This is a genomic window from Acrocarpospora pleiomorpha (assembly GCF_009687885.1).
Classification (GTDB): domain Bacteria; phylum Actinomycetota; class Actinomycetes; order Streptosporangiales; family Streptosporangiaceae; genus Acrocarpospora; species Acrocarpospora pleiomorpha.
Genome location: NZ_BLAF01000074.1, coordinates 1 through 53,121, shown reverse-complemented (window position 1 = coordinate 53,121; position 53,121 = coordinate 1). Strand labels below are relative to the sequence as shown.

Below are 53,121 nucleotides of genomic sequence, written 5' to 3'. Positions count from 1 at the left end.
TCTTGGTGTGATCTCGCAGACTTCTTCATCATGTTCCATCGTATATTCCACAGGACCCGATGCTGTCTCCTTGAATGGCTTCGGGCTGAAAGCGCGGTGGCCAAAGGGTCGTCGCGTCGAACTTGGCGTCATGGAAACGCGCATAGAACTTGGTGCTCGTCGCGTCCGACTCAAGGAGATACAGGCGTGCCTGGGTCAGGTCGGCACCGCGCAGGTCGGCGCCGCAGAAGCTGGCCCGGCGTAAGTCGGCATTTTTCAACGTGGTGTTGCGCAGGTCGGCCCTTTCGAAACTGATGGTGGACCAGAGGTCTTCGTCCTCGGTCTCGCATAAATTCCGACTCAATGAGAATCCGTTGTTTCTTGCCTTGTCTTCGCCTAGCTCCGCTTTTCCTTCGGTCACGCTCACATCCACGGTGACGTCCGACAGATTCGCCCCGCGTAGATCTGCGTTATAGAAATCCGCGCATGTGATCTCGGCATGTGACATGTCGGCATTCGCTAGTTTCGCATCAGAGAACAGCGATCCGACGAGGAGTGCGTCCGCCAGGCGCGCCCGGGACAGATCGGCACCGGAGAGCTGAGTGCCGGTCAGATTCGCATCCCGCAGTTGTCGTCCGCGCAGGGACATGGCGCTGAGGTCCCGGCCTCGCAGATCGGCGCCCGTAAGATCCTGCTGGGTACGAAGTGCGTTCAGCACCGCCTGTTCTTCCCGCCCCTGATCAGCGGCATCCTGCTGGGCGAAGATCACGAATGCGATGACTCCGCCGCCGATGATAGCCGCGCCTAGATTGCTGCGACTGGCCTTGGAGGAGGCGTCCTGCGCCCACAGGAGCGCCCCCGCCCCGAGAACACAGACCAGCACGTAAGCACTCGCGGTCAGTCCTATCGACTCGATGACGAAACTCCGCTCACGGGTCAATTGCGCGACGAGGAAGGCCGCGCAGCCGAAAGCGACGATCGCGTACACGTACAGCGTGTCCATCGGCCACTTGAGGTCGGTGGCGAGGGAGGCGATGGTGACCGAGGCCGAGACGTACAGCGTCCACGAGATGAGCAGTCCACCCCAGCCGAACTCAATGACGGCGTCGGATTCGGGGATAAGCCAGTTGCTCCCGTTGGACCTATAGGTTGCCAAGGTAACTAGGACAAGGAGGGACATCATATAGGCGAGAGCGGCGGTGGCTTGCCAGCAAATCCTGGATATCTGCCCATGAATTCGAGTTACCGGCCGGGCCCGCGTCCCCAGCCCCCAGATTCGCACGAGAAAGAGCCACAGAGCCGAGAGGACAACCCCGCTCCAGAGCACCACATGGAACAGGGAAACGCTCAGCCAGTCCGAAGTTTCCCGAAACATGAATGGCAGCTGACACGAACAGTAATCCGAAAAGTAGGCCGGCCTGGTTGCCAGCCAGTAGAAGACGAAAAAGAGAAGTGCCACCAGCATCAAGGTTCGAGCGAAACCGGTGAGCAGCTTTCTCGGCCACGCTGGAACCAGCGGGTCGAGTTGACCGCCCGTGTCGGGAGGCAAGATCTCCTCTTCTGGGGCCGCCGGCCCTGGGACTACGCGCCCAGCACGCAGAAGGGAACTCGTGACCACACCCACGGTCAGCGCGGACAATACCCAGACAGCCCAACGTGGCACCTTTGGCATCGAGATTCCCGTCCGAACTCAGCGACCACTATTTGATCGCCTGAGAGACAGATATGGCAACGCAGATGGGTGCCTGCCTCCTGTCAGCGGTCTGTGCGGTCGATGACAGTGGGGGTGGCCAGGCTGGTGGTATGACATTCGCGTTCGAGGCGGAAGGCCTCGTGAAACGGTTTGGGAAGACGACCGCGCTGGCCGGGATCGATCTGGGTGGGCGGCAGGGAAGTGTGCTGGGGGTGCTGGGGCCGAACGGGGCCGGGAAGACGACGGCGGTGCGGATTCTGGCGACCCTGTTGCGGCCGGACGAGGGGCGGGCCGCGGTCGGAGGGCTGGATGTGGTGCGGCAGGCGGCCAAGGTGCGGCGGATGATCGGGTTGACCGGTCAGTACGCCTCGGTGGACGAGGATCTGACCGGCATGGAGAACCTCGTCCTGATCGGGCAGCTGCTGGACCTGCGGCGGTCGGAGGCGCGGGCCAGGGCGACGGAGCTGCTGGACGACTTCGGGCTGGCCGAGGCCGCCAATCGCACGGCCAAGACGTATTCGGGGGGAATGCGGCGTCGGCTTGACCTGGCGGCCAGCTTGGTGGGTCGCCCCGATGTGCTCTACCTCGACGAGCCGACGACGGGCCTGGACCCGGTCAAGCGGGACGACGTGTGGATGATCATCCGGTCGCTGGTGGCGGACGGCGTGACCGTGCTGCTCACCACGCAGTACCTGGAGGAGGCGGACGCGCTGGCCGACGACATCTCGGTCATCGATCACGGGAAGGTGATCGCGAACGGGAGTCCGGCCGAGCTCAAGCGGGTGGTCGGGGGACAGACCGTGCTGGCCAGACCGGCCGATCCGGCCCGGCTGGGGGACGCAGCAGCCGTTCTCGCGTCGGTGGCGGGACGCCCGGCCGACTCGCCGACCCGGGGCGTGGTGGCCGTGCCCGTGGACGGCGACGCGACCTTCACCGAGATCGTGCGACGGCTCGCCGACGCGGGCATCGTCGTCACCGAGCTCTCGCTGCGCCTCCCCAGCCTGGACGAGGTCTTCTTCACCCTGACCGGCCGCCACACCATCGAGGAGGCGGCATGACCCAGACAAGAGAGGCGAGCCCGATGGCCAGGCCGGTCGCGGTGCGGACCGCAGAGCGGCCGTTCGGGCTGGTCCGGCACAGCCTGGCCCTGGGCAGGCGGAGTCTGATCAAGACGCTTCGCACGCCGGAGCAACTGCTCGACGTGACGCTTCAGCCGATCATCTTCACCCTGGTGTTCGTGTATCTGCTGGGCGGCGCCGTCTCCGGTTCCACCCACGACTACCTGCAGTTCCTGCTGCCCGCCATCCTGGTCCAGACGGTGCTGTTCGGCGGGATGGCCACCGGCGTCAGCCTCAACACCGACATCGGAAAGGGCGTGTTCGACCGGTTCCGCAGCCTGCCGATCGGCCGGTCCGCGCCGCTCATCGGCTCGGTCCTGGGCGATCTGATCAGATACGTCGTCGCGACCGTCTCCCTGATGACCACCGGCTTCATCCTGGGCTTCCGCATCCAGACCAATGTGCTGTCCGCGCTGCTGGCCTGCGTGCTGACGATCGTGTTCGCGTTCAGCCTGAGCTGGATCTTCGTCCTGGTCGGCATGCTGGTACGGGAACCAGGCGGAGTCCAGGGAATCGCGTTCCTCCTCCTGTTCCCGCTCACCTTCGGCACCAGCATGATCGCCCCCAAGGAAACGCTGCCGGGCTGGCTGCAAACCTGGGTGGACGTCAACCCGGTGTCGCACGCGATGGAGGCGTCGCGGGCGCTCATGGTGGGTGGCCCGGCGGGATCGCACATCGCCTGGAGCATGGCGTTCTCAGTGCTGCTGCTGGCCGTTTTCGCGCCACTGGCCGTGCGCGCCTACCGCCGCAGGACCTGAGCCGCACCGCACCTGCGCGATGGCGTCGGCGCGAGCGAGCGCGACGCCATTCGCGTACGCCCGTTCGTAGGCGGCCTCGCCCAGGACGGTGGCCAGGTGGCCGGAGACTCTGACCACTTCGGTGTTGAGCCTGTCGGCCGCCCCGCGCAGCTGCTCGGTCGCCCCGAGCGTCACCGCGCCCCGGACGGGGTCGCCACGCCTGGCCTGGACGGACGCCGCGGCGACCCCCACCCTGGCCAGCACGGGCATATCCTTCGCGATCATGGTCAGGTCGACCGCCTGGTCGACGAGCTCCGCCGCTGCCTCCAGGTCGCCGATCTCCACGGCCAGGTGGGCCTGGGACGTCATGACCAGCGCTCGGAACTGCGGCGCCATCAACCGCGTCTCATTCAGGCCTGACACTTCACCGGCAACCATGTCGTACTGGCGGGCGGCCTCGTCCAGATCACCGTGCCAGCGGGCGATATCCCCCAGACCCATGCGGGCGAAGACGACATTACGCACCGTCCACTCCCGCGTGTCGTGCACGGCCATCTCCTCCAGTTCGGCCCGCGCCCGGGCCACGTCCCCCTTCTGCGCCCGCACCTGGGCCAGCCAGATCCGCTGATGTCCGGCGACGTCGTCGGGGCTGAGCTGCTGGACCAGGGTGATCGCCTCCTCCAGGGCCGCGATGGCGCCGTCGAAGTCGCCGGATACCAGCAGCACGTCGGCCAGCGAGGTGAGCGCGTGCCCGAGGCCCCACCGTTCGCCGATCTCGCGGTAGCGGGTCACGGCCTCCGTCAGGTCGAGGTGCATGCCGGCCCGGTCGCCGTCGTTCTCGCGGATGTAGGCGCGCAGCAGGTGCAGGGTCGCCCTGACCCAGGGGTCGGGATGGTTGAGCCGCTCGCGGATGACCTCCAGGCCGCGCGCGGTGTCGTCGGTGAACAGGGCGAGAGCCGGTTCGATCAGCGCGAGCACCGGGTGGTCCGCGTCCGCCGCCGACAGCACGGCGATGCCTTGGAGCTCCTCGATGGTGTTGGCGAGCTTGGCGAAGTTGTCGGAGACCGCGGAGTTGATCAGATAGAGCGCGGTGGCGATCTGGCGGGCGGTCGCGGGGGCTTCCCCGGGGACGTCGAGGGCGAGCCGCAGCCAGCCCGCGGATTCGCTGCGTTTACCGCGGATCATCCAGAACTGGCTGAGCGCGGCGCCGAGCCGTACCGCCGTGTCGGCGTCGCCGCGGCCGGCGGCGAAGTGCAGGGCGGCGAGCAGGTTGGCGTGTTCGGTGTCGAGGGTGGTGATCCAGGTCATCTGGTCGCCGCCGCGCAGGTGCGGCTCCGCGGTCTCGGCGAGGTCCAGGAAGTACGCGGCGTGCGCGGCCCGGGTTTCGTGGAGGTCGCCGGATTCGGCCAGGCGCTCCAACGCGTACTCCCGGATGGTTTCCAGCATGCGGTAGCGAGGGCCTTCGACGAGTTGGAGCAGGGACTTGTCGACGAGGGCGGCGAGCAGGTCGAGCGTGCCGCCCAGGGATTCGGCGGCGGCCATCGTGAATCCGGCCGGAAAGACGGCCAGCCGGGCCACCAGCCGCCGCTCCGCGCCGGTGAGCAGGTCCCAGCTCCAGGTGACGACCGCGCGCAACGTCTGGTGCCGCGCCATCGCGGTACGGCTTCCGCTGGTCAGGAGCCGGAATCGGTCGTCCAGGCGGGCGGCGACCTGCTCGACGGTGAGGGAGCGCAGCCGGGCGGCGGCCAGTTCGATGGCCAGCGGGAGGCCGTCCAGGCGGCCGCAGATCTCGATCACGTGGCCGGTGTTGGCGGGGGTGAGCGCGAAGCCCGGGGAGACGGCGGCGGCCCGGTCGACGAAGAGCCGGACGGCCGGGCCGAGGTCGTCGGCGGTGGGCAGGCGGAGCGGCGGGATGGGGTAGAGCGTCTCGCCGAGGATGCCCAAAGGTTCCCTGCTGGTGGCCAGGACGCGCAGGCGCGGGCAGCGGCCGAGGAGTTCGTCGGCGAAGCGGGCCACCGCGTCCACGACGTGCTCGCAGTTGTCGAGCAGCAGCACGGTCTCGGCGCCGGACAGCGTCTCGACCAGGCGGCTCATCGAGTCGTCCTTGGCGTCGCCGTTGTAGGCAGGGCCGAGCGTGCCCAGCACGGCCTGCGGCACGTCGGCCGGGTTGGTCACGGGGGCGAGCTCGACCAGCCAGGCGGCCTGCGGCAGCCCGGCGGCGACGGTGACGGCGAGCCGGGTCTTGCCCGCGCCGCCGGGGCCGACGAGCGTGACCAGCCGATCCCGCCGGAGCCTGGCGCCGATCCAGGCGATCTCGTCGTCCCTGCCGACGAAGCTGGTCAGCGCGGTACGGAGATTCCCCCGCGATCGCCGTACGGGAGTGGCCGGGCCGCGCAGGACGGCGAGGTAGGTCTGCTGGAGCGCCTGCCCGGGGTCGACACCGAGCTCGTCGGCCAGTAACCGCCGGAACTCGTCGTAGCCCGCCAGCGCCTCGGCCTGCCGCCCTTCCGCGCAGAGCGCGCGCATGAGCAGGCCGCGCAGCCGCTCCCGCAGGGGATGTTTGGCGGCGAGTTCGGCCACCTCGGCGGCGAGCCCGGCCGGGGAGCCGAGCGCGAGGAGGGCTTCGATGCGGTCCTCGGTGGCCGACAGCCAGGACTCGTCCAACCGGCTGATCGCCGCGTCCACGAAGGGCGCCTCGGCGAGATCCGCCAGCGGCCGCCCGCGCCACAGCCCGAGCGCGTCGTCGAGCCGCGCCAAGGCCGGGCCAGGATCCCCCGCCTCCAGGCATCGCCGACCTTCCCTGGCGAGCCGCTCGAACTTGTACAGATCCACGTCATCCTTGGGCACGTCCAGGCGGTAGCCGCCCGGCGCGGAACGCAGCGGCTCCGCCCGCGGCAGCGCCCTGCGCAGCCGGGACACCAGCGACTGGAGCGCGTTGGCCCGATCCGCCGGCGCCGCCTCGCCCCACAGCGCCTCCGCGAGCTGGTCCAGCGTCACGACCCGCCCGGCGTCGATGGCCAACCGGACCAGCAGGGCCCGCAACCTGGCCCCGCCGATCGTCGACACCTCGCCCCCGGCGACCACTTCGAGCGGGCCGAGGATGCTCACTCGCATACCAGCCACTCTGCCACTCGATATGGACCGGTTGGGCGGCTTGACCTGGAGCCCACTCCAGTTGGCAAGGTGGGGCGTATGAGAACGCGGAAGATCGGTGCAGTGAGTGTCAGCGCCATTGGGCTTGGCTCGATGCCCATGTCGGTTCTGGGGCATATGCCGGATGAGGCGCAGTCGGTACGGACCGTGCACGCCGCGCTGGACGCGGGAGTGACGTTGATCGACACCGCGGACGCGTACACGCCCTCGCATCGCGAAGTCGGGCACAACGAGAGGATCATCGCGAAAGCGCTGGCGTCCTGGGGTGGCGACACCGACGATGTGCTGGTCGCGACCAAGGGCGGGCACACCCGGGTGGCCGGGGGCGGCTGGGGGTTGAACGGGAGCCTCGCGTATCTGCGGGAGGCTTGCGAGAGGTCGCTCAAGGCGCTGGGGGTGGAGAGCATCGGGCTTTATCAGCATCACCGGCCCGATCGTTCGGTGCCGTACGCGGAGAGTATCGGCGCGCTGAAGGAGCTCCTGGAGGCGGGGAAGATCCGGGCGGCGGGGATCTCGAACGCGAATCCGGCGCAGATCCGGGAGGCGGCGGAGATTCTCGGGCCGGGTCTGGTGAGCGTGCAGAACGAGTATTCGCCCCGGTTCCGGAGCAGTGAGCCGGAGATCGATGTGTGCGAGGAGCTGGGGCTGGCGTTCCTGCCCTGGTCGCCGCTGGGCGGGATGGGGTCGGCGCGGGAGCTGGGCAGCGTGCACGCCGCCTTCGGTGAGATCGCGGAAGCGCACGGGGTGTCGCCGCAGCGGGTCTGCCTGGCGTGGATGCTGGCGCGCAGCCCGATCGTGATCCCGATTCCGGGGTCCAGCCACCCGGACACGATCACGGACTCGCTGGGCGCGCTCGACCTGGAGCTCACCCCGGAGGAATTGGCTCGTTTGAGCGGATAATCAAACCTTATGGATCCAGTACGGCACAGCGTCCGCGCCCTTCTGTTCGACGGCGATGAGCTTGTCCTGTTCAGGCGGGATAAAGCGGGACGTGAGCCGTACTGGATCACGCCGGGTGGGGGAATCGAGGAGACGGACGCCTCCCCGGAGACTGCCTTGCGGCGGGAGCTCGAAGAGGAACTCGGCGCGACCGCTGGGCCGGTCGTGCCGGTGTTCTCGCTGGTCGAACCCGATTATCGGAGCACGGTCTACGTGGCTCGTCTGGTTGAGATGGATCTGTCCCGCCGGGACGGGGACGAGTTCGGAGACGACAGCGGCCACGAGATCCAGCGGATTCGCCCTGAGGACGTCGGCACGGTGAACTTCGTCCCAGTGGAGTTGCGGGAGTTCGTCATCGAGAACGCCGCCGTCCTCCCCTCGCTGGTGGACGCGCGGCGGCGGTATCGCCCGGTCGTGGACGTGCACGTGCTGCTGTTCGACGGGGATCGGGTGCTGCTCGGATTGCGCCGGAACACCGGCTACGCGGACGGCGAGTGGGGCGCGATGCCGTCCGGGCATCTCGACGAGGGCGAATCGGTGATCGCCGCCGGAGCGCGGGAAGCCAGGGAAGAACTCGGAATCGAGGTCGGCGAACTCGACGTCGTCCACGTCATGCACCACCGCAATCCCGGCTGCGCAGGCCGCATCGGCTTCTACCTCGTCGCAAGATCCTGGTCAGGCACCCCCGTGAACGCAGAACCCGATAAATGCGGAAAAATCGCCTGGTTTCCGGTGTTGGAGCTCCCAGATAACACGCTCCCAGCCGTCGTCGCGGGCATCCAGGCCCACTGGGCGACCCCAAGTGTGCGCGTGACGAATGGATCCGAGCCCGTGGGGGCGGAAGTGAAGTCGGGCGGCGAGACCCAGAGCGCCAGCGGAGACCGGACCCAGGCCCGGTTCTTCTCTTTGCACGGATGGGAGCGGCCCGAACTGGCCGAATTGCGGGACGAAGCGGCGCGATCGAAATGCGAGGAACTTACCGTGGCCGTTCTCGCGGCGGTCGACGGTGGAGTGTTGCTGATCTCGGATGCGGAGAGCGATCGGCTGCCGTCCACGATCGTGCGGCCGGGTGAGAGCCTGGAGCAGGCGATCGCGCGCCTGCATCCTGGACCGCCGAGCTACGCGGGTGCCGCCGACTACGTGAGCCCAACAGGAGTCACCGGCAGAAGGTTCGTCTTCGCGGTGACGCCCCCGCCGGACAGCCTTCCCAAGGGTCTGCGTATGCCCGCCCGCGACCGCGCGCTCATCGGGGCATGGTGAGCTCCACATGCCCCTCAGCCGTGTGCCAGTAGTCGCGTGACTCCGTAACCAGGCCCTCGTCGTCGAAGGTCACGAAGACGCACCCGGCCAGCGTGACCGGCTGACCGTCTTCGTTGGCGTGGACGAGGAACTCCACCGCCGCCGTACGCCCGTCCACCAGGGGTTCGCCGAACCGTACCCGCACGATCTCTTCGGTGGCGAAGGACCAGGCCAGGTATTCGGTCAGTTCGGTCTTGCCCTGGTGAACCGGGCGGAACGGCATCGAGCGGTGCACGCAGGTGTCCGCGTACAGCGCGGCGAGCAGAGCAGTGCCCTGCGTAGTCCAGCCTATTTGCCAGGTACGGGCGAAGCGGCGGGCTGCCTCTCGGGGATCCATCGGGTTATGACACCACGACGGGCCTCGATCCACAGCGCGGCGCCGGTGATCAGCGCGCCCACGCCCTCCCAGAGGCCGACGCCGAGGAACTCCGCCGGAGCGGCCTCGGTGACGACGAGGAAGGTGAACACCGTACAGGTGAGTAGACGGAACGGAACCGTCCACAGGTAGAAGGATCGGAACTCGGATGCTGCGGCGAAAATGTAATAAACCCCCATATTGATGGCCGCCATTGAGGAGGCCGCCATGTAGACGAGGGTGTAGTCGCCGGGGGCGCGCTGGTCAAGCGCCTCGAAGCCCAGCATGCCGAGCAGGGTTGGCGGGGAAAGAAGGCCCAAGATACCGAGGGCGAAAGCGAGAAAGCCGAAAACGGCCATGGTCCAGCCCGAGAATGATCGGGGCACGAGCGCTCCAATGGGTGTAGCCTCAGCGATGATCTCTGGGGGTGCATTCCACCACAAACTGTCAGGGACGGTATGCGTACTCGACCCATCCGGTTCCAGGTTGTGATCCTGGTCGTTCCCGCACTGGTCGCACTGATCGCCCTGTGGGCGTTCGCCGCCGGTATCACCGGCGTGGACGGCATGCGACTCCTCCAGATCAGCTCGCTGACCAACGCGATCGCCACCCCCTCCGAGCAGGTGGTGATCGAGCTCCAGCACGAGCGCCTGCTCACGGTCGCCGGCAGCCCGCTCGAAGATCAGCGCGCCCAAACCGACGCCGCCGTCGGCACCTTCCGGAAGCTGGCCGGCGACCTGGACGTCGACGAGAAGCTCAAACCCCACCTGGAAGCGGTCTTCGACCAGCTCAACAGCCTGGACGAGATCCGCGCCCAGGCCGACCAGGGCGACACCCGGCTACGCGTGATCGAGGCCTACAACCGGATCGTGGACGTCATGTTCCGGATGTACGACACGATGATCCTGGTCCCCGACACCGGCATCTACCGGCAGGCCCGCGCGGTCACCTCGCTCGGCCAGGCCAAGGAACTGCTGGCCCGCCAGCGCGCCCTGATCGTCGGCGGTCTCGACCCGGCCGCCCGTGCCGCGTTCACCCAGGCCTCCGCCACCCGCCGCTTCCAGTACAACAAGGCCCTGTCCGAACTCGACGCCGAACTCGCCGCGCCGTACGCACCGACCCAGGCCCAGGCCAACTTCCTGGCCCTGGAGGACAAGGTCGCCGCCGGCACCGCGCCCCCGGACGCCCAGGTGGTCGTGGACCTCTACTGGACCGAGGTGGAGCGCAACCAGGTCGCCTCGGTGGACCGCCTGGTGCGCCGGGTCACCCCGGCCGCCATCGCCGTGCTGCTGCGGGTCGGCCTGGCGGGCGGCCTGGGCCTGGTCGCCATCGTGATGACCGTGATCATCTGCGTCCGCTTCACCCGCCGCCTGACCCGCGATCTCACCCAGCTCCGCACCGCCGCGCTCAACCTGGCCCACGTCCGGCTGCCGCGCGCCGTCGACCAGCTCCAGCAGGGCCAGGAGATGGAGGAGCCCGGCGAGGTCCCAGCCATGCCGGACGCGATCCTGGAGATCGAGCACGTCGGCAAGGCCCTCAACTCGGTGCAGAGCACCGCCATCGAGGCCGCCGCCGGCCAGGTGCGGCTGCGCAAGGGCGTCGGCATGGTCTTCCTCAACCTGGCCAGGCGCAGCCAGTCGCTGCTGCACAAGCAGCTCACCCAGCTGGACACGATGGAGCGTCGCGAGGAGAATCCGGAGGCCTTGGAGGACCTGTTCCGCCTGGACCACCTGACCACCCGCATGCGCCGCCACGCGGAGAACCTGATCATCCTCTCCGACGCGGTCCCCGGCCGTGGCTGGCGCAGGCCGGTCCCGATCGTGGACGTGGTCCGCGGCGCGCTCGCCGAGGTGGAGGACTACGGGCGGGTGACCGTGCTGCCGATGCCGTCGGTGTCGCTGTCGGGCTCGGCGGTCGCCGACGTGATCCACCTGATCGCCGAGTTGCTGGAGAACGCGACGATCTTCTCGCCGCCGTACACGAAGGTCTACGTGCGGGCCGAGCCTGGGCGCGGTGGGGTGGTCGTGGAGGTGGAGGACCGGGGTCTGGGCATGAACGGCGCCGAGTTCGCGGCCATGAACGAGCGTCTGGCCGGACCGATGGAGTTCGATCTCGCCGACAGCGACCGGCTCGGCCTGTTCGTGGTCGGCCGCCTCGCCCACCGCAACCAGATCACGGTGAGCCTGCGCCCGTCCCCCTACGGGGGCACCACCGCGATCGTGGTCATCCCGGAGTCCCTGATCGAACGTCCTGCGGCCATCAACGCCTGAAGGCCTCGTACGAGCGTACGAGGCCTTCGGGTTGGGTCAGACGAGCGCGGGCTCCCTCGGCGGGGACGCGACTTCCTCGTCGTCGCCGTGCGAGAGGGCCGGCAGCCAGCCGAGCCAGCGCGGCAGATACCAGTTCCAGTCGCCGAGCAGTTTCATGGTGGCCGGGAGCAGGATCGCCCGGACGATGGTGGCGTCGATCAGGATCGCCACGGCCAGACCGATGCCCATCTGCATGAAGGACAGCAGGGAGAGGGTGGCGAAGACCGCAAAGACGGCGACCATGATGATCGCGGCGCTGGTCACCACGCCCGCCGTGCTGGTGATGCCGTGCCGGATGGCGTCCTCGGTGCGCATGCCCTTGTCGTACGCCTCCCGGATCCGGCTCAGGATGAAGACGTGGTAGTCCATCGAGAGGCCGAAGAGGATCACGAACAGGAACAGCGGGAGCCAGTCGGTGATGGTTCCGGTGGACTGGAAGCCGAGGAGGCTCTCGCCGTACCCATCCTGGAAGACCAGGACGAGCACGCCGTAGGCGGCGGCGACGGAGAGCAGGTTGAGCACGATGGCCTTGATCGCGACCACCAGGGAGCGGAAGGACATCAGCAGGAGCAGGAAGGCCAGCAGCAGCACGAACCCGAAGACCAGCGGGAGGGTCCTGACCATCTGGTCGTTGAAGTCCATCGAGCCGGCCGTGTTGCCGGTGACGTGGGCGCCGGGGAGGGTGGCCGGGATGACCTTCTCCCGCAGCGTGTGGATGGCGTGCTCGGACACCTCGTCGGTGCCGCTGCCCTTGATCGCGATATCAATCCGCGCCACCGTTTTGTCCGGATTTATCGTGACTGAGAAGGGTTCGTTGGCTTCGCCGGTCGCGAAGGCCTCGCGCTTGAAGTTCTCGATCGCGGAGGTCACCGCCGGGGTCGTCACGTCGGCGGCCTTGACCACGACCACGGCCGGCTCGTTGCCGCCCGGGAACGCCTTCTCGATCGACTTGTACGTCTCCGCGATCGCGTAGTCGCCCTGCAGGTCGTCGATCGTGGTCGGGCCCGGCTTGAGGCCGAGCGCGGGAACCGCCAGCGCGACCAGCAGCCCGCCGGAGACGACGATCGCGAGCACAGGGTGCCGCAGCACCGGGCTCAGCACCGCGTGCCAGAACCGGCTCTCGCCGCCGCGCACGCCCAGGATGCGCCGCCATGTCACGCGCCCCCGCGTCGCGACCCGGACGGTGCCATGGACGACCCGAGCGTCGATCTTGTCGCCGATCAGGGAGAGCAGCGCGGGCAGCACGGTCAGCGAGCCGACCACCGCGGTCAGCACGACCAGGATGGTGCCTTCGGCGAAGCCCATGAAGACGCCGTTGCCGGTCAGGAACATCCCGGCCATGGCCACGATGACCGTGATGCCGGAGACCAGCACCGCCCGGCCCGAGGTGGCCGCCGCGATCTCGATCGCCCGGCGCTTGTCCCGGCCCTTCGCCCGCTCCTCACGCTCCCGCATGATGTAGAAGAGCGAGTAGTCCACCCCGACGGCCAGGCCCACCAGCAGCATCACGTTGGTGGTGGCGCTGTCCACGTGCAGCAACTGGCTGGTCAACGCGAGCAGGCCGGTGGCCGAGAAGATCGCGGTCATCGCCAGCGCCACCGGGATCAGCGCCGCCAGCAGCGCGCCGAAGGCGGCCAGCAGGATGCCGAGCGTGATCGGCAGCGAGAGCTGCTCGGCCCGGACGAAGTCCTGCTCGATGGCCTCGCCGATCATCTTGTCGGCGCTGGCGGCCCCCGCCTGCTCGATCCGCAGGTCGGGATGGGCGGCCGCGACCTTGGCGACCGCGTCCAGCACCGGCTGCACGCGCTCGTCGGCGCTCTCCCCGTCGCCCTTCATGTCGAACTGCACGAGCGTGGTGCGCTTGTCCTGGCTGACCGGCGAAGGCTCCGCGTCGTACGGCGTGCGCACGTGCTCCACCTGCCCGGTGCCGTTCACGGCCGAGGTGATCGCCGCCACCGCCGCCCGGAACTCGGCATCGTCCACCACGAACGTGTCGCTCTGCACGAGCACGACCTCGCCCGCCACGTTCTTGTAGTTCGCCTCGTCCAGAATCTGCTCCGCGACCCGGGAGTCTCCGTTGGAGCCCTCGTAGCTCCGCATCTCCCCCGTCTCGACCGCGCTCCCGGCGAAGGTCGCGGCGGCCACAAAGCCCACCCAGATCAGCAACGCCCACCATCGGTGACGGGCGCTCCAACCCCCGACCGTGGCGGCCAGGTTTCTCCTCGTTCTCATATCCGATCCCCTTTACGTTTTTCTTAAACGTAGGAATGGATCAGTTGAGAAACATCCGCCTGAACAGCCAATTCAGGTGTACTGCCTAGGGGCTACACCTCTCGTCCGGAAGGTCTAGGGGAAAACCCGAGTATCGGAGTGGGGGATACCCCCGGCTACGCTCTTGGTCGTGATCCCCGCTGACGAGTTCTACGCCGGGCTGTATCGAGTGATCGCGGCGTCCGGAGCCTTCATCACCGATCCCGCCGACCGCGTCCTGCTGGTCAAACCCAACTACCGGGACCATTGGGGGTGGCCGGGCGGGCATGTGGACGACGGCGAGGCCCCTGAGGCCGGGTGCGCCCGCGAGGTCAAGGAAGAGCTCGGTCTGGAGTTGCCGGTCGGGCGGCTGCTTACCGTGCACTGGGTGCCGGAGTTGGACGACCGGCCGTATGCGCTGGTCCACTTCATGTTCGACTGCGGCACTCTGCCCGACGGGGACAGCATCGTGCTGCAGGAGGAAGAGCTTGACGCGTACGGCTTCTTCACGGCGGAGCAGGCGGCCGAGTTGCTGCCGCCGCACCTGCTGGAGCGGTTCACGGCGAGCCAGCGGGCGCGGGCGGACTCGGTCTGCACATACCTGTCTTGCGGGCCTCAGAGCAGCTGAAGCAGGCCCATGGTGCGGACGTTGGCGGGCTCGGCGAACTTCTGGACGGGCTTGAGCGACTTGCTGAGCACGACCACCGTGTTGCGAGACGCGCCCTTGACCCGGACCGCCAAGCGGCCGTCGCGGAGGTAAATCGCGCCGATCAGGGTGCCCTTGACGGGAATGGTGAGCTTCGCGCCCGTCACCGTGTCCACCACGGTCGGCCGGAAGTAACTCGGCCAGACGCCGTCGCCGCCTTCATCGGACGGCTTGAGCGCGTGGATGATGACCTTCCTCCCGTCGGGCGAGAGGCTCTGCACGTGGTTGGCCAGCTTGATCCCGGCGGCCTTGCGGGTCTTGCCCGTGGTCACGTCCAGCAGGTGCACGCCTTCGGTGGTGCCCGTGTAGCCGGCCAGGTAGCGGCCGTTCGCTGACCAGGCCAGGTGGCAGACGCCGTACGTGCGGCCGACCTTCTTGGCGCCCGTGCCGTCGGCGTTGACCACGCCGATGGGCGCTTTGCCCTCAGTGCCGGTCATCGGGAACGCCAGCCGCTGGGAGTCGGCCGACCAGACCGGCGTGGCGCACGGCGCTCCGAAGATCGCGTTCTTGGCGACGATCTTGTCGGTCTTGCCTTCGGTCACGTGCAGCTTGCTGTTGTAGTCGACCCAGGCCACCTTCTTGCCGTCCGGCGAGGCGGAGAACTGCCCGGCGCCGCCGACGCTGGTCTTGGTGAACTTGCCCGCCAGGTAGCGGTAGATGTCGGCCTTGTCGGAGAAGCGATAGAAGACCCCTCCGGACACGGGCGCGGTCGCGGTCGCGGCGGCCGCACTCACCGGGAAGACAAGAGGGGTCAAAAGCGCCGCGACGGCCAAGATCCGGGTTCTCATCCATCAGATCCTGCTGGATTCGCCACACCACTGCCAACCAGCCACCCCGTTTATCCCGAAAAAATATAGTAAAGGTAAAGTTGTCGGTATGGCGGGGGGACGGAAGGCGCTGCTTTTCTGGCTGGTCGGTGTTTTCGGATACGCGGTGGCCGTCTTCCAGCGCCAGACCCTCGGCGTGAGCGGCCTGGACGCGGCCGAACGTTTCGGCCTCGGCGCCGCCGGCCTGTCCGTGCTCGCCATGCTGCAACTGCTGGTGTACGCCGGGATGCAGATCCCCGTCGGCATCCTGGTCGACCGGTTCGGCTCCAAACGAATGCTGCTGGCCGGAGCCCTGATCATGGGCTTGGGGCAGCTGGTCTTCGCCCTGTCCACCGGGGCGCTCGGCGCGGTCGCGGCCCGGGTGCTGGTCGGCTGCGGCGACGCGATGTCGTTCATCAGCGTGATCCGGATGATCAACCTCTCCTTCCCGTCCCACCGCAACCCGCTCATGGTCCAGCTCACCGGCCTGCTCGGCGCCATCGGCGGAATCGCCGCGGCCGTCCCGCTGATCACCGCCTTACACCGGTACGGCTGGACGCCCACCTTCCTCGGCGCCGCCGGATTGTGCGCGCTCGCGCTGATCGTCGTCCTGCTGGGGTTACGCGAAGGCCGTCCGGACGGTGCGGGCGAAGCCCGGGGTGTACGCGCCGCCTGGGCGGAACCGGGCACCCGCCTCGGGATGTGGACGCATGCCGCGACGCAGTCGTCAGGAGCGGCTTTCCTCCTGCTCTGGGGATACCCGTTCCTGGTCAAGGAGCAAGAACTCAGCCCGCAGGCGGCGGGCGGCCTGATCACAGCGCTCACCGTGCTGTCCCTCGCCTACAACCCGCTCTTCGGCTGGCTGGCCGGACGTTTCCCGACCCGGCGCTCCTGGATGGTGCTGGCGATCGTCGCCAGCACCGCCACGGCCTGGACGGTGGTGCTGCTGTGGCCGGGCCCCGCCCCCGGATGGCTGCTGATCGCGCACATGGTGGTGCTGGCCGCCAACGGCCCCGGCTCGGTGATCGGCTTCGACTACGCGCGCACGTTCAACCCCGCCGCGCGCATCGGCGTGGCCACCGGCATCGTCAACGGCGGCGGCTTCCTGGTCACGGTGACCCTGCTGGGCTTGATCGGAATCGGCCTGGACGTGCACGGCGACTTCCGCCTGGCCCTGGCGGCGCAGTATCCGATCTGGGCGATCGCGATCTGGCAGCTGCTGCGCTACCGGGCGCGGGCGCGGCGTCGTCACGCCCGGGGATCCGCCGCCACGCTCAAGCCGTATCGCCCGATCGAACCGGCGTGAACGGGTCGGCGAAATGGGAGGTGGCCAGCACGGTCGCGCGGTTCAGCAGGGCGGTCCGTGTCTTCACGGCCGTCTCCTGGTCGTCGTCGTAGAGGTAGCGGATCGACGGATCGGCGAGTTGGGCCTCGTGGAGCAGGGCGTCGCCGGAGATGATCAGGTCGCCGACCTCGACTATCTGGTGGCCGGGGGTGTGGCCGGGGGCGAGGGCGACCCTGATGCCGGGGATCGGTTCGGCGGTGCGGTGGACGGTCTCGAGGGCGTCCTTGAGCGGGCGGATCACCCGGTCGCGCATCAGGCCGCCGCCGGACCAGTCGAGTTCGGTCTGCTGGATCACGTATCGGGCGTTGGGGAAGGCGGGGGCGCCGTTCACGACCGCGCCGCTGGCGTGATCGCTGTGCAGGTGGGTCAGGATGACCACGTCCACGTCCTCGGGTGTCACGCCCACCGCGGCGAGTTCGGCTTCCAGTCGTCCCGGCACCGGTGCCCAGCCGGAGGCGGGCGAGTCCAGAGCGCCGATCCCGGTGTCCACCAGGACCGTGCCGCCGGGCGCGCGGAGCAGGTGGCAGTGGAAGTGCAGGACCCACTCTTCGTCGGCGGCGAAGCTCCCACCAGGGAAGAGCTCGGGTAGCGGGCGGCTGATGGCGGCCCCCATCGGGCCGACGGCGTCGCAGAGCGCGACCACCTCGACCCCCGCGAAGACCCTCGGCTGGTACGGCATTACCGAACAATATCTTTGATGTCGTACAAGAACGCGACTGCGGGGTGGATCTACCGGATGTCAGCGTGCTGAGCGGGTGGCGACCGGGTAGTCGAAGTCGAGGTCGGCCGCGTAGACGGCGCGCTGGCAGCTGGCGCAGCGGTAGAGGATGGGGCCCTCGTCGAGCACGGTGTGGCAGCGGGGGCAGCAGCGGCGGGTCCTGGTCATTTCGATCTCCTTTGTGGTGTGCCTATTGCACCCCCTGCGGCTTGCAGTCGACTTGCTGTTTTACTGAACGGGTGCTTGTCGACGTATTGGAACTGCTTCGTTGTCCGGTGTGCCAGGAGTCCTTCTCCTTGCTCCCTGAATCGATCGTTTGCACACGTCAACACGTCTTTGACATCTCCAAACAAGGATATGTCAACCTACTTACCGGATCGACACGGCCGGGTACAGCCGACACTCCGGCCATGGTCGCGGCCAGGGACGATTTTCTCGCCGCCGGGTATTACGATCCGATCGCCGCCCGGCTGGCCGATCTGTGCGGGATGGGGCAGATCGTTGGCGACGCGGGGGCGGGGACCGGGTTCTATCTCGCTAAGGCCATCAAAGGGGTTGGGCTGGCCCTGGATGTGTCCAAGCATGCGCTGAAGCGGGCCGCGCGGGCGCATCCTCGGATCGGCGCGGTCGTGGCGGATGTGTGGAGGCCGCTGCCGGTCAAGGCTGATGCGCTTGACGTGCTGCTGAACGTGTTCGCGCCGCGTAATCCCGGTGAGTTCGCGCGGGTGCTCAAGCCTGGGGGGATGCTGGTGACGGTCACGCCGGGGGCCGATCATCTGAGTCCGCTCGTGGAGGGGCTGGGGTTGTTGCGGGTGGAGGAGGACAAGGAAGGGCGGTTGGCGGCGGCTGTGGGGGAATGGTTTGCGCTAGCCGTACAGGATCGGCTGGAATTTGACTTGGAGCTCGATCACAAGGCGGTCTCGGAGGTCGTCGGGATGGGGCCGAGTGCCTGGCATGAGCGGGAAACGGGACTGGACGCGCTTCCGGATCCGGTCACGGTGCGGGCGTCGGTGCTGATCACAGGCTGGCGACCACGGAGGTGAAACCTCGCGGTTGTGACCCTAGTGACCGGAGGGAGTTTTAGCCGTAAATTCCCCCGTAACATCCCCAAATTCTGGGCCGTTCTGGAGACCGACGAGACATACTTAACGGCGGACCCCGGGAGGAATCACCGATGAAGGCCGAGGAACGCTGGCAGGCCAGGTTCCGCGCCCCACGCACGACGCTGCCGGTCTGGGCACGCCAGGCCCCGCATCACGCCGTTTATCGCTCCAACACCTCCGGAACCTGGGAGATCTACGCCTGGGACCGGGCCACCGGGCAGACCCGGCAAGTCACCAACCGCCCGAACGGGACGGCGCACGGCGACGTGGACCCGACCGGCCAGTGGATCTGGTGGTTCGCCGACACCGACGGCGACGAGTACGGCGTCTGGATCCGCCAGCCCTTCCGCGGCGGCCCGGCCGAACCCGTCAACGTCTCCCCCGGATACCCGTGCGGCCTCGGGCTCGCCGCGAACGGGACGGCCGCCATCGGCCGCGCCTGCCGCAAGGGGTTCCAGGTCGTCCTCGTGCACGAGAACGAGGACCCCAAGCTCCTCTACCGGCACGACGAGTTCGCCTCCGTGGCCGGGATCTCGCTGGACGGCTCGCTGATCGCGATCAACCACAGCGAGCACGGCGACTCCCGCCACCCCGCGCTGCGGGTGCTGAAGTCCGACGGCACGGTCGTCGGCGACCTGCGCGACGGGTCGGGCAAGGGCGTGACCGGCATCAGGTTCGCGCCCGTGCTGGGCGACCGCCGCCTGCTGGTGCTGCACGAGCGGCGCGGCCGCCACGAGCCGCTGGTGTGGGATCCGCTCACCGGCGAGCAGCGCGAGATCTACCTGCGGGTGCCCGGCGAGGTCACCGCCGACTGGTATGTGGACGGGCGTTCCCTGCTCATCGTGCACAACCACCGAGGCCGTACCGAACTCCTCAAGTACGACCTGGCCGGGGGCGCCATGACCCCCATCGACACCCCGCACGGCGTGATCGACGCCGCCGTGGCCCGGCCGGACGGAACCGTCGAATACTCCTGGTCCAGCGCCGCCCAGGCCCCGGTGATCAGGTCGAGCCACGGCCACGTGGTGATCAACCCCGGCCCGACCGCGCCGCCGTCGGTGCCGCTGGAGGACATCGACGTGGACGGGCCCGGCGGGCGAATCCACGCCCTGGTGTCCCGGCCGATCGGCACGCCGCAGCCGTACCCGACCGTGTTCCTGCTGCACGGCGGCCCGTCCGCGCAGGACGACGACTCCTTCCAGCCGCACGTGGCCGCCTGGGTGGACAGCGGCTTCGCGGTGATCCGCATCAACTACCGCGGCTCGGCCGGGTACGGCTCCGCCTGGCGGGACGCCCTGCACGGCGACATCGGCCACATCGAGCTGGCCGACGTGGCCGCCGTACGCGACTGGGTGGTCAACCGGGGCATCGCCGACCCGGAACGGCTGCTGCTGTCCGGCAGCTCGTGGGGCGGCTTCCTGACCCTGCTCGGCCTGGGCACCCAGCCCAAGGCGTGGACGGCGGGGATCGCCGCGGTCCCGATCGCCGACCACACGGCCGCCTACGAGGACGAGGCGGAGGGACTGCGCGCCTACCACCGCGCGCTGATCGGCGGCTCCCCGGCCGAGTTCCCCGACCGCTACACGGCCTCCTCCCCGATCACGTATGCCGACATGGTCGAGGCCCCGGTGCTGGTGCTGGCCGGCGAGAACGACCCGCGCTGCCCGATCCGCCAGATCGAGAACTACCTGGACGCCCTGTCCAGCGAATACAACGTCTACCGCTACGACGCGACGCACGCCTCCCGGGTGGTGGAGGAGCGCATCAGGCAGATGCGCACCCAGATCGACTTCGCCAACCGGGTGCTGGCCCGCCCCTAAGGCGCGCGCAGGACGAGGATGGCCAGGTCGTCGGCGCTCGGTTCCGGCGCGAAGTCCTGCACGGCGCGGCGGATTCGTTCGGCCACCGCCCGCGCGGACAGGTCCACGCATTCGGCCAATAACTTGGCGAGCCCGGAGTCGTCGTCCAGCAGCCGGGGTCCCGCGCGCCGCTCGGTGACTCCGTCGGTCACGCCGAGCAGCACGTCCCCGGGGCCGAGCCAGACGGCCTCGGCCTCGAACTGCGCCTCGGGGAACACCCCGAGCAGGGACTGCGGAGAGGCCACGGTCTCCACCACGCCGCTCGGCCGCAGCCGCAGCGCCTCCGGGTGCCCGGCCGACACCAGCCGGATGTCCAGGCCGCCGCGGGCCAGGGTGATCTCGCCGTGCAGCAGGGTCAGGAACCTGGCGCGGTCGCCCTCTTCGAGGATGGCCTGGTTCAGGCGGCCGACCACGGCGGCGACGCCGTACCCCTCGCGGGCGAGCAGGCGCAGGGTGTGCCGGGCCAGGCCGGTGACGGCCGCGGCCTCGGGCCCGGTGCCGCAGACGTCGCCGATGGCGAACCGCCAGACGCCGTCGGAGACCGGGAACAGGTCGTAGAAGTCGCCGCCCACCTCGTTGGTCTCGCCGGCCGGTTCGTAGATCACCGCCGAGTCCAGGCCGGGCACCTTGGGCTCCTCCAGCGGCAGCAGGCTGCGCTGCAGGGCCCGGTTGGCGGCCGCCTGCTGGGCATACAGCCGGGCGTTGTCGAGGGCGAGGGCGCAGCGGCGGGACAGGTCCTCGGCCAGCTGCCTGACCTCGTCTGGGAACCGGTCGTGCCGCCCGAGGCACATCAGGCCCAGGCGCCGCCCGCGGGCCGTGAGCGGGAACCCCAGGGCCTGCCAGCCGGCCACGTTCAGCTCCGCGGGATCGTCGGCGGCGGGCATCACCAGCTCGTCCAGCTCGGCGCGGAGCGCGTCGGTGCGGGATTCGTCGGCGTGCCACACGTAGGCGAGCTGCAGCGGTCCGCCGTGCTGTTCCGCCGTGTAGACCGCGCACCAGGACGCCAGCCGGGGCACCACGATCTGGGCGATGATCGCGGGCACCATGTCGGGGTTGAGGGTGCCGGCCAGGAGGTCGCTGGCGTCGGCCAGGAACCCCAGCCAGCCGGGTCCGGCGACCCGCTCGGTGACCTCCTCCGCAGCGACTCCCCCGGGCAGGTCCAGGCGGGCCCACCGGGTGCGGTCCGTGCCGTGGTAGGTCACCCCCCAGTCGGGCGCGTCGATCGGCGACGACTGCTCCTGCCCGAGCTCCTTGACCTCGATCTGGAGAGAATCCCCCTTGTGCAGCCACCGCACCTCGAAGGACCCGATCGGAACCGCCGCCACGAGCGTCTCCGCCACCCGCTGCGCGTCCTCCACCATGGACATGGCGGCCCACGCGGTCAGCACCTCGTGCGTGAACCGCTTAACCTCGGGAACGGCCGTGTCCCCCGCCGCGAACGACGCGGCCAGGACGGCACGTAGAGTGGACGTCACCTCTTTTTGCCTACCACACTTCCGGCTGACGCGGAGTCAAACAAGCGTGAGCCTTACGTCCACGGAACGTGACAGACTGGCGTGTGAGGAGGCCTTATGACGCGCACCATCGCTGAAAAGGATGAGACGGAACGCCAGTATTCGGAGTCCGATCTCAGGCCCCTGCTGGACACGCTCACTGTTTGGCGTGACGGCGACTTCCGGCGTCGGGTGCCGCATACGCCTCCCGGGATTCTGAGCGAGATCCGGCTGCTGCTCAACGAGGTGGCCGACCGCCGCGAGCATCTGGCCAACGAGCTTGGCCGGGTCCGCCGCGAGGTGGTCAAGGAGGGCAGGTTTGGCGAGCGGCTCACCCCCGGGCCCGGTTTCGGGTCGTGGGCGGAGAGCGTCGAATCGGTGAACGATCTGATCGATGCCCTGGTCACGCCGGTGACCGGCGCCGCCGACGTGATCGACGCGGTGGCCAAGGGCGACCTCAACCGGCGCATCGACCTGGACAGGACGGCCCGCGGCGAGGTGCGACGGCTGGGCAAGGCCATCAACGGCATGGTCGACCAGCTGGCCCTGTTCACCTCCGAGGTGACCCGGGTGACCCGGGACGTGGGCACCGAGGGCAAGCTGGGCGGCCGGGCCAACCTGCGCGGCATGTCGGGCTCGTGGCGGGATCTGACCGACGCCGTGAACACCATGTCCGGCCGGGTCTCCGCGCAGGTCCGCGACATCGCCGTGGTGACCACGGCGGTGGCCCGCGGTGACCTGTCACGGAAGGTCACCGTGGACGCGGTCGGTGAGATGTTCGAGCTGAAGAACACCGTGAACACGATGGTGGACCAGCTGTCCGCGTTCGCCGAAGAGGTGACGCGCGTGGCCCGCGAGGTCGGCACCGAGGGCCAGCTCGGCGGCCAGGCCCAGGTCCGCGGCGTGTCCGGGGTCTGGAAGGACCTCACCGACAACGTCAACTTCATGGCCAACAACCTGACCTCCCAGGTCCGCCAGATCGCCGCCGTCTCCACCGCCGTCGCCCAGGGCAACCTGTCCAAGAAGATCACCGTCGACGCCCAGGGCGAGATCCTGGAACTCAAGGACACGCTCAACACGATGGTGGACCAGCTGTCCGCCTTCGCCGACGAGGTCACCCGCGTCGCCCGCGAGGTCGGCACCGAGGGACGCCTCGGCGGGCGCGCCGAAGTGAAGGGCGTGTCGGGCGTCTGGAAGGACCTCACCGACAACGTCAACTCGATGGCGAAGAACCTGACCTACCAGGTCCGCAACATCGCCCAGGTGACCACGGCCGTCGCCAACGGCGACCTCACCCGCAAGATCGACGTGGACGCCCAAGGCGAGATCCTGGAACTCAAGTCGACCATGAACACGATGGTCGACCAGCTCTCCTCCTTCGCCGACGAGGTCACCCGCGTCGCCCGCGAAGTCGGCACCGAAGGACGCCTCGGCGGCCAAGCCCAGGTCCGCGGCGTATCCGGGGTCTGGAAAGACCTCACCGACAACGTCAACTTCATGGCCAACAACCTGACCTCCCAGGTCCGCCAAATCGCCGCCGTCTCCACCGCCGTCGCCCAGGGCAACCTCTCCAAGAAGATCACCGTCGACGCCCAGGGCGAGATCCTCCAGCTGAAGGACACCATGAACACGATGGTGGACCAGCTGTCCGCGTTCGCCGACGAGGTCACCCGCGTCGCCCGCGAGGTCGGCACCGAAGGACGTCTCGGCGGCCAGGCCCGGGTGCCCGGCGTGTCCGGCGTGTGGAAGGACCTCACCGACAACGTCAACTCGATGGCCACCAACCTGACCTACCAGGTCCGCAACATCGGCGAGGTGACCACGGCCGTCGCCAACGGCGACCTCACCCGCAAGATCGACGTGGACGCCCAGGGCGAGATCCTGGTCCTCAAGACCACCATCAACACCATGGTCGACCAGCTCTCCTCCTTCGCCTCCGAAGTCACCCGCGTCGCCCGCGAGGTCGGCTCGGAAGGCCAGCTGGGCGGCCAGGCCCGGGTGGAAGGCGTCGAAGGCACCTGGAAGCGCCTCACCGAGAGCGTCAACGAGCTGGCCGGCAACCTCACCACCCAGGTGCGCGCCATCGCCGAGGTGACCAGCGCGGTCGCCCGCGGCGACCTGACCCGCTCCATCACCGTGGACGCGCCCGGCGAGATCGCCCAGCTCAAGGACAACATCAACACGATGGTGTCCACCCTGGTCGACACCACCAACACCAACCAGGACCAGGACTGGCTCAAGTCCAACCTGGCCCGCATCTCCCGCCTCATGCAGGGCCACCGCGACCTGATCGAGGTGACCCGCCTGATCATGAGCGAGCTGACCCCGCTGGTCTCGGCCAGCCACGGCGCCTGCTACCTGATGGTCGACGGCCAGCTCACCCTGATCTCGGGGTACGGCATCCAGCCCGGCTCCGCACCCCGGCAGCGCTTCGCGCTCGGCGAGGGCATCGTCGGCCAGGCCGCGCTGGAAACCCAGCAGATCATCCTGGAGAACGTGCCCGCCGAGTACATCACCATCGAGACCGGCCTCAGCAAGGCCAACCCCGCCCAGATCGTGGTCCTGCCCATCCTGTTCGAGAACCACGTGCTCGGCGTGCTGGAGATGGCCTCCTTCACCCACTTCAGCGAGATCCACCTGGACTTCCTGGCCCAGCTGGTGGAGACCATCGGGGTCACCATAAACACGATCATCGCCAACTCGCGTACCGAGGATCTGCTGAAGGAGTCGCAGCGGCTGGCCACCGAGTTGCAGGAGCGCTCGGACGAGCTGCAGCGCCAGCAGGAGGAGCTGCGCAGGTCCAACGCCGAGCTGGAGGACAAGGCGGCGCTGCTGGCCAAGCAGAACCGGGCCATCGAGATCCAGAACTTCCAGATCGAGCAGGCCAGGCGGACCCTGGAGGAGCGGGCCGAGCAGCTGGCCGTCTCCAGCCGCTACAAGTCCGAGTTCCTCGCCAACATGTCGCACGAGCTGCGCACCCCGCTGAACAGCCTGCTGGTGCTGGCCAAGCTGCTCACCGAGAACGCCGAGGGCAACCTGACCCCGCAGCAGGTGGAGTTCGCCCGCACCATCCACGGCGCGGGCTCCGCGCTGCTCCAGCTGATCAACGACATCCTCGACCTGTCCAAGGTGGAGGCCGGCCGGATGGACATCCACCCGCAGCAGCTGTCGCTGCCCACGCTGGTGGACTACATGGAGGCCACGTTCGCGCCGCTGGCCCAGGACAAGGGCCTGTCCTTCACCGTCGAGGTCGACCCGAGCGTGCCGAACGAGCTGCGCACCGACGAGCAGCGCATGCAGCAGGTGCTGCGCAACCTGCTCTCCAACGCGGTCAAGTTCACCCCGAAGGGCGAGGTCCGCCTGCAGGTGTCACACGCGCCGGACACGGTGGACTATGTGGACGAGACGCTCCGCAGCTCCGACAAGATCCTCGCGTTCGCGGTGGTGGACACCGGCATCGGCATCGCCCCCGACAAGCTCGAAGTGATCTTCGAGGCGTTCCGCCAGGCCGACGGCACCACCAGCCGCAAGTACGGCGGCACCGGCCTGGGCCTGTCCATCTGCCGGGAGATAGCCCGCCTGCTCGGCGGCGAGATCCACGTCGACAGCGTCCCCGGCGAGGGCAGCACGTTCACCCTCTACCTGCCCTTGTCGTACGCGGGACCGCTGGCCGCCAGGGACGGCGGCGCCGCCACCATCGCCTCCTACGCCGCGGAACGCCGGGACCGCATGCTCCTGGCCGACTACCAGGCCGACAGCGACGACGTGCTGCCGGACATCCCGCTCCCGACCGACCTGCCGGAACCCCGCCGGGTCACCGAGATCGACCTCGCCTCCGGCCGCGACTGGCAGGGCGATGACCCGCTCACCGGTGCCAAGATCCTGATAGTGGACGACGACATCCGCAACGTGTTCGCGCTGACCAGCGTCCTGGAACGGCACGGCTCCATCGTCGTGTACGGCGAGAACGGCCGCGAGGGCATCGAACAGCTCGAACGCAACGAGGACGTGGCCCTGGTCCTGATGGACATCATGATGCCGGAGATGGACGGCTGGGCCACCACCTCGGCGATCCGCCGCATGCCGCAGTTCGCCGACCTGCCGATCATCGCGCTGACCGCCAAGGTGATGCGCGGCGACCGGGAGAAGAGCATCGCCTCAGGGGCGTCCGACTACGTGCCCAAGCCGGTGGACGTGGACCGGCTGCTCGAACGGCTGCGCGGCTGGCTGCTGCGCGGTACCACGGCGGAGGAAAGCTGATGCCCGACCGCGCGAAGATCCTCATGGTCGACGACCGGGAGGAGAACCTGATCGCGCTGGAGGCGATCCTCAGCTCGCTCGACCTGGTCCCGGTCCGGGCCCGCTCCGGCGAGGAGGCGCTGAAGGCGCTGCTCGGCACCGAGTTCGCGCTGATCCTGCTGGACGTGCGCATGCCCGGCATGGATGGCTTCGAAACGGCCGCGCACATCAAACGCCGGGAGCGCACCCGCAACATCCCGATCATCTTCCTGACGGTCGTCGACAGCGCCCCCGACTACGCCTTCCGCGGCTACGCGGCCGGCGCGGTGGACTACCTGACCAAACCGTTCGACCCGTGGGTGCTCCGGGCCAAGGTCGCGGTCTTCGTCGAGCTCTACAACATGACCCAGCGCCTCACCGAGCAGGCCGCCCTGCTCCGCGAACGCCTGGCCGCCGAACTACCCAACGGCAACGGCGACCAGCCCTCGGTCCTGCCCGAACTCTCCCGCCGCCTCACCGCGGCCGAGAACGAACTCACCCGCGTACGGGAAGCCGCCCGCAAGACCGGCGACAGCTCCCTGACCGGCCCGCTGTCCGACCTCGCCCAACGACTGGCCCACCTCCGCGCGGGATTCGACGCCCTGTCCTGACCCTCCCAACCACTGACTCAGGTCATGGCCGCGTGCCGGAGGGGACGGATCGGGGCGGGCAGCCGCATGCCCCGGCCCGTCCACAGTTCGCGCATGCGGTCCGGGTAGTCGGTGACGATCCCGGCGACGCCGAGGTCGATGAGGCGCGCGGCCTCCTCGGGGTCGTTGACCGTCCAGGCCACGACGGGCAGGCCGCGCAGGGCGGCGCTGGTCATCAGCGGCAGGTCGATCAGCTCGCGGTCGGGTGAGAGGGCGGTCGCGCCGACGGCTTCCGCGGCGGCGGGGATGTCGTCGGCGACGTCGCGGACGTCGAAGCCGGCGAGCCAGGCGGGGTCGATGGTGTCGGCTTCGATCAGCGCGAAGCGGTGCGGGACGGCGTCGCGGGCGGCCTGCAGGATGCGCCAGTCGAAGCTGAGGATCGCCGAGGTCTGGACGCGGTTGTGGCGAGCCAGCTCCGCCAGGACCAGGTCGGTGAAAAGCTGGTGGTCGGGGGAGAGGTCCGGGCGGGTGGGGTCGGATTTCAGCTCCACGTGCAGCCGGACCTGGTCCGCGCCGTACGCGCTGACCAGGCCGAGCACCGCGCCGAGAGTGGGCATCCGGGTGTCGGGGATCGGGACCTGGGTGGCCGCGAAAGGATCGTTGGCCTTCTTCGGCCGCCGGACACCGGCGTCCAGTGTCCGGATCTGATATTGCGTGAGGCTTTTGACGGGCTTGCCGACGTAAGGGAACATCGCGTCCCCCGGCGTGAACGCGGTGGTGTCCGCGCTGGTCAGAGGCGAGATCGTCAGGTCGTGGCTGAGGATGAGCTGGCGGTCGGACGTCAGCGTGACGTCGAACTCCAGCGCGTCGACACCGAGCTCCAGCGCGAACGCCAGCCCTGGCAGCGTGTTCTCCGGGCGCAATCCTCGCGCGCCCCGATGGCCATGCAACTCAACATGTCCGTACACATCCGCGAACCCTACCTGGTCAACCTCACACCGCCGCGGACCCCATCCGCGACCCGCCGACATGATTCGGCGGGTCGTGGACCTTCTCCCGGGTCAGACCAGGGATCTGAGCTGGAGGGTCTGGTCGCGGCCCGGGCCGACGCCGATCGCGGAGATGGGGGCGCCGCTCATCTCCTCCAGAGCCCGCACGTACGACTGGGCGTTCGGCGGAAGGTCGTCGAAGGTCTTGGCGCTGGAGATGTCCTCCTGCCAGCCGGGAAACTCCTCGTAGACGGGCGTGGCGTGGTGGAACTCGGTCTGGGTGGTCGGGATCTCGTCGTGGCGGATGCCGTCCACGTCGTAGCCGACGCAGACCGGGATACGCTCCAGGCCGGAGAGCACGTCCAGCTTGGTGAGGAAGAAGTCGGTGACGCCGTTGATGCGGGTGGTGTACCGGGCGATCACGGCGTCGAACCAGCCGCAGCGGCGGTTGCGGCCGGTGGTGGTGCCATACTCGTGGCCGGTCTTGCGGAGCCACTCGCCCTGGTCGTCGAGGAGTTCGGTCGGGAACGGGCCCGAACCCACCCGCGTGGTGTACGCCTTCAGGATGCCGATCACCCGGGTCAGCCGGGTCGGCGGGATGCCCGAACCCGCGCAGGCGCCGCCGCTGGTGGGCGAGCTGGACGTGACGAACGGGTAGGTGCCGTGGTCGATGTCCAGCAGCGTGCCCTGGCCGCCTTCGAGGAGCACGAACTTGCCCTCGTCGAGAGCTTTGCAGAGCACCAGCGAGGTGTCGGCGATGTGCGGGCGCAGCCGCTCCGCGTAGCCGAGATACTCCTCCAGCACCGCCGCCGGATCCAGCCCGCGGCGGTTGAAGATCTTGGTGAGGATCTGGTTCTTGTCGTGCAGGGCGCCCTCGATCTTCTTCTGCAGGATGCCCGGGTCGAGCAGGTCCTGCACCCGGATCCCCATCCGGTTGATCTTGTCGCTGTAGGCGGGGCCGATGCCCCGGCCGGTGGTGCCGATCTTCGCCTTGCCCAGGTAGCGCTCGGTGACCTTGTCCAGCGCCTTGTGGTGGGGCATGATCAGGTGCGCGCTGGCCGAGATCAGCAGCCGGTCGCAGTTGATCCCCCGCTGCGCTAGCCCGTCGATCTCCCCGAGCAGCACGCCCGGGTCGATCACGACACCGTTCCCGATCACCGGGATCACCTCGGGCGAGAGCACTCCCGTCGGGAGCAGGTGCAGCGCGTATTTCTGATCGCCGATGACGACCGTATGCCCCGCGTTGTTGCCCCCCTGGTAGCGAACCACATAGTCGACCTCACCCCCCAGGAGGTCGGTGGCCTTCCCCTTGCCCTCATCGCCCCACTGGGCACCCACGAGAACGACAGCCGGCATGCTCAAACTCCCACACACAAAAGCCAAACCCCTGACGCAATAGCTATCAGGGGCTCTTGCAACCTGAGAGTACCTGAAATCGTCCACCTGTCCGGCTCGGCGGGCATACGACCAACGGTCAAGGATTGCCCGAAGCGGTCTGGGGGCTGGTGCGGGGGTTCTCCCACCCATGGAGACAAGCTGTTTGCTGCTTGCGCCACACTTCCCCCTGCTCCCGCTAGCTGCCTGGGTCCGGGGCCTATCCGGCGCGGTTCAGTCAAGGATGGCTTCGTGCGTACGTTAACCGGTGACCTTCCACGGGCCATTGGATGCCATCCTGCACAGCCGTCCTTGACGGGTTCGCTGCTTGACCCCGGATAATCGGGCGGCGGGTGGAGGGGCTACGAAGAGAAGTCTCGTGGGCTTTGGAGCTGGCGGCGCGTTGATTCTGCCGGTCCTCAGACGCTGGTGGCAGGGGTGATGGCGAGCATCTCGCGGAACTCGCCCACTGCCGTTCCCGCTGTTGGAGAGGTACGGCCCGGAGTACTCGCCGCGCCGTCTCCATGATCATGACGTTGCGGTAGGCGTTCGGCAATGAGTCGATCACTGTCGCGGCCTGTCGTGTTCCCTCATCGATGCCGCCGTTGACCGATGAACGCTGGGCGCTGATCGAACCGGTGATCACCGCACGGAAGCCGCGAAGCGTCATGGGAGATTCGTCGCGTTGCCGAAACCTGCCAGTCCGGTGTTGATGAGCCGGGCCGCGCTGTGCACGTCGGCAATGACGGCGTGGCGGACCTGTTCGGGCGTGCGTTCGCCGTTGAGGCTCCGGCGCAACGCGCTGAACTGGACACGCCAGAGCCCGAGCAGGGCGGTGGCCGCAATCTGGCACAGCGGATCGTCACTGCCGTGCCCGGTTCGGGCGGCAAGCGCCTCGGCTGCGACCGTGACGAGTTGCTCGGTCATGTCCCGGTGGTACGCGCGCAGTGAAGGCGTGGAAAGGATCAGAGCGTTGAAGTCCTGGATTCTTGCGCTGGCCCCAGCCAGGTCTGGTTGCGCGCCCAGCCAGGACACGAGGGCGTCCAGTTCGCTGGCCAGGATGTCCAGCACTGCGTCGGTCGGGGTTCGGTCGGCTCGTGCCAGCCCGGTGCGCAGCGCGGCCATCGTCGCTTCGGGGAGGTCGAGGATCAACGCCTCCTTGCTGGGGAAGTAGTTGAAGACGGTCTTCTCGGACACCCCGCACGCCGCACCGATCTCGGCGACGCGCACCGCGTCGAACCCGCGCTCCAGGAACATCGCGGTGGCAGTGTCGGTCAACTGCTGGCGCATGAGCCGCTTCTTGCGTTCCCGCAGCCCCTCCACGCCTGACCTGTCAGGCGCCTGCCAGTCCACGGTGGTCGAGCGCATGCCCGAACTTTAGTTACTGTGACTGAAATATTCCAGTCGCCGAAAATAGTGCTGGCCACGCTCTTGCGGCTATATGTTCAGTCACCATAATATTTCAGTGTCAGTAAATATTGCGACCGTGAGCTGGCCGCCGAAGACTTCGGAGCTGTCTCGTGAGTGAACCCCTCGTCCTGATCAACCTCTTCTCGATGCCCGCTGGCCAGCGCGACAACGCCGGGCAGGCGGACGGCGGCTGGGACGTGGTGTCTGCGCACCCGGCGCTGTATTCGGTCGTGCATGTGACGCCGGATCCGACCGCTTCTTCGGGTGCGCACTCGTGACGCCGTCGGGCGAACTGTTCGCGGAGACCGTGGCGGAGTGGGAACCGGGCACGTTCGTGGAGAACCTCGCCGCCGGACCCGGCGGCGGCATGACCGGGGCGGACAACCCGCCAGGCTCGTGCGACTGCGACTCACCTCCGACGGTGCGGCATGACCGGTGACGTGGTGCAGTACATCGGCCTGTTCCTGCTCGGCGTTCTCGCGGGCGAGGAGCTGATCGTCTGCTACGGCATCCATCCCGCACTGTCCAGTCTGGACGACCGTGCCCATCTGCTTGCACGGCAAGCCCTCGTACGCCGCCTGCGGGTGGTGGTGCCGATCGTGATGCTCCCGGCAGCAGCGCTCGCCCTGGTCAGGCTGGCCACCGTCACCGGTTCCGGTCTGGCCCTACGGTGGGCGACCCTGGTCGCGATGGTGGCGTTCCTGCTGTTGTCGTTCCTGGGCACAGTGCCGATCAACATCAAGGTCAACGACTGGCGGGTGGATGCTCCACCGGCTGACTGGAAGGCCGTGATCCGCCGCTGGGCGCGGATCGACATGCTTCGATCGACCTCAGCAACCGCCGCGTTCCTGTTCGCGGTACTCGCCGTCGCGCACGGTACGGCGAGCTGACCTGCCGGGGTGCCGATCGCGGGCCACGCCTGGCCGTATCCGGCGAAACGCCGCCCGCAGTCACCCCCAAGTGGGCCGATAGCATACGAGCTCCACGAAGCGACCGAGCACCTGCGGATCACCCGCAAGGCCCTGCTCTACCTTGCCGACGAGGCCGAGACCGAGACCGAGCCGGTCACACCACCTGTCGCGCTCCCCGACCATCCCGCCTACCAGTAAATTCTCACCGTCTTCGCCGACACCGGCCAACCCATGCGGGCCCGCGGGCCTTCCCCCGCGGAAGTGGACCCGCACTGGCTGCCCGAGCCAGCGGTAGGGCACCCTGTACTGCGGGAGGACGCGCTCGCGGAGATCGTCGCCAACCCGACGCCGGCGATGCTTCCCAAGATCGCTATAACCGCCGCATTGATCGTGGCCGAGGCGACCGGCCTGCCGGATGTCCGTCCCCTCCTCGCAGACCGTCAGGAGGAGGCCCGGGCCCAATTCGAAGCGCTCGCGGCCGAAATGCTCCAGCTGGCCGGCATGGGGCAGGTTGAGGGGGTGGCATCCCTGGAATCGAATGCGACGGCTCTCCACAACCGTGGCCGGGCCGCATTGGCCGTGGTCGCGGCTCTGGCCGACGATCCGCTACAAGGCGCGCGTCTGGCCGTGGTCCGGGCCAAGCAGGTACGAGGGCTTGACCCAGACACACGGTTGCGGCTTCAGGTGCTCGGAGAATGCACCCGGTTCATCAGTTCACGCGGCTGACCCCTATTGGCGGTCGCAGAATTCCTCCACAGGCGGCGGGGTGTTCGGCCCTCGGGGGTTCGACGTACCTGAGATCACGATCTTTACGTAGAAGGGCATGCCTGACGCGGTGCCGTTCAGGCCCGGAACATCGGGGATGATTCAGCCACAACCTCCGGCAACCCCTGTCTCAGGAAGCCATCGCGGCGGTGGCGGAAGGGCTGCTGTCGCGGAGGAACTGGGAGCAGCGTTCGGCTTCGTCTTTTTCGCCGATGGCCTGGGCGGCGCGGGCGAGGGCGTTGAGGCAGCGGAGGAAGCCGCGGTTGGGTTCGTGTTCCCAGGGGATGGGGCCGTGGCCCTTCCAGCCGGAGCGGCGGAGTTGGTCGAGGCCGCGGTGGTAGCCGGTTCTGGCGAAGGCGTAGGAGGTGACCGCGTGACCCTTGGCGAAGTAGTCGTCGGCCAGGATCGCCCAGGCTGCCGAGTACGCGGGGAAGCGGGCGGCGACGTCGGCGGCCTTGTGGCCGGTCTCGAGCATCTCCCGGGCTTCCGGATGGTCGGGCAGCAGGGTGGGCGGCGGGCCGGCGAGCAGGTTCTCGTTCAGTTCCATCGGCGAAGCGACTCCCGTCCTGGGGCGAGGATTCACGTTAGACATACCTACCTGATGCATGCCGACCGTAATCATTTATACAAAATTCAGCGAAGGGCCCTAACCCCGGCCACGGGATTAGGGCCCTCTGCGGATTGCTCTAGGGGAGCTTCGTGCCGGCGGACTTGAGGTCCTGGCAGGCCTGGGCGATGCGGGACGCCATGCCCGCCTCGGCCGACTTGCCGTAGGCGCGCGGGTCGTAGGCCTTCTTGTTGCCGACCTCGCCGTCCACCTTGAGCACGCCGTCGTAGTTGCGGAACATGTGGTCGGCGACCGGACGGGTGAACGCGTACTGCGTGTCGGTGTCGATGTTCATCTTGACCACGCCGTATGAGATGGCCTCGTGGATCTCTTCAAGAAGCGAGCCGGAGCCGCCGTGGAAGACCAGGTCGAACGGCTTGTCCTGGCCGAACTTGGCGCCCACCGCGTCCTGCAGCTCCTTGAGCACGGACGGGCGCAGCTTGACCGCGCCGGGCTTGTAGACGCCGTGCACGTTGCCGAACGTGGCGGCCAGCAGGTAGCGCCCGCGCTCGCCCAGGCCGACCGCCTCAGCGGTGGCGATGGCGTCCGCGGCGGTCGTGTACAGCTTCTCGTTGATCTCGTGGGCGACGCCGTCCTCCTCGCCGCCGACGACACCGATCTCCATCTCCATGACCACGCGAGCCGCCGCGCACTTCTCGATCAGCTCGGCCGCGATCTCCAGGTTCTCCTCCAGCGGCACGGCCGAGCCGTCCCACATGTGCGACTGGAACAGCGGCTCCTCGCCGCGCGCCACCCGCTCCCGGGAGATCTCGACCAGCGGGCGCATGAAGCCGTCCAGCTTGTCCTTGGGGCAGTGGTCGGTGTGCAGCGCCACGGTCACCGGGTATTTGGCCGCGACCACGCGCGCGTACTCGGCGAGTGCGACGGAACCGGTCACCATGTCCTTGATCGTGGTCCCGGACAGGAACTCGGCGCCACCGGTCGACACCTGGATGATGCCGTCACTTTCCGCCTCGGCGAAGCCGCGCAGCGCGGCGTTCAACGTCTGTGACGACGTCACGTTGATCGCCGGATAGGCGAAGCCACCCGCCTTGGCCCGGTCGAGCATCTCGGCGTAGACCTCTGGGGTCGCGATAGGCATCGGAAGTCAGCTCCCTGTTCACATCTGATTGGCCGTGTGCAAGTATTCCGAAACGCGGGCCGATGAGGGAAGCGTACGGCTTCTACGCCGTTTCACGTCGCCCGGGGTAGGCTCGTCCGCGATGGACGTCTCGAATCTTCTCAGCGCCGAATGGTGGATCGTCACGTTCGGCCTCATCGGCATTCTCACGATCATTTTCGCCGAGACCGGGCTGCTGATCGGCTTCTTCCTGCCCGGCGACTCGCTGCTGGTGGTGGCCGGGATGGGCGCCTCCGCGCAGGTGGCCAGCGCGGTCGGTCTCGACACCCCCTTCCCGCTGGGACTGCTGCTGATCGGCGCGCCGGTGTGCGCCATCGCCGGCGCCCAGTTAGGCCACTACATCGGCGCCAAGGCGGGCCCCCGCCTGTTCGCGCGCCCGGAGTCCAAGCTCTTCAAACAAGAGTACGTCGAGAAGGCGCAGCACTATTTCGAGAAGTTCGGACCGGAGAAGGCCGTGGTGCTCGCCCGGTTCATCCCGATCGTCCGGACGTTCCTGAACCCGGTGGCGGGCATGCTCGGCATGGACCGCAGGCGTTTCCTGCTGTGGAACATCATCGGCGGCATCCTCTGGACCGACGGACTGCTGCTGTTCGGCTACTTCATCGGCAGCAGGATCCCCAACGTCGACCGCTACATCCTGCCCGGCGCCGCGGTGATCATCCTGCTCTCCATCATCCCGATCATCCGGGAAATCATGAAGAATCGGAAAGCAGCGGCCCCCGCGCCCGACCCCAAGGGCAAACACCACCGCGAGGCGGCCGGTAGCTGAGGATACCTTTTGACACGGATTCACACCCCCTGACCCGCTACCGTGTGAAGCGTGGGACGCCACCGATCTGATCCCTTCGGAGCGGCCCGGCTGGTGATCGTCATCATGGTGGCGGTCGGGGTGCTGGGCCTGCTTGTGGTGGGCGTGCTCGCCCTGCTCAACCCCACGACCGAGGCCGCCTCGGTCCCCATCCGGGTGACGCCGTCGCCGACCCCCACGCCCGAGGCGGAAACGAAGACCCCCACGCTGGAGATCGTCTGCGTCGCCGAGCGTTGCCCGGTGTTCGTCCGCGTTCCCGGCGGCGACATCCTGACCGACCAGGAACTGACTCAAGGGCAGCGCGTCCGCCACTTCGAGCCCGAACTGGACGTGGTGCTGGACGACGCGGGGACCGTACAGGTACAGGAGAACGGCAAGGCGCGCCCCCCGGGCGCCGCCGGGGAGCGGGAGGCCTTCGAGGTCAGGCGAGCCCCAGATCAGCCAAGCTGAAGACGGTCCGGTAGGGCAGGCCGGTCGCCGCCAGGCTCTCGTCGCCGCCCCGGTGCACGATGGTCGCGATGCCCACCACGATCGCGCCCGCCTCCTGCAGCGCGGCCACGGCGGTCAGCACCGAACCGCCGGTCGTCGTGGTGTCCTCCACGGCCAGCACCCGCCGCCCGGTGACGTCCGGACCTTCGATGCGCCGCTGCAGGCCATGCGCCTTACCCTCTTTGCGCACCACGAAGGCGTCCAGGGTCTGCCCCCGGGCGGCGGCGGCGTGCAGCATCGCGGTGGCGACCGGGTCGGCCCCCAGCGTCAGGCCGCCGACGGCCTCGTAGCCGAGGTCCTCGGTCAGGTCCAGCATGACCCGGCCCACCAGCGGGGCGGCCACCCCGTCCAGGGTGATCCGGCGCAGGTCCACGTACCAGTCGGCCTCCCGGCCCGAGGAGAGCACGACGCGGCCGTGCACGACCCCCTTGTTCTTGATCTGGTCCAGCAGTTTCTCGCGGTCGCTCATGGTGCTCAAGCGTAGATCCGGGCCGCCGGCGCCGTTCCCGCCCCCTCCGCGGGAGGCCGGCGCCGGCGGCGTCTGAGGAAGCGTCAGCCGTACGGCGGACGCCAGGGTTGCCGGCAGGCGGTACGCCACGACCTCGGCGCCCGTCCCGCGCAGGGACCGGCGCAGCGCGGTCACCCGGATGGCGAGGCGGACCCGGATCAGCGCCGCCACCCGGCCGGACGGGAGCAGCGCCAGCGTGTCGCCGCCGGGGAAGGTGGCGCGCACCCGCTCGGCCACCTGCAGCAGGTCGGCGATCCGGACGAACGGATCCACCGCCGGCGCGTCGAGGGAGACGACGACGAGCCGGTGGCTCGCGCCCGGACGCGGGCCACCGGCCGCCGCCTCCCGGTAGAGCTCGGCCAGCCTCGTCCGCAGGTACGGCGCGGTGGCCAAACCCGACAGGGGGTCCGCACAGGTCAGCTCGGCGATCGGGGCCAGGCTCGCCTCGACCCACCCGGACGTGAAGGCGCACACGGCGGGCAGCGGCGGTTCGGCGTGGCCGAGCGCGGCGTAGAGCGCGGCCAGGTCGGTCAGGCCTTCCGCGACCCCGACCCCCGCCCTGGCCCGCGCTCGGCCCAGCGCCGCGCACGCCCGCTCCACGCTCTCGCCCCTGTGGAGAGCGCGGATCATCGCATCCACGGCAGGCACCCACCAATCAGCCGGAACCGCCCAGGCCACGCTGCCTGCCCGCCAAAGCGCCTCGATGCACCGCATGTCGGAAATCTCGGCATTTCTGCAGAGATTCCTTGGGTCAATCACGTCGAGTTCCCTTCCTGTCACAGGGAAAGACGGGAGTTCGGTTTAGCGATGACGCGGGTTGCGGAATTATTTGCCAGGCAACCTAAGGTAATCGTGAGGTCACATTGAGTGTTGAGGTTCGTCAAAGCGACGCCGAGTTGCTCGACGCGATCCGTGGCGGCAACGCGTCCGCCTACGGCACGCTCTACGCGCGCCACGCCGCCGCCGCCCGTTCCCTGGCCAGGCAGCTGGTCCAGAACGAGGCCGAGGTGGAGGACGTGGTCGCCGAGACCTTCACCAAGATCCTGGACCTGATCGGGCGGGGCGGCGGGCCGCAGGACGCGTTCCGGCCGTATCTGCTGACCAGCGTCCGCCGGATGATCTACGACAGGACGGCGGCCGACCGGCACAACGTCACCACCGGCGAGATCGAGCAGTTCGATCCCGGCGTGCCCTTCGTCGACCCGGCGCTGGCCGGTCTCGAGCGCTCGCTGGTGGCGCGGGCGTTCCTGTCGCTGCCGGAACGCTGGCGGATGGTGCTCTGGCACACCGAGGTGGAAAACTCCAAGGCCGCCGACATCGCGCCCCTGCTCGGCCTGTCCGCCAACGGGGTGGCCGCGCTGGCGTACCGCGCCAGGGAAGGGTTAAGACAGGCGTACCTGCAGATGCACCTGGCCACCGCGCCGCGCCAGGCCTGCCGCCCGGTCCTCGGCAAGATGGGGTCGTACGTCCGGGGAGGTCTGGCCAAACGGGAAACCCGGGTAGTGGACGACCACGTCGGCGAGTGCGCCGACTGCCGGGAGGTCTTCCTGGAGCTGACCGACGTCAACCAGGGCCTGCGCGTCATCATCGGCCCTCTGGTCGTCGGTCCGGTGCTGGCGGGCTACCTGGCCGGGCTCGGCAAGACCGGGACCGGCGTGCTGGCCGGAGCCGGCTGGTTCCGCCGGATGCCCAAGTCCCAGCAGGCCGCCGCCGCGGGAGCGGTCGCGGCGGCGGTGGCCGGGGTCGCGTTCCTGCTGGCCTCCGGCGAGGAACCGACGCCGCCGAAGCCGGTGGCGGTCGCGCCGATCCCGTCGCCGACCACGGTGGCCCCCGAGCCGGTGCCGCCGGTCGAACGCCCCCAGCCCTCCCCGATCCGCGCCGAACCGACACCGCAACCGCCGCCCACCAAACGCGTGACCCGGCCCGAACTGGTCGCCAGCATCGATCCGCTCGGCGCGCTGGTCCGCGACAAGCCCGGCATCGTCGGCATGCGCCTGCGCAACCACGGCAGCGGGCCGACCGAGGAGCTGACCGCCTCCATCCAGCTGCCGCCCGGCGTCAGCGTGCTCGCCTCCGGCGGCGGCTACGGCAACGCGGTCGATCCGGCGGGGTCCGTCGACGGCTGGACGTGCCGCACGGACGACTCCGTCCGGTGCGTACGGCAGGCGCTCCCAGCCGGGGAGACCACCGCCCTGTTCCTGCGCGTCCACGTGGCCGAGGACGCGCCCGAAGGAACCGGACCATCGCTGAGGATCCGGGCGGGGGACCTCAAGCTCAAGGCCGCTTCAGCGGCGGGCGTGCGCACGGCCGGAGCGGCGGCCAGGTTCGCCGCCGACGGCCGGGTGCTGACCCGGGTCGCGGGCAACACCCTGCTCAGCTGTCCCGCCGTGCGGCCCGGTTGCGACGACGCCCGCCACCGCGAACCGGGACGGCGGGACAACGACCTGTGGTCGATGGTCCCGCTCGACCAGGACGACGACGAGGAGACGAGCGCCTCCAGCTGGCACAAGCTGGATCTCCCTGACGACGCCCGGGTGGTGTGGGCCGGGCTGTACTGGTCCGGGTCGGGCGGCCCCGCGCGCAAGATCCTGCTGCGGGGTCCCGGCGAGGAGCAGTACACGGCGGTCCGGCCCGGGGACGTCACCAAGACGGCCATGCCGATCGGGTCTGGGTATCAGGCGTTCGCTGACGTCACACGAATCGTGCGCGAAGGCGGCCGGTGGTGGGTCGCCGACGACTCGGTGGTCCCCGGGGTGTCCCGGCACGCGGGGTGGGCGCTGGTGGTGGTGGCCGCGCAGCGGCGGCAGCCGTACAGCCAGGCGGCCGTGCTGGACACGGCCACAGTGATCAAGGAAGGCTCGCTCACCGTGCCGCTCAACGGGCTCACCCCCACGGCCTCGCCCGCCCGCCTTGACCTGGTCGTCTGGGACGGCGACGCCGACCTGGCCGGGGACACGGTCAAGCTCGGCGACACCGAGCTGCGCCCCGACGGCGGCGACCGCGACCCGGCCAACGTGTTCGACGGTTCGACCACCGGAGACTGGAACACCTTCGGTCTCGACGTGGACACCTTCCACCCGATCCTGGGCCGCGAACCGGTCCTGCGCATCGGCACCAAGCGCGACGTGCTGCTCGTCGGGGTGGCCGCGGTAAGCGTTCCCGCACGGTCGTAGGGGGAGGAAATGGCAGGACAAACTGGTACCGTCGGCGGTGGGCGCTCGGACATCAGGGCTGAATCGCCGGGATTCATCCACGCGCGTTCACCGGCATGATTACCCTGAGATGGCCACGTGAGGAAGGGCGGTGTCGCGTGGATCGCTGCGCGCTTTTCGTTGACGCTGGCTACCTGCTGGCGGATGGCGCGATGGCCGTGCATGGGACCCGCCATCGTGAGGCCGTCGCGTGGGACTATCCGGGCTTACTCCAGCTGCTCACCAGCCTGTCCAGGGAACGCACCGGGCTGCCGCTGCTGCGCTGCTACTGGTACGAGGCCACGGTCGAAGGCCGCCGCACGCCGGAGCATGACGTGCTCGCCGACATTCCCGGCCTCAAACTCCGCCTCGGCCGGATCCGGCCCGGGCGCCGCGAAGGTGTGGACGCCCAGGTGCACCGCGACCTGATGACGCTGGCCCGCAACAACGCGGTCGCCGACGCGGTCGTGGTCAGTGGCGACGAGGATCTCGCCCAGGTGGTCAGCGACGCGCAGGATCTCGGCATCCGGGTCACCGTCATCCACATCACCTCGGACGGCAGTTGGGCGGTCTCCCGGACGCTCCGCCAGGAGTGCGACGACCTCATCGAGATCGGCGGCGGCCATCTCCGGCCGTACGTGAATCTGGTCACCGGGGTCGACACCCAGGTCAACGGGAACGGCCAGCCCCGGAGCAACGGCGCGGCCAACGGTTCCGCGTCGCCCAGCGGAGCCCCTTCGCTGGCCCCCTTCCCGGCGCCGGCCCAGCCGCAGACACCCGCACCAGCCCCCGCACCGCCACCGGCGCCCGCACCGCAGCCGAGCCAGCCGACCCCGCCCCCGTCGCATGCCCGGCCCGCGCCCGCCGCGCAACCGTCCTACAACTACCCACCGGAGCCCCAGGCCGCGCCACCGCCGCCACCCCCCGCTCCCACTCCGGTTCCGGCTCCGGTGGCTCAGACGCAGTACACCCCGCCGGGAAACAGCATCACGCCGTACCGCGAATCTCCCACCGGGAGCCACAGCGCGCCCGGCAACAGCCTGACCCAGTATCGGGAAAGCAGCACCGGCAACCACAGCGCCCCAGGAAACGCGGTCGCCCAGTACCGCGACACCCCCAGCAGCGCGCCCGCCAACCCGGTCAGCCACTACCGCGACACCAACACCGGCAGCTTCCCCGCCACGCAATTAGGCCCCTACACCGGCCCCCAGCCCTCCCCCATCAACCACAGCGCCGGCACCACCACCCTCGCAGAAGCCGTCAAAGCCGCCCACAAAGAGGGCCACGACTTCGGCGACTCCATCGCCCGCGACGCCCCCGCCCTCTGGCTCGAAGCCGTCCTGGCCCGCAAACCCCGGATGCCCTCCGACCTAGAAGCCAGGCTCCTCCAGGGCTCCTCCCTCCCCATCGACTTCCTCCTCCACGACGAGGTCCGCCACGCCCTCCGCCGCGGCTTCTGGGACGCCCTAGAACGCGCCCGCCGCTAGCCCCGTTCCGCACGTCGAGCTGGCCGCGATCGAGGCGTTCGGCATTGAGGTGACTGTGGCTGGCGGGCAGCGCGCTGGCATGGGCCGAGGTCCTGGCCGACCTCACGCCGGCCGAACGCGCCACAATCGTGCGAACGATGCGTGCCTACGAGACCGCCTTGGGCAAGCGGATGCACGGCTGAGCCAAAGATCACGCATGTGCGGAAACGGGGTACTCCAGCCGCACTTCGTGGTCTGCCAGGTCTCAGGGCCTACAGGACCATGGCCCGGTAGGACATGAGACGGCGCCGAAATCCTGTCGACAGGGCTGTGGCCGGCCACCTATGTTGCAGACCATGGCAGATGGCCCCAACATGGACCAGTGCGACTGCGGTGCAATTGCCGGCCCGCTGGGCGTGTGCGTGGACTACTACCACGGAATCCTAGCTGAAGAGCAGGCCGATCCTCGGATGGGCAGATGGCACGCGCCTGTGGTCTGCGCATATCTCCTGCAGCATCCTTCCAGAGCTCATGAGAAGTACCTCGACGGTCAGTTCCGCCTGCTGCAGCTCTACCTGGACAAGGGCCTTGACGCGCTGCTTCGTGTAGCGGCTCATCAGGTGGCACGGAACAAGCACGGGGCACGGTCGAGCTACGACATGGCGCCATTGGCGGCATACACGCCGCTCCCGCCGGGCGGATCTCCCAGTCACTTCCGCGCTACGTTCAGCGGATTGCCGTTCAGGGAGGGCAGCTTCGTGTCTGATGGGCATCTGGCATACGGACACCGCATCGAAACCATTGCCGAAGCGACTGTGGAGTCCTGGAGATCTGTCCGGGCGACCCAGGAGTCCCAGGGCAGGTAGAGCTCCCGGTCCAGCATCGCCCGGCCACGGCTGGAGACGTAGCCGAGAAACACCCCGACTCCGGCGACTACCGCGCCGCCCGCCGCCTCGCCGAACACCTGACCGAGCAGGGCCGAACCGCCGAAGCGATCACCGTACTCAGCGCCCCCGCCGCATCCGGCAACTCCGACGCCGCCTGGCGCCTGGCCCAACTCCTAGCCGGCGACGGCAAACTCGACGAACTCCGCACCATGGCCGACAACGGCAGCGACTACGCCGGTTGGCTCCTGGTAACAAAACTCACCGACGCGGAAGACTGGCCCAACTCCGCCTCCTTGCCCAAGCCACGGGGCCCTACACTCCGTACGCCACCGAACAACTGACTGCCCGGGAACGAGAGATTGGCGCGAGCATACCCCCCCGAGATGCCAGGCAGCTCAACGACGTAATCGACGATCACCGGCACGTCATCCGGCAGATCCAGGACGAAGTGCTTGACGGCTTCGACCTCTTCTTCGAGTTCTGCCAGCGTTTGCCCGGATACGCCGCAGGCAATGGGAGCGCCGACGGGATCGGCTCACCAGACCATGGCGCCCGTGTCGAGAGCCTTTTCACGGGTGATCTTGAATTGGATACGAGGTGTGGTCACAGCAGCCAGTCCTTCCCGAACACGGGCTCACGACGTAGAGCGGAACCAACACATCGTGTCGATATTCTTACTTTGTGTTAGCTGCCTATCAAGGTATCCGAGATCGGATCTACCTGACGTTTCGTGTCAGCCGAGAATTCGCCCTCGATGTTGACGCTTGCGTCTGGTACGCCAGCCCTGTGGACGCTCCCATCCGATCGGGGGTCTCGGGGGAGACCCTCGCGGAATTGGTGGCAGGTGTTGAAGCGGTCAAGCGCTTCGTCCTTGGCGTCCCAGACGATGTGGAGATTGTCGTCAAGTACGAGTTCAGAGCCAGCCGTTGCGGCGGAAGGCGCGGTGGAGCAAGGTGCAGGCGATGATCATGACGGAGAGGACGGCTGGGTAGCCCCAGACCTCGTGGGTTTCTGGCATGTGGTCGAAGTTCATGCCGTAGATGCCGGCGATCATGGTGGGGACGGCGAGGATGGCGACCCAGGAGGAGATTTTGCGCATGTCCTCGTTGGCGAGGGCGTTGGTGCGGGCCAGGGCCGCCTGCAGGATGGAGTCGGAGAGTTCGTTGGAGGACTGCACCTGCTCGCAGACGCGGGAGAGGTGGTCGCCGACGTCGCGGAAGTATTCGCGCATCTCTGAGGGGATCATGCGGCGCTGCGGGAGGGCGTTGAAGGGCGCCAGCAGCGGGGCGACGGCGCGCTTGAGTTCCAGCATCTCGCGCTTGAGCTGGTAGATGCGGTTGATGTCGCGGGAGCTGACCTCGGCGAAGACGGCGGCTTCGACGTCTTCGAGTTCGGCCTGCATCTGGTCGGCGACGTAGAGGTACTTGTCGACGACGTAGTCGGCGATGGCGTGCAGCACGCCGGTGGGGCCGCGGTTGAGGAGCTTGGGCTTGTCCTCGAGCTTCTCGCGGACGTCGGCGAGCGGGCTGTGCGCGCCGTGCCGGACGGTGACGACGAAGTCTGGGCCGACGAAGACCATGATCTCGCCGGTGGCGATGATCTCGCTGCTCGCGGACTTGGCCTCGGGGTCGACGAAGGCGACCGTCTTGAGCACCACGAAGAGGGAGTCGCCGTAGCGCTCGACCTTGGGGCGCTGGTGGGCCTTGATGGCGTCTTCGACGGCGAGCGGGTGCAGGCCGAAGGTCTCCGCCAGCCACTCGACCTCGGGAGCGTCGGGCTCGTAGAGGCCGACCCACACGTAAGCCGTGGGCTGGGGGCTGTCGTGGTTGTGCTCGCGGACGAGCCGCACCGCGTCGGCGATGTCGTCGGCGGCGACCTTCTTGCCCGCGATGTACGCGCCGAATTCGATCAACGAACTGATCGAGCTCGCGCGGGGAAACTTCTTGTCGGGCAGCGGCGTGTCAGTACGCACGACGGCACGGGTGATTCTCGGGAAAAGCATAGAGGAGCGCATGGCGGTCCCTTCCCGCCCGACTCAGCACGTTCCACGCGAAAAACGAAGTCACCCCTTGGAGGGCGTGGACGTGCTCTCGGGCACCTGATTGGAATGGTCGGGTTTGCGCACGTCGTACGTGCGCCTGCACGTACTGACAGGATCACCAGGATTCACCCGGACCACCTCCAATCACCAAGAGACACCATAGGCGGGTCAAAAGTAACACATGACCGCAGCCTCCTCCCAGGATACTTCCAGCTTCACCAGCTGATCACGCAGGACCTGCCAAAAAAGGGACGTGGATCCTGGCTGTCCTGACCGATCCCCTAGGCTTACTTCACGTGCGCGTTCTCGTCGTTGGATCCGGTGGCCGTGAGCATGCCCTGTGCCGTGGCCTGAAGCTCGACTCGTCCGTCTCGGCGGTGCACTGCGCGCCGGGCAACGCGGGGATCGCGGAGATCGCGACCCGGCACGAGGTGGTTCCCACCGACAGCGAGGCCGTCGTCGCGCTGGCCGTGCGACTGGGCGTGGATCTGGTCGTGATCGGGCCGGAGGCGCCGCTGGTGGCGGGTGTCGCGGATGCCGTGCGGGAGCGGGGGATCCCCTGCTTCGGGCCGTCGGCGGCGGCGGCCAGGATCGAGGGGTCCAAGAGTTTCGCCAAGCACATCATGGACGCGGCGGGGGTGCCGACCGGGCGTTCGTTCACGTGCACGACGCCGGAGCAGGTGGTGGCGGCGCTGGAGGAGTTCGGCCCGCCGTATGTGGTGAAGGATGACGGGCTGGCGGCCGGGAAGGGCGTCGTCGTCACCCGGGACCGGGAGGCGGCGCTGGCGCACGCGGCTGCGTGCGAGCGGGTCGTGGTGGAGGAATTCCTGGACGGGCCCGAGGTGTCGCTGTTCGCGCTGTGTGACGGGGAGAGCGCGGTGGCGTTGCCGCCGGCGCAGGATTTCAAGCGGGCCTACGACGGGGACGAGGGGCCCAACACGGGCGGCATGGGGGCGTACACGCCGCTGCCGTGGGCGCCGGCGGGGCTCACCGAGCGGATCATGGCCGAGGTGGTGCTGCCGACGGTCGCGGAGTTGGGGCGGCGGGGCATTCCGTACACCGGAGTGTTGTACGCGGGGCTGGCGTTGACCGCGAACGGCCCTCGGGTCATCGAGTTCAACGCACGTTTCGGCGACCCGGAAACCCAAGTGGTGTTAGATCGACTGGAGACACCGCTGGGGCAGTTGTTGCTGGCGTGTGCCACTGGGGCGTTGGCCGGTCAGAAGCCACTTACCTCCCGGGAAGGCGCGGCGGTTACCGTGGTCGTGGCGGCCGAGAACTACCCGGACAATCCGGTAAAAGGCGACGTCATCGCCGGGTTGGAGCCCCAAGTCGAGGGCGCGTACGTGCTGCACGCGGGCACCGAACGGCGCGACGGGGAGATCGTCTCCAACGGCGGGCGGGTGCTCAACGTCGTGGGCACCGGCGCGGACCTCGCGCAGGCCCGCGCGAAGGCGTATGAGGCGGTGGCGCACATCCGCCTGCGCGGTGCCTTCCACCGCACCGACATCGCTGCTCCTACCTGGGAAAACAGCCCATGAAGCACGTGCACTCCGGCAAGGTCAGAGATCTCTACGAGACCGCTGACGGCCAGCTGCTGATGGTCGCCTCGGACCGCATTTCCGCGTTCGACCACGTCCTCGAACCCGACATCCCAGACAAGGGTTCCATCCTCACGCAGCTGTCGCTCTGGTGGTTCGAACAGCTCGAGGATCTGGTGCCCAACCATGTGGTCGGCAGGGGCCCTGACCTGCGAAGTGTTCTGTGCCGCAGGCTCACCATGGTGCCCGTGGAATGTGTGGCACGCGGCTATCTGACCGGCTCGGGATTGATCGACTACCGCCGTACGGGAATGGTCTCCGGAGTCGTGCTTCCCGAGGGTCTGGAGGACGGTTCGCGGCTCCCCGAACCCATCTTCACCCCCTCCACCAAGGCTCCGATGGGGCAGCACGACGAGCCCATGACGTACCAGCAGGTGGTCCAAGAAGTAGGCTCTGACGTGGCAGAACAGCTCCGGGAGGTCACGCTCGCCGTGTACCGGAGAGGCGCCGAGATGGCCCTGGAACGCGGCATCATCCTGGCCGACACGAAGATCGAACTTGGTTGGGACGCGGACGGCGTGCTGACCCTCGGCGATGAGGTACTGACTCCGGATTCATCCCGGTTCTGGCCGAAAGATACCTGGTCACCGGGCCGCAGCCAGGAATCCTTCGACAAACAGTTCGTCCGCGACTGGCTCACGTCCCCGGCGTCCGGCTGGGACCGCGCCACCGGCACTCCGCCGCCCCGACTCCCCGGCGAGATTGTCGAACGTACACGCGAACGTTATGTGGAGGCCTATCAGCGGTTGACCGGAACCACCTTCACCGGGTAGTTCCCCCGCGAATCGCCCTTCCTAGCGGCTACTGTGGCCCGATACCCGGCTACCGCACCAGCCGCCTCTTCCTCCACACCCCCACCTGAGGAGTCCATTTCATGGTCCGTTACCGCGTTCGCGGTGGCAACGTACTGCGTGGAACCGCCTTCGTCCAGGGCGCGAAGAACGCCGTGCTGCCCATGATCGGGGCTGCGCTGCTCGCGTCCGAGGGCCGCACCGTGCTGCGCAACGTGCCCGCGATCGAAGACGTGCGGCGAGCGACGGAGCTCGCCGAGGCCATCGGTGCCAAGGTGCAGTTCCACGAGTCCGAGCGCACCCTGGTGATCGACGCATCGCGACTGACCAGCCCTGTCCTCCCGGCCGAGATCGCGCGCAGGTTCCGCGGTTCGGTCCTGTTCGTCCCGGCTCTGCTGCATCGACTGGGCGAGGCGGTGATCGAGGGTGTCGGGGGATGCAACCTCGGGAGCCGCAACCTCGACTTCCACTACAACGGCTACAAGCGCCTGGGCGCCATCGTCAACGAGGACGACAGCGTCATCCACATCAAGGCGGCCGGGCTGACCGGCGCGCCCCTCTACCTGGACACTCCCTCGCACACCGGCACCGAGAACCTGGTCATGGCCGCGGCGCTGGCCACCGGCACCACGGTGATCGAGAACGCGGCGCTGGAGCCCGAGGTCCTGGACGTCATCCACATGCTGACCCGGATGGGCGCCCGCATCCGCGGCGCCGGCACCGGTTTTCTCACCGTCGAGGGCGTGAACGAGCTGACCGCGGTCGAGCACACGGTCATGCCGGACCGGCTCGACGCGGGCGTGTTCATGATCGCCGCCGCACTCACCGGCGGCTCGGTCAACCTGGTCGGCGGCTCGCTTGAGCACCTCGGCGTGGCCCGCTGGAAGCTGGAGCAGATGGGCGTCGCGTTCGAGGACGAGGGCGCGGTGCTGCAGGTGAGCCGGGCCGAACCCATCCGGCCGATCAATGTAATCACCGACACCTATCCCGGTTTCGCCACCGATCTGCAGAACCCGCTGATGACGCTGGCCTGCCTGGCGGGCGGCACCAGCTACATTCACGAGCGTATCTTCGACGGCCGTTTCGCGCTGGCGGGCGAACTCAACAAGATGGGCGCCAACATCTCGGTGGCCGAGAACCGCGCAGTCGTGCACGGTCCGGCTAAATTGCGAGGAACGCGCGTCACGGCTCATGATCTGCGTTCTGGAATCGCACTTGTGCTGGCCGGTCTGGTCGCCGAGGGCGAGACGACAATCGACACCGGCTATCTCATCGATCGTGGCCACGCCGATCTCGCCCCGCGCATGCAGGCGCTCGGCGCGGATGTGGAACGCGAGATTTCCCGTTCCGAGTAATCCGCGTCCATAAAGGCCCTGACCAGGCCAAACACCGTTGGTAATCCCCGCTGTTGCCATCTCAGATGGGTATTCCGGAAAATCCGGGCGTGACATTACGGCCGTTGCGAGCGATCGTTCCAAAGAGAAGCTTCCCAGGAGCGGTTTCCGGAGCTTTCCGGGGAAGCGAAACCAACGAAGGCGCGCGGGATGGGACGAACATTGGTCGAGCGCACGGAAGAGTCTCCACGCGGATCGCGGGTGGGGGCCGGGATGGGCGCTGGGACGCCGGACCTCACCATCGGTGTGGTGGGGCCCCACGACCTCGTCGAGCGGGTGATGCTCATGGGCCACTCGGCGGCACCGGTGCCCTGTCGCCTGGTGGCCGCTGCCTATCGCGACGAACAGGAGGCCTCAGACAAAGTAACCAGACTCGGTGGCGTGGACGCCTGCCTCTTCGCCAGCCCGATTCCCTACGAACTGGCCCGGCGGTCCGGCGTACTGACCATGCCGGCCACGCACGTGCAGCTCGGCGGCGCCGCGCTGACCGCGGCGATCGCACGGGCCGCACTGGACGACCGCATCGACCCCCGGCGGGTGAGCGTGGACGTGCTCAACCGCTCGGAGATCGATGAGGCCTATGCCGATCTGGGACTGTCCGCGGCGGAGGTGCACAGCCGGGACGAACCCGGCGCCACCGGCACCATCGCGGCGTTCCACGAGCGGCTGGTCCGGCAGGGGGCCTCAACCGGCGCGCTGACCTGCATTCCCGGGGTCGCGGACCGGCTGACGGCCGCGGGCATACCCGCGGTCAGGATCCGGCCGACCTCGGCCGCGGTCAGGACCGCGTTACACACGGCCGCGCTGCTCGGCGCGCACCACCGGCTCGAAGAGTCGCAGCTCACCGTCATCCTGGTCGAGGTGCCGACGCTGCGGGAACCGGTGCGCAGGGCGGCACCGCGGTACTGGCGGGACGAGCTGCGCCTGTCGCTGCATCGCCTGCTGGTGCAGGAGGCCAACCGGATCAACGCGAGCGTGTGGCCGATCGACGACCACAGCTATCTCGTGGTCGCCACCCGGGGCTCGATCGCCGGGGCGACGGACGGCTTCCGCGTGTTGCCGTTCGCCGCGCGGATCCGGGACGAGCTCGGCCTGGCGGTCGAGGTGGGGGTCGGCATGGGCCGTACGACCCATGACGCGGAGACCCACGCCAGAGCCGCGCTGGCCAGGACCCAGGCGGGCAAGCAGGCGCAGGGGTTCGCGGTGGACCGGGAGGGACGGGCGCTCGTCCCGCCGCCCCGGATGCCACCGCAGTCGGCGGGCCCGGTCAAGCCCAAAGGGGTGGAGGTGCTCGCCCGGCTGGCCGCCAAGCTGGAGGGCGGGGACACGGTCGTGGACGCGGAAGGGGCCGGGAAGATGCTCGGCGTCACGCCGCGTACGGCTCGGCGGTTGTTGCGCACGCTGGTCGACGAGGGACTAGCGTGGCCGCTTCCGCCGAATCGCACACCGCAGCCGGGCCGCCCCCGGCAGCTGTACCGGCTGATCGTCGAGAAGCTCAACCGGTAGTACGGCTCAACCGGTAGTACGGATCGGGTGGGCATGTCGTGGGGACGTGCCCACCCGACCCCGACGTCAGGAAATGTCGGAGTTCATCGCTATTGTCATGAGCCATGGGCCAGGACACTCGTGACATCCGCGTGTGGATCGCGCTTGTCACCGTTTATGTGGTGTGGGGATCGACGTATCTCGGCATCGCCATCGCCATCGAGACCATGCCGCCGATGCTCAGCGGCGGGCTGCGATTCATCACGGCCGCGCTGATCCTCGGCACGTTCCTGCTGGTACGGCACGGCAGGCGCCCCTTCCGCATGACCTGGCGGGAGTTAGGCGGCGCCGTGCTGGCCGGCCTGCTCCTGCTGACCTTCGGCAACGGCATGGTCGCCGTGTCCGAGCAGTACATCTCCACCGGTCTGGCCGCGCTCCTGGTGGCCTCCACACCCCTATGGCTGATCGTCCTGCGGGTGGTTTTCCGTGATCGTCCGCCGGTGCTGACCCTAACCGGGGTTCTGGTCGGATTCGTTGGGGTTGCCGTTCTGTCGCTGAACGGTGGCGGATCGGGGTCAGCCACCGGGGTCGTGGTGATCCTGTTCGCCACGATCTCGTGGGCGATCGGATCGTTCCTGACCGCGCGGATCCCGATGCCGAAGAACGTCTTCATGGCGAGCACGGTCGAGATGGCCGCCGGCGGGGCCGGGCTGCTGCTGATCGGGACCGGCTCCGGGGAGCACCTGGTGATCGCGGACGTCTCCGCGCGGTCCTGGCTGGCGCTGGGCTACCTGATCCTGGTGGGGTCGCTGGTCGGGTTCACCTCGTATGTCTGGCTGCTCGGCAACGCGCCGATCTCGCTGGTGTCCACCTATGCGTACGTGAACCCGGTGGTGGCCGTCATCCTCGGCGTGCTCGTGCTGAGCGAAGGGGTGACCGTGCCGATGGTGGCCGCCGGGCTGGTGATCGTGGCCGGGGTCGCGCTGGTGGTGTCCACCGAGCGGCGCTCACGCGCTCCGGAAGGCCGCGGCGGCGGCGAGGAAGGCGTCGTTGGCCTCGCGGTCGCCGATGGAGACGCGGGCGCCCTCGGTGCCGAACGGCCGCACGGCGACTCCGGCGGCGGCGCAGGTCTCGGCGAAGGCGGGGGTGTCGGCGGCGAGGCGGAGCCAGACGAAGTTGGCCTCGCTCTGCGGAACAGCCCAGCCCTGGGCGATTAGCGCGTCTCGCACCCGGGTCCGCTCGGCGACCACGGTCTCCACCCGGGCCAGCAGCTCCTCCTCGGCCTGGAGCGAGGCCACGGCGGCGGCCTGGGCGAGGTGGTTGACGGCGAACGGCACCATCGCCTTGCGCACGGCCGCGGCGACCGGCTCCTGCCCGATCAGGTAGCCGACCCGCAGGCCGGCCAAGCCGTACGCCTTGGAGAACGTGCGCAGGACGGCCACGTTCGGGCGGTCGCGGTAGATCGTCAGACCGTCGGGCACCTCGGCGTCGCGGACATACTCCCGGTAGGCCTCGTCCAGGATGACCAGGACGTGCTCGGGGACGCGGTCCAGGAAACGTTTGAGGTCGCCGGACCGGTTGACCGTGCCGGTCGGGTTGTTCGGGTTGCAGACGAAGATCATGCGGGTGTTCTGGGTGATCGCGTCGGCCATCGCGTCCAGGTCGTGCGTCTCGTCCCTGAGCGGGACGCGGACGGAGGTGACCCCGGCCAGGTCGGCCAGGAGCGGGTAGGCCTCGAACGAGCGCCAGGCGTAGATCACTTCGGCGCCGGGGTCGCCGACGGTCTCGAACAGCTGCTGGGCCACGGTGACCGAGCCCGCGCCGAGGGCGATGTGCTCGTGCGGCACGCCGTACCGCACGGAAAGGGCTTCGGTCAGCTGGAGGGCGGCCGGGTCAGGGTAGCGGTGGATCTGGGTGGCCGCCTCCGCGATCGCGCGGACCACGCTGGGGAGCGGCGGTTCGGGCGACTCGTTGGAGGAGAGCTTGAAGGACCGGCCGTCCGGCGCGACGACGGACTGGCCCGCCTTGTAGGCCACCATGGTGTCGAAGACGGCGCGGAACTTCGGCATTGCGTACCCCTTGAGAATGCGGTGTATGCCCACCTTAACGGGTGAACCCGGCCCTCGATCGAGGGCCGGGAAGCACCACTTCTACCACCAGGGGCCGCAGACGGAGTACGCGCCGGTGACGCGACCGCAGGCGCGGAACACCCGGCTGGCCGAGCTGCTGGTGGCGTAACCCCGGGTGTAGGGGACGCCGCCGTCGGCGTCCACCAGGTAGGGGCCGCACTGGGTCCAGCTGGCGCCGCCGTTGTTGCTGACGTCCATCCAGACACCGTCGCCCTTCTTGGTGGTGCCGGTGATGCGCGCCCAGCCGATCTGCTGACCGTTGAGCGTGCCCTTCCTGAGTTCGACATAGGTGCCGAAGCGGCCGGCGTCCTGGCGGTAGACCGTGCTCGTGCCGGTGGCGCTGCCCGGGTTCGGCCACGAGGCGCAGTCGGCCTGCGTCGCGCTCGCGGCCGAGCCCCCGACGGACACGATCGCGGCGGCGGCGAACACGGCTCCGACGGCCAGAGCCCCCTTGCGGCTGGTGATCTTCATGGGATCCTCCTCAGTCGTTTCTGGCTGACGTTGAGGAGCTTCCGACCTGTTGCTCCAGATCTGCTTCAGGTGGGGCTGAGAGGGGCTTATAGCGGCTCTGGAGGCTATTTGAAGCGGGGCGGTGGAGAGTCCGGAGCATCGAACCGCACCCAAGGGGGATCCGATGGCACTCAGGCAGCTCATCAGCGGCGCCGCCACCGCACTCGTCGCGGCCGCCGGACTTGTCACGATCGCGGCTCCAGCGTCCGCGGCCGTCACCCGCGCGCAGATCGTGTCCGTGGCACAGACCGAACTCAACAACGCTTCACGCAACTACGGCGCGGGTCCGCAGGGTCAGTGGGGCGTGTGTAACTACTACACCGGATATTTCAGGACTTGGAAGCCGGCGACGTCGGCCTGTCCGACCACCGATGGTGTTCGCTGGCGGGAAAGTGACTGGTGCGCGGACTTCGCGAAGTATGTCTGGAAGAACGCCGGGGTCACCTACGCCAACATCGCGGAGGGCAGCGGGGGCGTCCTCACCGGCGTCGCGTCCTCGTTCAAGGACTACGGCACGACGTACGGGACATGGCACACGCGGAGCAGCGGGTACACGCCGCAGCCCGGGGACGCGGTCGTGTTCGACTGGGAAGGCGACGGGGTGATCAACCACGTCGGGATCGTGAGCTCCGCCAACGCGAGCACCGTGTACACGATCGAGGGCAACAGCGGCAGCCCGAGCATGACCCGGGCGCGCAGCTACACCCGTTCCTCGGCCAGCATCGTCGGCTACAGCGCGCCCGTCGGGGTGGGGTCCACGCCCACGCAGCCGCCGGCGCCCGGGAAGTACTGGGTCGACACCTTCGCCGCGGCGGCAGGGTACTCCACGCCCGGCGGGACCAGGACCGGGACGCTGAACGCGGGCACGAACTATGTGTACTGCAAGGTGTGGGGGCCGATCGTGCAGGTCAGCGGGGCCTACAACCACTGGTGGCTGCGGACCGACCTGGACAGCGGCAGCCCGTGGCAGAACCAGTACGTGTCCGCCTACTACCTCTCGCGGTGGGGCAACGACGAAGCCAAGGACAACAGCGGAGTGGTGATTCCTGACTGCTAGACCCCATCTCAGCCGGTGGGCGTTCCGACGCCCACCGGCGCTTATCCATGTACGGAGGGACTCATGCGAGAGATCATCCTCATGTCCGACCCGAGAGTCGCGTCGATGCCGGTGGAGGAGTGCGGCGAACCGCTGGTGGATGTGCGCGATATCGCTGGTGTACGGATCGACGATCGGCTGGCTGATAAGGCGGGCGCTTATACGAGGCTCAGACAAGGGGTTGCCGAACGCGTCGCGACCGCGCAAGGGCGGTTGCCTGTCGGGCTCCGGTTATTGGTCGTGGAGGCGTATCGGCCGTTGTGGCTTCAGGTTCAGTACTTCGATGAGTACGCGGCGGAGCTCCGGGAAAGTAATCCTGACTGGCCGGAGGATTACGTTTTCGTGCAAGCCTCTCGGTCCCTGGCCCCGCCTGCGGTCGGACCGCATGTCTGCGGGGGCGCGATCGACCTCACCCTCTGCACCGATGACGGCACCGAACTTCCCATGGGTACCGAAGTCAACGCCAGTCCTGAGGAAAGTGCCAATGCCTGCTACACCAATGCGCCTGATCTCACGCCTGCCGCGCGCGAGAACCGCACCATTCTGACCGCCACCCTCACGGCCGCGGGTCTCGTCAACTATCCGACCGAGTGGTGGCATTGGTCGTATGGCGATCGCTATTGGGCTACTTTGTCTGGCGCGAAGGCGGCCCTTTATGCGCCGGTCGAGTGGCCGTGAACTCGCAATCAATTGCACACGGGGTTCTCCCACCGCATCATGGCGGCCGCTGCCCATGGGGAACCACGGGGATGACGGGGCCGGGCGGAGCCCGGAGGAAATCAAAAGGGTGGGTGGGTG

General features: G+C 68.5%; 45 protein-coding genes and 1 pseudogene. 28 read left to right on the top strand and 18 right to left on the bottom strand.

Annotation, left to right across the window (positions count from 1 at the left end):
- Positions 1-28 precede the first annotated feature (28 nt).
- Positions 29-1,528, bottom strand: coding sequence for a pentapeptide repeat-containing protein (locus Aple_RS43200; RefSeq protein ID WP_170321957.1), 1,500 nt, complete (start codon positions 1,526-1,528; stop codon positions 29-31).
- Positions 1,529-1,782: 254 nt separating this feature from the next.
- Here Aple_RS43200 and Aple_RS43195 point away from each other — a divergent pair, with 254 nt between their 5' ends.
- Together Aple_RS43195 and Aple_RS43190 are read left to right on the top strand one after the other, a co-directional pair.
- The gene (locus tag Aple_RS43195) at positions 1,783-2,730 is read left to right on the top strand and encodes an ATP-binding cassette domain-containing protein (RefSeq protein ID WP_155350578.1); all 948 of its coding nucleotides are present in this window, start codon (positions 1,783-1,785) and stop codon (positions 2,728-2,730) included.
- Positions 2,727-3,548, top strand: a complete 822-nt coding sequence (locus Aple_RS43190; RefSeq protein WP_155350577.1) for an ABC transporter permease — start codon at positions 2,727-2,729, stop codon at positions 3,546-3,548. The genes Aple_RS43195 and Aple_RS43190 overlap by 4 nt, the downstream gene beginning before the upstream one ends.
- Here the strand turns inward: Aple_RS43190 and Aple_RS43185 are convergent.
- Entirely contained in the window at positions 3,486-6,641 is a 3,156-nt protein-coding gene (locus Aple_RS43185) for an AfsR/SARP family transcriptional regulator (protein ID WP_170321956.1), read from the bottom strand. The genes Aple_RS43190 and Aple_RS43185 overlap by 63 nt on opposite strands.
- 78 nt (positions 6,642-6,719) lie before the next feature.
- On the opposite strand from Aple_RS43185, the gene Aple_RS43180 reads away from it, so the two are divergent.
- Together Aple_RS43180 and Aple_RS43170 are read left to right on the top strand one after the other, a co-directional pair.
- On the top strand, positions 6,720-7,580 hold the full coding sequence (locus tag Aple_RS43180) for an aldo/keto reductase (RefSeq protein ID WP_155350575.1): 861 nt from the start codon (positions 6,720-6,722) through the stop codon (positions 7,578-7,580).
- Positions 7,581-7,589: 9 nt separating this feature from the next.
- Complete coding sequence (locus Aple_RS43170) at positions 7,590-8,879, top strand: NUDIX hydrolase (RefSeq protein WP_218038803.1); 1,290 nt, start codon at positions 7,590-7,592, stop codon at positions 8,877-8,879.
- On the opposite strand, the gene Aple_RS43165 is transcribed toward Aple_RS43170, so the two are convergent.
- Together Aple_RS43165 and Aple_RS43160 are read right to left on the bottom strand one after the other, a co-directional pair.
- The gene (locus tag Aple_RS43165) at positions 8,863-9,255 is read right to left on the bottom strand and encodes a nuclear transport factor 2 family protein (protein ID WP_155350574.1); all 393 of its coding nucleotides are present in this window, start codon (positions 9,253-9,255) and stop codon (positions 8,863-8,865) included. The two genes, Aple_RS43170 and Aple_RS43165, sit on opposite strands and share 17 nt — an antisense overlap.
- Positions 9,207-9,632 carry a hypothetical protein gene (locus Aple_RS43160; protein ID WP_218038802.1) on the bottom strand — a complete coding sequence of 142 codons (426 nt, stop codon included), beginning with the start codon at positions 9,630-9,632 and terminating at the stop codon, positions 9,207-9,209. The genes Aple_RS43165 and Aple_RS43160 overlap by 49 nt, the downstream gene beginning before the upstream one ends.
- A 99-nt stretch (positions 9,633-9,731) precedes the next feature.
- Between Aple_RS43160 and Aple_RS43155 the strand changes: the two genes are divergently transcribed.
- Complete coding sequence (locus tag Aple_RS43155; protein ID WP_155350573.1) at positions 9,732-11,543, top strand: sensor histidine kinase; 1,812 nt, start codon at positions 9,732-9,734, stop codon at positions 11,541-11,543.
- 36 nt (positions 11,544-11,579) lie between these two features.
- Here the strand turns inward: Aple_RS43155 and Aple_RS43150 are convergent, their stop codons facing one another.
- A complete protein-coding gene (locus Aple_RS43150; RefSeq protein ID WP_155350572.1) occupies positions 11,580-13,814 on the bottom strand; it encodes an MMPL family transporter in 2,235 nt (744 codons plus the stop codon).
- 169 nt (positions 13,815-13,983) lie between these two features.
- Between Aple_RS43150 and Aple_RS43145 the strand changes: the two genes are divergently transcribed.
- On the top strand, positions 13,984-14,460 hold the full coding sequence (locus tag Aple_RS43145; RefSeq protein ID WP_218038801.1) for an NUDIX domain-containing protein: 477 nt from the start codon (positions 13,984-13,986) through the stop codon (positions 14,458-14,460).
- Here Aple_RS43145 and Aple_RS43140 read toward each other — a convergent pair.
- Positions 14,448-15,326, bottom strand: a complete 879-nt coding sequence (locus Aple_RS43140) for a TolB family protein (protein WP_155350570.1) — start codon at positions 15,324-15,326, stop codon at positions 14,448-14,450. The two genes, Aple_RS43145 and Aple_RS43140, sit on opposite strands and share 13 nt — an antisense overlap.
- Positions 15,327-15,414: 88 nt before the next feature.
- On the opposite strand from Aple_RS43140, the gene Aple_RS43135 reads away from it, so the two are divergent.
- Positions 15,415-16,650 (top strand): MFS transporter, encoded by a 1,236-nt coding sequence (locus tag Aple_RS43135; RefSeq protein WP_155350569.1) that lies wholly within the window; start codon positions 15,415-15,417, stop codon positions 16,648-16,650.
- Here Aple_RS43135 and Aple_RS43130 read toward each other — a convergent pair.
- A complete protein-coding gene (locus Aple_RS43130) occupies positions 16,619-17,368 on the bottom strand; it encodes an MBL fold metallo-hydrolase (protein ID WP_155350568.1) in 750 nt (249 codons plus the stop codon). The genes Aple_RS43135 and Aple_RS43130 overlap by 32 nt on opposite strands.
- A 60-nt stretch (positions 17,369-17,428) precedes the next feature.
- Positions 17,429-17,575, bottom strand: coding sequence for a hypothetical protein (locus Aple_RS52510; protein WP_170321955.1), 147 nt, complete (start codon positions 17,573-17,575; stop codon positions 17,429-17,431).
- A 71-nt stretch (positions 17,576-17,646) separates the two neighbouring features.
- Here Aple_RS52510 and Aple_RS43125 point away from each other — a divergent pair, with 71 nt between their 5' ends.
- Both Aple_RS43125 and Aple_RS43120 read left to right on the top strand, forming a co-directional pair.
- Positions 17,647-18,450 (top strand): putative RNA methyltransferase, encoded by an 804-nt coding sequence (locus Aple_RS43125; RefSeq protein ID WP_155350567.1) that lies wholly within the window; start codon positions 17,647-17,649, stop codon positions 18,448-18,450.
- Between the two features lie 131 nt (positions 18,451-18,581).
- The gene (locus Aple_RS43120) at positions 18,582-20,330 is read left to right on the top strand and encodes a S9 family peptidase (RefSeq protein ID WP_155350566.1); all 1,749 of its coding nucleotides are present in this window, start codon (positions 18,582-18,584) and stop codon (positions 20,328-20,330) included.
- On the opposite strand, the gene Aple_RS43115 is transcribed toward Aple_RS43120, so the two are convergent.
- Positions 20,327-21,844, bottom strand: a complete 1,518-nt coding sequence (locus Aple_RS43115) for a PP2C family protein-serine/threonine phosphatase (RefSeq protein ID WP_246265214.1) — start codon at positions 21,842-21,844, stop codon at positions 20,327-20,329. The genes Aple_RS43120 and Aple_RS43115 overlap by 4 nt on opposite strands.
- 96 nt (positions 21,845-21,940) lie before the next feature.
- On the opposite strand from Aple_RS43115, the gene Aple_RS43110 reads away from it, so the two are divergent.
- Both Aple_RS43110 and Aple_RS43105 read left to right on the top strand, forming a co-directional pair.
- Positions 21,941-26,122, top strand: a complete 4,182-nt coding sequence (locus Aple_RS43110; protein ID WP_155350565.1) for a HAMP domain-containing protein — start codon at positions 21,941-21,943, stop codon at positions 26,120-26,122.
- Positions 26,122-26,751 carry a response regulator gene (locus Aple_RS43105; RefSeq protein ID WP_155350564.1) on the top strand — a complete coding sequence of 210 codons (630 nt, stop codon included), beginning with the start codon at positions 26,122-26,124 and terminating at the stop codon, positions 26,749-26,751. The genes Aple_RS43110 and Aple_RS43105 overlap by 1 nt, the downstream gene beginning before the upstream one ends.
- A 17-nt stretch (positions 26,752-26,768) precedes the next feature.
- Here the strand turns inward: Aple_RS43105 and Aple_RS43100 are convergent, their stop codons facing one another.
- From Aple_RS43100 to Aple_RS43090, 3 genes are all read right to left on the bottom strand, one after another.
- Positions 26,769-27,698 carry a glycerophosphodiester phosphodiesterase family protein gene (locus Aple_RS43100; protein WP_246265211.1) on the bottom strand — a complete coding sequence of 310 codons (930 nt, stop codon included), beginning with the start codon at positions 27,696-27,698 and terminating at the stop codon, positions 26,769-26,771.
- A gap of 93 nt (positions 27,699-27,791) precedes the next feature.
- Positions 27,792-29,075 carry an adenylosuccinate synthase gene (locus tag Aple_RS43095; protein ID WP_155350562.1) on the bottom strand — a complete coding sequence of 428 codons (1,284 nt, stop codon included), beginning with the start codon at positions 29,073-29,075 and terminating at the stop codon, positions 27,792-27,794.
- A gap of 684 nt (positions 29,076-29,759) precedes the next feature.
- The gene (locus Aple_RS43090; RefSeq protein WP_174889955.1) at positions 29,760-30,461 is read right to left on the bottom strand and encodes a TetR/AcrR family transcriptional regulator; all 702 of its coding nucleotides are present in this window, start codon (positions 30,459-30,461) and stop codon (positions 29,760-29,762) included.
- 152 nt (positions 30,462-30,613) lie between these two features.
- On the opposite strand from Aple_RS43090, the gene Aple_RS43085 reads away from it, so the two are divergent.
- From Aple_RS43085 to Aple_RS43065, 5 genes are all read left to right on the top strand, one after another.
- A complete protein-coding gene (locus Aple_RS43085) occupies positions 30,614-30,781 on the top strand; it encodes a hypothetical protein (RefSeq protein ID WP_155350561.1) in 168 nt (55 codons plus the stop codon).
- A complete protein-coding gene (locus tag Aple_RS43080; protein WP_155350560.1) occupies positions 30,778-30,942 on the top strand; it encodes a hypothetical protein in 165 nt (54 codons plus the stop codon). The genes Aple_RS43085 and Aple_RS43080 overlap by 4 nt, the downstream gene beginning before the upstream one ends.
- A complete protein-coding gene (locus tag Aple_RS43075) occupies positions 30,932-31,393 on the top strand; it encodes an anthrone oxygenase family protein (protein ID WP_155350559.1) in 462 nt (153 codons plus the stop codon). Before Aple_RS43080 ends, Aple_RS43075 begins: the two co-directional genes overlap by 11 nt.
- A gap of 9 nt (positions 31,394-31,402) precedes the next feature.
- Positions 31,403-31,612 carry a hypothetical protein gene (locus Aple_RS43070; RefSeq protein ID WP_155350558.1) on the top strand — a complete coding sequence of 70 codons (210 nt, stop codon included), beginning with the start codon at positions 31,403-31,405 and terminating at the stop codon, positions 31,610-31,612.
- A 63-nt stretch (positions 31,613-31,675) separates the two neighbouring features.
- The gene (locus tag Aple_RS43065) at positions 31,676-32,140 is read left to right on the top strand and encodes a hypothetical protein (protein WP_155350557.1); all 465 of its coding nucleotides are present in this window, start codon (positions 31,676-31,678) and stop codon (positions 32,138-32,140) included.
- 169 nt (positions 32,141-32,309) lie between these two features.
- On the opposite strand, the gene Aple_RS43060 is transcribed toward Aple_RS43065, so the two are convergent.
- Positions 32,310-32,726, bottom strand: a complete 417-nt coding sequence (locus Aple_RS43060) for a DUF3151 domain-containing protein (protein WP_155350556.1) — start codon at positions 32,724-32,726, stop codon at positions 32,310-32,312.
- Between the two features lie 139 nt (positions 32,727-32,865).
- Positions 32,866-33,888 (bottom strand): class II fructose-bisphosphate aldolase, encoded by a 1,023-nt coding sequence (gene fbaA, locus Aple_RS43055; protein WP_155350555.1) that lies wholly within the window; start codon positions 33,886-33,888, stop codon positions 32,866-32,868.
- A gap of 121 nt (positions 33,889-34,009) precedes the next feature.
- Between fbaA and Aple_RS43050 the strand changes: the two genes are divergently transcribed.
- Positions 34,010-34,696 (top strand): DedA family protein, encoded by a 687-nt coding sequence (locus Aple_RS43050; protein ID WP_155350554.1) that lies wholly within the window; start codon positions 34,010-34,012, stop codon positions 34,694-34,696.
- A 51-nt stretch (positions 34,697-34,747) separates the two neighbouring features.
- A complete protein-coding gene (locus Aple_RS43045) occupies positions 34,748-35,185 on the top strand; it encodes a hypothetical protein (protein WP_155350553.1) in 438 nt (145 codons plus the stop codon).
- On the opposite strand, the gene pyrE is transcribed toward Aple_RS43045, so the two are convergent.
- A complete protein-coding gene (gene pyrE / locus Aple_RS43040; protein ID WP_155350580.1) occupies positions 35,157-35,693 on the bottom strand; it encodes an orotate phosphoribosyltransferase in 537 nt (178 codons plus the stop codon). The genes Aple_RS43045 and pyrE overlap by 29 nt on opposite strands.
- Positions 35,694-36,595: 902 nt before the next feature.
- Between pyrE and Aple_RS43035 the strand changes: the two genes are divergently transcribed.
- The 3 genes from Aple_RS43035 to Aple_RS43025 all read left to right on the top strand — a co-directional run bounded on the left by Aple_RS43035 (position 36,596) and on the right by Aple_RS43025 (position 41,255).
- Positions 36,596-38,905, top strand: a complete 2,310-nt coding sequence (locus Aple_RS43035; RefSeq protein ID WP_155350552.1) for a sigma-70 family RNA polymerase sigma factor — start codon at positions 36,596-36,598, stop codon at positions 38,903-38,905.
- A gap of 137 nt (positions 38,906-39,042) precedes the next feature.
- Positions 39,043-40,410: an NYN domain-containing protein gene (locus Aple_RS43030; protein ID WP_155350551.1), complete on the top strand. Its 1,368-nt coding sequence runs from the start codon at positions 39,043-39,045 to the stop codon at positions 40,408-40,410.
- 335 nt (positions 40,411-40,745) lie between these two features.
- The gene (locus Aple_RS43025) at positions 40,746-41,255 is read left to right on the top strand and encodes a DUF5946 family protein (RefSeq protein ID WP_155350550.1); all 510 of its coding nucleotides are present in this window, start codon (positions 40,746-40,748) and stop codon (positions 41,253-41,255) included.
- A 934-nt stretch (positions 41,256-42,189) separates the two neighbouring features.
- Here Aple_RS43025 and Aple_RS43020 read toward each other — a convergent pair.
- Complete coding sequence (locus Aple_RS43020) at positions 42,190-43,248, bottom strand: magnesium and cobalt transport protein CorA (RefSeq protein ID WP_246265210.1); 1,059 nt, start codon at positions 43,246-43,248, stop codon at positions 42,190-42,192.
- A 365-nt stretch (positions 43,249-43,613) separates the two neighbouring features.
- On the opposite strand from Aple_RS43020, the gene purD reads away from it, so the two are divergent.
- The 5 genes and pseudogenes from purD to Aple_RS42995 form a co-directional block, all read left to right on the top strand.
- A complete protein-coding gene (gene purD / locus Aple_RS43015; RefSeq protein WP_155350548.1) occupies positions 43,614-44,858 on the top strand; it encodes a phosphoribosylamine--glycine ligase in 1,245 nt (414 codons plus the stop codon).
- Positions 44,855-45,691: a phosphoribosylaminoimidazolesuccinocarboxamide synthase gene (locus Aple_RS43010; RefSeq protein ID WP_155350547.1), complete on the top strand. Its 837-nt coding sequence runs from the start codon at positions 44,855-44,857 to the stop codon at positions 45,689-45,691. Before purD ends, Aple_RS43010 begins: the two co-directional genes overlap by 4 nt.
- A gap of 101 nt (positions 45,692-45,792) precedes the next feature.
- Positions 45,793-47,064, top strand: coding sequence for a UDP-N-acetylglucosamine 1-carboxyvinyltransferase (gene murA / locus Aple_RS43005; RefSeq protein WP_155350546.1), 1,272 nt, complete (start codon positions 45,793-45,795; stop codon positions 47,062-47,064).
- Positions 47,065-47,316: 252 nt separating this feature from the next.
- A complete protein-coding gene (locus Aple_RS43000) occupies positions 47,317-48,609 on the top strand; it encodes a transcriptional regulator (protein WP_155350545.1) in 1,293 nt (430 codons plus the stop codon).
- Positions 48,610-48,713: 104 nt separating this feature from the next.
- Positions 48,714-49,568: pseudogene (locus Aple_RS42995) on the top strand (EamA family transporter); the annotation flags it as partial.
- A gap of 27 nt (positions 49,569-49,595) precedes the next feature.
- Here the strand turns inward: Aple_RS42995 and hisC are convergent.
- Positions 49,596-50,657, bottom strand: a complete 1,062-nt coding sequence (hisC, locus tag Aple_RS42990) for a histidinol-phosphate transaminase (protein ID WP_155350544.1) — start codon at positions 50,655-50,657, stop codon at positions 49,596-49,598.
- An 81-nt stretch (positions 50,658-50,738) separates the two neighbouring features.
- Positions 50,739-51,188 (bottom strand): hypothetical protein, encoded by a 450-nt coding sequence (locus tag Aple_RS42985; protein WP_155350543.1) that lies wholly within the window; start codon positions 51,186-51,188, stop codon positions 50,739-50,741.
- A 163-nt stretch (positions 51,189-51,351) separates the two neighbouring features.
- Here Aple_RS42985 and Aple_RS42980 point away from each other — a divergent pair, with 163 nt between their 5' ends.
- Together Aple_RS42980 and Aple_RS42975 are read left to right on the top strand one after the other, a co-directional pair.
- Positions 51,352-52,284, top strand: coding sequence for a CHAP domain-containing protein (locus Aple_RS42980; protein WP_155350542.1), 933 nt, complete (start codon positions 51,352-51,354; stop codon positions 52,282-52,284).
- 63 nt (positions 52,285-52,347) lie between these two features.
- Complete coding sequence (locus Aple_RS42975; protein WP_155350541.1) at positions 52,348-53,001, top strand: M15 family metallopeptidase; 654 nt, start codon at positions 52,348-52,350, stop codon at positions 52,999-53,001.
- Positions 53,002-53,121 lie beyond the last annotated feature (120 nt).

Bases quoted from the DNA above. Each gene is read 5' to 3' on its own strand.
- Aple_RS43195 (WP_155350578.1), top strand. From the start codon at position 1,783: ATGACATTCGCGTTCGAGGCGGAAGGCCTCGTGAAACGGTTTGGGAAG.
- Aple_RS43190 (WP_155350577.1), top strand. From the start codon at position 2,727: ATGACCCAGACAAGAGAGGCGAGCCCGATGGCCAGGCCGGTCGCGGTG.
- Aple_RS43185 (WP_170321956.1), bottom strand. From the start codon at position 6,641: ATGCGAGTGAGCATCCTCGGCCCGCTCGAAGTGGTCGCCGGGGGCGAG.
- Aple_RS43180 (WP_155350575.1), top strand. From the start codon at position 6,720: ATGAGAACGCGGAAGATCGGTGCAGTGAGTGTCAGCGCCATTGGGCTT.
- Aple_RS43170 (WP_218038803.1), top strand. From the start codon at position 7,590: ATGGATCCAGTACGGCACAGCGTCCGCGCCCTTCTGTTCGACGGCGAT.
- Aple_RS43165 (WP_155350574.1), bottom strand. From the start codon at position 9,255: ATGGATCCCCGAGAGGCAGCCCGCCGCTTCGCCCGTACCTGGCAAATA.
- Aple_RS43160 (WP_218038802.1), bottom strand. From the start codon at position 9,632: ATGGCCGTTTTCGGCTTTCTCGCTTTCGCCCTCGGTATCTTGGGCCTT.
- Aple_RS43155 (WP_155350573.1), top strand. From the start codon at position 9,732: ATGCGTACTCGACCCATCCGGTTCCAGGTTGTGATCCTGGTCGTTCCC.
- Aple_RS43150 (WP_155350572.1), bottom strand. From the start codon at position 13,814: ATGAGAACGAGGAGAAACCTGGCCGCCACGGTCGGGGGTTGGAGCGCC.
- Aple_RS43140 (WP_155350570.1), bottom strand. From the start codon at position 15,326: ATGAGAACCCGGATCTTGGCCGTCGCGGCGCTTTTGACCCCTCTTGTC.
- Aple_RS43135 (WP_155350569.1), top strand. From the start codon at position 15,415: ATGGCGGGGGGACGGAAGGCGCTGCTTTTCTGGCTGGTCGGTGTTTTC.
- Aple_RS43130 (WP_155350568.1), bottom strand. From the start codon at position 17,368: ATGCCGTACCAGCCGAGGGTCTTCGCGGGGGTCGAGGTGGTCGCGCTC.
- Aple_RS52510 (WP_170321955.1), bottom strand. From the start codon at position 17,575: ATGACCAGGACCCGCCGCTGCTGCCCCCGCTGCCACACCGTGCTCGAC.
- Aple_RS43120 (WP_155350566.1), top strand. From the start codon at position 18,582: ATGAAGGCCGAGGAACGCTGGCAGGCCAGGTTCCGCGCCCCACGCACG.
- Aple_RS43110 (WP_155350565.1), top strand. From the start codon at position 21,941: ATGACGCGCACCATCGCTGAAAAGGATGAGACGGAACGCCAGTATTCG.
- Aple_RS43105 (WP_155350564.1), top strand. From the start codon at position 26,122: ATGCCCGACCGCGCGAAGATCCTCATGGTCGACGACCGGGAGGAGAAC.
- Aple_RS43095 (WP_155350562.1), bottom strand. From the start codon at position 29,075: ATGCCGGCTGTCGTTCTCGTGGGTGCCCAGTGGGGCGATGAGGGCAAG.
- Aple_RS43090 (WP_174889955.1), bottom strand. From the start codon at position 30,461: ATGCGCTCGACCACCGTGGACTGGCAGGCGCCTGACAGGTCAGGCGTG.
- Aple_RS43075 (WP_155350559.1), top strand. From the start codon at position 30,932: ATGACCGGTGACGTGGTGCAGTACATCGGCCTGTTCCTGCTCGGCGTT.
- Aple_RS43060 (WP_155350556.1), bottom strand. From the start codon at position 32,726: ATGGAACTGAACGAGAACCTGCTCGCCGGCCCGCCGCCCACCCTGCTG.
- fbaA (WP_155350555.1), bottom strand. From the start codon at position 33,888: ATGCCTATCGCGACCCCAGAGGTCTACGCCGAGATGCTCGACCGGGCC.
- Aple_RS43050 (WP_155350554.1), top strand. From the start codon at position 34,010: ATGGACGTCTCGAATCTTCTCAGCGCCGAATGGTGGATCGTCACGTTC.
- pyrE (WP_155350580.1), bottom strand. From the start codon at position 35,693: ATGAGCGACCGCGAGAAACTGCTGGACCAGATCAAGAACAAGGGGGTC.
- Aple_RS43025 (WP_155350550.1), top strand. From the start codon at position 40,746: ATGGCAGATGGCCCCAACATGGACCAGTGCGACTGCGGTGCAATTGCC.
- Aple_RS43010 (WP_155350547.1), top strand. From the start codon at position 44,855: ATGAAGCACGTGCACTCCGGCAAGGTCAGAGATCTCTACGAGACCGCT.
- murA (WP_155350546.1), top strand. From the start codon at position 45,793: ATGGTCCGTTACCGCGTTCGCGGTGGCAACGTACTGCGTGGAACCGCC.
- Aple_RS43000 (WP_155350545.1), top strand. From the start codon at position 47,317: ATGGGCGCTGGGACGCCGGACCTCACCATCGGTGTGGTGGGGCCCCAC.
- hisC (WP_155350544.1), bottom strand. From the start codon at position 50,657: ATGCCGAAGTTCCGCGCCGTCTTCGACACCATGGTGGCCTACAAGGCG.
- Aple_RS42985 (WP_155350543.1), bottom strand. From the start codon at position 51,188: ATGAAGATCACCAGCCGCAAGGGGGCTCTGGCCGTCGGAGCCGTGTTC.
- Aple_RS42980 (WP_155350542.1), top strand. From the start codon at position 51,352: ATGGCACTCAGGCAGCTCATCAGCGGCGCCGCCACCGCACTCGTCGCG.
- Aple_RS42975 (WP_155350541.1), top strand. From the start codon at position 52,348: ATGCGAGAGATCATCCTCATGTCCGACCCGAGAGTCGCGTCGATGCCG.